We start from the raw sequence: 56658 nt of genomic DNA, 5'->3' as shown, positions 1-56658 counted from the left end.
GGCTGGAACCCGACCGACGACCCGGACCACGGCGACACCTGGGGCCTGATCGGGCTGTTCAACTACATCGTCCCGATCGGCGCCCCGCCCTACCCCTGGCACGTCGGCTCCCCGTCCGGCCTGCTGGAGGACACCTGGGCGGTGCAGGCCGCTGGGCCGCTGTGGTACCTGCGCGCGTACCTCTGGTTCGTCCTCGCCTCGCCGCTGCTGCTGTGGCTGTTCCGCAAGGCACCGTGGCCGACGCTGCTCGCGCCGCTGGGCCTGACGGCGATCGTCGGCACCGGCCTGGTGAAGATCCCCGGCGAGACCGGCAACGCGGTCACCGACTTCGCGGTCTACGGCGGCTGCTGGGTCCTGGGCTTCGCCCACCACGAGGGCCTGCTGAAGCAGATCCCGCGGTACGTCTCCGTGTCCTGCGCGTCGCTGGTGATGGCCTTCGGGCTGTGGTGGGCCTCGAACCACCTGGGCCCCGACGGCTGGGACCTCAACGACATCCCGCTGGCCCAGGCCACCTGGTCCTTCGGCTTCGTCGTGATCCTGCTCCAGTACTCCCCGTCGTGGCGGGAACTCCCGGGCCGGCTGGCCAAGTGGGACAAGCTGGTGACCCTCTCCAACAACCGCGCGGTCACCATCTACCTGTGGCACAACCTGCTGATCATGGCGACGGTCCCGATCATCGACCTCGCCTACCGGCTCCCCTTCATGCAGAGCGAACGCGCGGTCGGCGCCCTCGACGGCGCGTACACGATCTGGATGTTCGCCCTGGTCTGGCCGCTCATCGGCCTGATGGTCCTCGCGGTGGGCTGGGTCGAGGACCTGGCGGCGAAGCGGAAGCCGCGGCTGTGGCCGAACGGCACGAAGCGCTCCACCGGCGGACGGCCCGGAACGAGGGCGGCGCACAGGGGCTGACGCCCGCCCGGACCTCTCACCCGGCTCCCGCGCCGGGTGAGAGCAACGTTCCCTTCCGGTCATCCGCAGCCCCACCGGCCCGAAACGCGTCCTCCCTACCTTCGCGGCAATGGAGCTGTGGAGCACCGTGGAGGCGTCATGACAGTCCCTGGCCGCCGCTGGATCCAGCACTGGGATCCGGAGGACGAGACCTTCTGGAAGGAGACGGGGGAGCGGGTCGCCCGGCGGAACCTGTTCTTCTCCGTCCTCTCCGAGCACATCGGGTTCTCGGTCTGGACCCTGTGGTCGGTGCTGGTGCTCTTCATGGGCCCGGAGTACGGGCTGACACCGGCCGACAAGTTCCTGCTGACGTCCGTGGTGACGCTCGTCGGGGCCGTCGTGCGGGTGCCCTACACCTTCGCCGTCGCCGTCTTCGGCGGGCGGAACTGGACGATCATCTCCGCCGGGCTGCTGCTCGTACCGACCGTCGCCGCCTTCGCGGTCATGGAGCCGGGGACGTCCTTCTCGACGTTCCTCCTGGTCGGGCTGCTGGCCGGCATCGGCGGGGGCAACTTCGCGTCCTCCATGACCAACATCAACGCCTTCTTCCCGCTCCGGAAGAAGGGCTGGGCGCTCGGTCTCAACGCGGGCGGCGGGAACATCGGCGTGCCGGTGATCCAGCTGACCGCCCTCGCGATCATCGGGGCGGGCGGCGGGCCCCGGGTGCTGCTCGGCATCTACATCCCGCTGATCCTGGTGGCCGCCGTCCTCGCCGCCCGCTTCATGGACAACCTCGCCTCCGTGAAGAACGACACCGGGGCCGCCAAGGACGCCGCCAGGGACGGCCACACCTGGATCATGGCCGTGCTGTACATCGGCACCTTCGGGTCGTTCATCGGCTACAGCTTCGCCTTCGGGCAGGTGCTGACGACCCAGTTCGGGCGGACCCCGCTCCAGGCGGCGTACCTGACCTTCATCGGTCCGCTGCTCGGCTCCCTGATCCGGCCGCTGGGCGGCAGGCTCGCCGACCGGTACGGCGGCGCGCGGATCACCCTGTGGAACTTCGTCGCCATGGCCGCCGCCACCGCCGTGCTCGTCGCCGCCAGCATGGCGAAGTCGCTCGCGCTGTTCGTCGCCGTGTTCGTGGCGCTGTTCGTGCTCAGCGGGCTCGGCAACGGCTCGACGTTCAAGATGATCCCCGGCATCTTCCAGAACAAGGCCCTGGCCAGGGGGCTGACGGGGGAGGAGGCCGTGGCGTACGGGCGGCGGCTCTCCGGTGCCTCCATGGGGCTGATCGGCGCGGTCGGCGCGCTCGGCGGCGTCGCCATCAACCTCGCCTTCCGGCAGTCCTTCCTCTCCGTCGGCTCCGGCACCGGCGCCTTCGTCGCGTTCCTCGCCTACTACGCCGTCTGCTTCGCCGTCACATGGGCGGTATACCTTCGCCGCCCGGCCGTGCGGACGCCGGACGGCCCGGCGGACACGGCCGAGGCGAAGAGCCGGCTCAGCTACGCCGAGGTGTGACGTAACACTGGTGACATGAAGCGGAACCGAGCCCGTCACGCGCCGTTGACAGGCTCGTCGCCGTGCAGTCAGTACGACGACCGGGACGATCGGGACGAGAATGATGGACGACGAACAGCAGCGACCCGAGCACGGCCCCCTCGCCGGTTTCACCGTGGGCGTGACCGCCGCCCGCCGGGCCGACGAACTGGGCGCGCTGCTCCAGCGGCGCGGCGCCGCCGTCCTGCACGCACCCGCGATCAGGATCGTGCCGCTCGCCGACGACAGCGAGCTGCTGGCCGCGACCAAGCAGCTCATCGACCAGGCACCGGACGTCGTCGTGGCCACCACCGCCATCGGGTTCCGCGGGTGGGTGGAGGCCGCCGACGGCTGGGGGCTCGGCGACGCCCTGCTGGAGCGCCTGCGTGCCGTGGAACTGCTCGCGCGCGGGCCCAAGGTCAAGGGCGCGGTCCGGGCCGCCGGACTGACGGAGGAGTGGTCGCCGGCGTCCGAGTCCATGGCCGAGGTGCTGGACCGGCTCCTGGAGCAGGGCGTCGACGGCCGCCGGATCGCCGTACAGCTGCACGGTGAGCCGCTGCCGGGGTTCGTGGAGTCGCTGAAGGCGGGCGGCGCCGAGGTCGTGGGCGTGCCCGTCTACCGGTGGCTGCCGCCGGAGGACCTCGGCCCCGTGGACCGGTTGCTGGACGCCGCCGTCTCCCGGGGCGTGGACGCCGTGACCTTCACCAGCGCGCCCGCGGCCGCGTCCCTCCTCTCCCGCGCCGAGGAGCGCGGTCTGCTGCCCGAACTGCTCGCCGCGTTCGGCCACGACGTGCTGCCGGCCTGCGTCGGTCCGGTGACCGCGGTGCCGCTCCAGGGGCACGGCGTCGACACCGTCCAGCCCGAACGCTTCCGGCTCGGCCCCCTCGTCCAGCTCCTGTGCCGGGAACTCCCGGGGCGCGCCCGCGCGTTGCCGGTCGCCGGGCACCGGCTGGAGGTCCGCGGCCACGCGGTCCTCGTCGACGGGGAGCTCAGGACCGTGCCGCCCGCCGGCATGTCCCTGCTGCGGGCCCTGTCCCGCCGGCCCGGCTGGGTCGTCCCCCGCGCGGAACTCCTGCGCGCCCTGCCGGGCACCGGCCGCGACGAACACGCCGTCGAGACGGCGATGGCCCGCCTGCGCACGTCCCTCGGCGCTCCCAAGCTGATCCAGACGGTGGTGAAACGCGGCTACCGCCTCGCCCTGGACCCCGCGACCGACGCCAAGTACACGGACGGGTGAGGGCGGCGGGCCCGGTCCTCGTGAGCGGGCAACCGGTCAGGGGCGGTACGAGGGGTTCCGGCGGCGGGAACGGGCAGGCACTGTAGAGGGAGCGGTTCCCCTGCTCCCCTCTCCGGCCCGCCCCACCGGGCACCCCAAGGCGGTGACAGGAACATGGCACTGGGCACGGCCACCGGCCCGTACGAGCTGCGGTTCGACACCGGGCGGATCTGCCTCGACCTCCTCGCCACCACCCACCCCGTGGAACGCCTCGTCTCCGTCGCGGCGCTGGGCGCCTGGATCACCGGGTCCGGACTCGTCCCGCCCGGCACGCCGCTGACCCACGCCGACGCCTCCTGGCTCGCCCGCTTCCGTGAACTGCGCTGTCAGACCGCCCGACTGGTCCGTGCCCGGCCGGGCCCCGGCGCCGTCCCGTACGACCACGCGCTCACCCGCGTCAACGCCCTGGCCGTCTCCGCGCCCCCGGCGCCGCGCGCGGTGCGCGGCGAGGACGGGGCGCTGGTGAGGGAGTTGACCGGTCCGCCGGAGTGCGCGGCACTGCTCGGCGCCCTCGCCCGGGACGCCGTGGAACTGCTCACCGACCCCGTCGCACGGGCGAGCCTGAGGCAGTGCGAGGGCGACAACTGCCCCATCGTGTACGTCGACACGTCCCGCGGCCGCCGCCGGCGCTGGTGCTCCAGCGAGGTCTGCGGGAACCGCGAACGCGTCGCCCGGCACCGCAGGCGCGCCGCCCTCGCCCGGTAAGTCCGGCTGCGTCCCGATCGGTACCGTCCTCCCGAGAAAACTGTCATCTCGCTTTGAACACCCCGCACTCCGCGCCCGTACCGGATGGGCGAGCGACCGACTGGGGGAACCCCCGGACATCGGAGGTGGGCGTGCGCAAGGATTCCGTCGTGGCCAATGACCGAGGTGCCAGGGCCCGACATCGCATGTCCCAGTCGTCCTCGGAACCCGACGAGGAGCTGATGCGCGCCCTGTACCGGGAGCACGCGGGCCCCTTGCTGGCGTACGTGCTGCGGCTGGTCGCGGGGGACCGCCAGCGCGCCGAGGACGTCGTCCAGGAGACGCTCATCCGTGCCTGGAAGAACGCCGGTCAGCTCAACCGTGCGACCGGATCGGTACGCCCCTGGCTGGTGACGGTCGCCCGGCGCATCGTCATCGACGGCCACCGCAGCCGGCAGGCCCGGCCGCAGGAGGTCGATCCGTCGCCGCTGGAGGTCATCCCCGCGGAGGACGAGATCGACAAGGCGCTGTGGCTGATGACGCTGTCGGACGCGCTCGACGACCTGACCCCGGCCCACCGGGAGGTCCTCGTCGAGACGTACTTCAAAGGGCGTACCGTCAATGAGGCGGCGCAGACACTGGGCATACCCAGCGGCACCGTTCGCTCCCGGGTGTTCTACGCCCTGCGTTCGATGAAGCTGGCTCTGGAGGAGCGGGGGGTGACGGCGTGATGAGCGGGTACGGGGGCGCTCAGGGATTCGGCGGGGGATTCGGCCCGGGCGACACGGGTAATTCTGTCCCCATGCAGGGATCACCGGCGTCGAACGAGCACGAGACCGTCGGCGCCTACGCCCTCGGCATCCTCGACGACGCGGAGGCCACCGCCTTCGAGGCCCACCTCGCCGGCTGCGAGTGGTGCGCCCAGCAGCTCGACGAACTGGCGGGGATGGAGCCGATGATGGCCGCCCTCGCGGACCTCCCCGGCACCGGTACGCCCGCGATCGCCGAGTCGCTGACGGCGAGGCCGAGCCCGGCGCTGGCGGAGAAGCTCGTCGACGAGGTCGCCGAGCGCCGCGCGAGCAAGCGGCGCCGCAACTTCTACCTGGTGGGCACCGCCGCCGCGCTGATCATCGGCGGCCCGTTCGCCGCCGTGGCGACCACGGGCGGCGGCGGTGACGACGGCGGCGGCAAGAAGACCGAGGCGACGCGGCAGGCCGGCAGCCCCGCCGAGTCCGCCTTCGCCGAGATGCCCGACCGCGTCACCGCCACCGACCCCGCCACCCGGGTCAGCGCGACCGTCGCCCTGGAGAAGAAGGCGTGGGGCACCGAGGCGGTGCTGGAGCTGAAGAACGTCAAGGGCCCCCAGAAGTGCTCCCTGATCGCCGTCGGCAAGAACGGCGAGCGCGAGACGCTCAGCTCCTGGACGGTCCCGGACTGGGGCTACGGCATCCCGGACGCCACCACCGAGAAGGCCAAGAAGCCCCTCTACGTGCACGGCGGCGCCGCCTTCGAACCCAACCAGATCGACCACTTCGAGGTCATGACCTTCGACGGCGAGCGGCTGGTGGAGGTGGACGCCTGAGGCCGTCCCGGGGCCTGTCCGGCGGACGGTCCCGGGACGGCCCCGGGCCGCGCCGTGGCTTCCGGCGTCCCCTTCGCGTACCTTTGACGGCTGCCCAGCACGTCAGAAGGGGGCCCGGTGGCCGCACAGGCGCAACAGGACTCAGCGGTCGACTCGGTGCACGACCCCGTACGGGAGGACTCCGTACGGGACCGAGAGATCAGCGTGGAACAGGCACACCTGGACCGGGTGTACCGCCGCCTCGAGGAGAAGATCCACGAGGCCGAGTTCCTCATGAACGACGCCGCGCAGCGCGGCCAGGTCGGCACCCCCGGCGCGCTGGCCGAGCGCGACGCCCAGGTCTTCCGGGCCGGCGTCCACCTCAGCCGTCTGAACAACGAGTTCGAGGACTTCCTCTTCGGCCGTATCGACCTGCTCCTCGGCAAGGACGGCAAGAAGGGCCCCGACGGCGCCTACACGGCCGTGGAGCCCGCCGAGGGCGCCCTCAGGCCCGACGGCACCGCCGACATCGCCGAGACCCTGCACATCGGCCGTATCGGCGTCCTGGACGAGGACTACGCGCCGCTGGTCATCGACTGGCGGGCGCCCGCCGCCGCGCCCTTCTACCGCTCCACACCGGTCGACCCGGGCCGCGTCGTGCGGCGCCGGGTGATCCGCTCCAAGGGGCGGCGCGTCCTCGGCGTCGAGGACGACCTGATGCGGCCCGAGATCAAGGCGAGCCTGGACGGCGAGGAACTGGCCGTCGTCGGTGACGGCGCCCTGATGGCCGCCCTCGGCCAGGCCCGTACGCACTCCATGCGGGACATCGTCGCCTCCATCCAGGCCGAGCAGGACCTGGTCATCCGCGCCCCCGCCGCCTCCGTGACCTACGTCGAGGGCGGCCCCGGCACCGGCAAGACCGCCGTCGCCCTGCACCGCGCCGCCTACCTGCTCTACCAGGACCGGCGCCGGTACGCGGGCGGCATCCTGATCGTCTCGCCGACCCCGCTGCTGGTGGCGTACACCGAGGGCGTGCTGCCCTCCCTCGGCGAGGAGGGGCAGGTCGCCATCCGCGCCATCGGCTCCCTGGTCGACGGCGCCGAGGCCACGCTGTACGACTCGCCGGCCACCGCCCGCGCCAAGGGTTCCTCGCGCATGCTGAAGGTGCTGCGCCGGGCCGCGCGCGGCGCGCTGGAGCCGGAGGGGTCGCCGACGCTGCTGAGGGTCGTCGCCTTCGGCCGCCGCCTCGAACTGGAGGCCGAGGAGCTGGCCGGCATCCGCCGCACCGCCCTCGGCGGCACCGCCCCCGTCAACCTGCTGCGCCCCCGCGCCCGCCGGCTGCTCCTGGACGCCCTGTGGGCCAAGTCCGGCGCCGCCGGCCGGCACACCGACCCGGAGCTCGCCGCCGAGCTGCGCTCCTCCTTCGACGAGGACGTCAGCTCCGAGGACGCCTTCCTCGCATTCCTCGACGCCTGGTGGCCCGAGCTGACCCCGGCCGCCGTGCTGGCGGCCATGGCGGACGAGCGGAAACTGGGCCGCTGGGCCCGGCGCGTGCTCAACCCGGGCGAGGTCCGCAAGGTGGCCCGGTCGCTGCGGCGCGAGGGCCACTCCGTGCACGACATCGCCCTGCTCGACGAGCTCCAGGCCGTCCTCGGCGCCCCGGCCCGCCCCCGCAAGCGGCGCGAGCTGGACCCGCTGGACCAGCTCACCGGCCTGGAGGAGCTGATGCCGCAGCGCGAGGAGACCCAGCGGGAGCGCGCCGAGCGCCTCGCGCAGGAGCGCGTCGAGTACGCCCACGTCATCGTGGACGAGGCCCAGGACCTCACCCCGATGCAGTGGCGGATGGTGGGCCGCCGCGGCCGGCACGCCACGTGGACGGTCGTCGGCGACCCGGCCCAGTCCTCCTGGTCCGACCCCGACGAGGCGGCTGCGGCCCGCGACGAGGCCCTGGGCACCCGCCCGCGCCGCCGCTTCGAGCTGACCGTGAACTACCGCAACCCGGCCGAGATCGCCGAGCTGGCGGCGAAGGTGCTGGCCCTGGCCATGCCGGGCTCGCAGTCCCCGGCGGCCGTCCGCTCGACGGGCGTGGAACCGCGCTTCGCGGTCGCGACGGACTCCCTGGAGGAGACCGTGCGGGCGGAGGCGGCCCGGCTGCTGGACCTCGTCGACGGCACCGTCGGAGTCGTGGTCGCCATGAACCGCCGCGAGGAGGCCCGGCGCTGGCTGGCCGGGCTCGGCGACCGCGTGGTGGCGCTGGGCAGCCTGGAGGCCAAGGGCCTGGAGTACGACGCCACGGTGGTCGTCTCCCCAGCCGAGATCGCCGACGAGTCGCCCGCCGGACTGCGGGTGCTGTACGTGGCGCTCACCCGGGCCACCCAGCAGCTGACGGTGGTCTCGTGCGAGCGGGACGAGCCGGACGCCGCGGGGGTGCCGGACCTCCTGCGGGACTGAGTCACCGGCACGTGCGAGAGGCCCGCGCCGTCCGACGGCGCGGGCCTCTCGTCTTCGTACAAGTGGCACCGACCCGCCATGCTCGCCTCGCGGCAAGTGGTCGCTCGTAGCGACGAAGGTTGGGCCCGGGGGCTTGGATCGAGCCGGTGCCACGTCCAAGGTAACAAACGATCCCCGCAAGGCAATTCCCGTCCCGCGGGTTCTTTCCCGGACTCGCGCACCGCTGGGGGCACCCCCTTCCCTAGGGGACCTACTTCTCGTATGGTGGAAGTCGTTTTCCGAAAGCGACGGTCCCCGGAGTGGACGGCGCGCGAACACAAAGTCCGCAACCCGGGGCGGCTACCACGTACTCGGTGGTAGGTGCGACGATCGGACGGCACAACGCAGTTACACGGTGAAAGCAGAGGAAGTCGGCCATGGCAACGGCGCCCAGCGTCTCCTACTCGATGACGGTCAGGCTGGAGGTGCCCGCCGGCGGAACAGCGGTCTCGCAGCTCACCACGGCGGTCGAGTCCTCCGGCGGCTCCGTCACCGGCCTCGACGTCACGGCGTCCGGCCACGACAAGCTCCGGATCGACGTCACCATCGCCGCCGGCTCGACCTCCCACGCCGACGAGATCGTGGAGCGGCTGCGCGGCATCGAGGGCGTCAGCCTGGGCAAGGTCTCCGACCGTACCTTCCTGATGCACCTCGGCGGCAAGATCGAGATGGCGTCGAAGCACCCCATCCGCAACCGTGACGACCTCTCCATGGTCTACACGCCCGGCGTGGCCCGCGTCTGCATGGCGATCGCCGAGAACCCCGAGGACGCCCGCCGCCTCACCATCAAGCGCAACTCCGTTGCGGTCGTGACGGACGGCTCGGCGGTCCTCGGCCTCGGCAACATCGGCCCGAAGGCCGCGCTGCCGGTGATGGAGGGCAAGGCGGCCCTGTTCAAGCGGTTCGCCGGCATCGACGCCTGGCCGATCTGCCTGGACACCCAGGACACCGACGCGATCGTCGAGATCGTCAAGGCCATCGCCCCGGGCTTCGCCGGCATCAACCTGGAGGACATCTCCGCGCCGCGCTGCTTCGAGATCGAGGCACGGCTGCGCGAGGCCCTGGACATCCCGGTCTTCCACGACGACCAGCACGGCACCGCCATCGTCGTCCTCGCCGCCCTCACCAACGCCCTGCGCGTGGTGGACAAGCCGATCGAGAACGTACGGGTCGTCATGTCCGGCGCCGGCGCCGCCGGTACGGCCATCCTCAAGCTGCTGCTCGCCGCCGGGGTCAAGAACGCCGTGGTCGCCGACATCCACGGCGTCGTGCACGCCGGCCGCGCCGACCTGGTCGACGCCGCCCCGGAGTCGGCGCTGCGCTGGATCGCCGACAACACCAACCCCGAGGGCCTCACCGGCACCCTGAAGGAGGCCGTGCACGGCGCGGACGTCTTCATCGGCGTCTCGGCCCCCAACGTCCTGGACGGCGACGACGTGGCCGCCATGGCGGACGGCGCGATCGTGTTCGCGCTCGCGAACCCGGACCCCGAGGTGGACCCGGCCATCGCCCGCCAGAGCGCGGCGGTCGTGGCCACGGGCCGCTCCGACTTCCCGAACCAGATCAACAACGTGCTGGTCTTCCCGGGCGTCTTCCGCGGCCTGCTGGACGCCCAGTCCCGCACGGTCAACACCGAGATGATGCTGGCCGCCGCGCACGCCCTGGCGGACGTGGTGACCGAGGACGAGCTGAACCCGAACTACATCATCCCGAGCGTCTTCAACGACAAGGTCGCCGGCGCGGTCGCGGGCGCCGTGCGGGAAGCGGCCAAGGCCGCCGGAGTGGTGGCGTAGGTCTCTCCGACGAGCTCAGGCGGCCCGTGTCGCGGTGGTGAGGATCACCTGCGCGGGCCGCCCCGTCGGCGCGTCGCGGGACGGCGGGCCTCGCATCGCCCTCTAGGGTGGCGCAAGGCTCAGGCCCTCTCCATCGTGTGACTCCCAAGGGTGTTCTCACGACTCCTGGGGGTGCCGGATTGGCTTTACCGCCGCAGGTGGAGGCAGGATGCCTCCCTGGGCGCGAGGGTCTGACGACCGACCCGGGTCCGGGGAGTGTCCGAGGCCCCTGGCAGCATCGGCATCGCTGTGCCCATCATGCGGCTCCGCCGCGTGGCACGCCTCAACGGCAAGAAGAACACGGGAGTAACAACATGAACCGCAGTGAGCTGGTGGCCGCGCTGGCCGACCGCGCCGAGGTGACCCGCAAGGACGCCGACGCCGTGCTGGCCGCGTTCGCCGACGTCGTCGGCGACATCGTCTCCAAGGGCGACGAGAAGGTCACCGTCCCCGGCTTCCTGACCTTCGAGCGCACCCACCGTGCCGCTCGCACCGCCCGCAACCCGCAGACCGGCGAGCCGATCCAGATCCCGGCCGGCTACAGCGTCAAGGTCTCCGCGGGCTCCAAGCTCAAGGAAGCCGCCAAGGGCAAGTAAGCGCTCCGCTCGGAGTGCCGGGGACTGCGCGGACCGTCCGTTCGGGCTGCGGCCGTGCGCGGCTGCGGGTTCGTCGTGGCTGGTCGCGCAGTTCCCCGCGCCCCTTCAGGGGCGTTTCGCTCAACGCCGATGGGGCGGTCACCCGATCTCGGGTGACCGCCCCATCGGCGTGTCCGGGGAGTGCTAGCCGAGCGCCTTGCCCGGCAGCTCGACCTTCGCGCCCAGCTCCACGAGCTTCTCCATGAAGTTCTCGTAGCCGCGGTTGATCAGGTCGATGCCGTGGACCCGGGAGGTGCCCTGGGCCGCGAGGGCGGCGATCAGGTACGAGAAGCCGCCGCGCAGGTCGGGGATGACCAGGTCGGCGCCCTCCAGCTTGGTCGGGCCGGAGACGACGGCCGAGTGCAGGAAGTTGCGCTGGCCGAAGCGGCAGTCGGAGCCGCCCAGGCACTCGCGGTAGAGCTGGATGTGGGCGCCCATCTGGTTGAGCGCGGAGGTGAAGCCCAGCCGGGACTCGTAGACCGTCTCGTGGACGATGGACAGGCCCGTGGCCTGCGTCAGGGCGACCACCAGGGGCTGCTGCCAGTCCGTCTGGAAGCCGGGGTGCACGTCCGTCTCCAGGGCGATGGACTTGAGCCGGCCGCCCGGGTGCCAGAAGCGGATGCCCTCGTCGTCGATCTCGAAGGCGCCGCCCACCTTCCGGAAGGTGTTCAGGAAGGTCATCATCGACCGCTGCTGGGCGCCGCGGACGTAGACGTTGCCCTCGGTCGCCAGTGCCGCCGAGGCCCAGGAGGCGGCCTCCAGGCGGTCCGAGAGGGCGCGGTGGGTGTAACCGCCCAGCTCGTCCACGCCCGTGATGCGGATCGTGCGGTCGGTGTCCATCGCGATGATCGCGCCCATTTTCTGCAGGACGCAGATCAGGTCCTCGATCTCCGGCTCGACGGCCGCGTTGGACAGCTCCGTGACGCCCTCGGCCAGCACCGCCGTCAGCAGCACCTGCTCGGTCGCGCCGACGGACGGGTACGGCAGCCGGATCTTGGTGCCGCGCAGCCGCTGCGGGGCCTCCAGGTACTGGCCGTCCGCACGCTTCTCGATCTTCGCGCCGAACTGCCGCAGCACCTCGAAGTGGAAGTCGATGGGCCGGCCGCCGATGTCGCAGCCGCCCAGGCCCGGGATGAAGGCGTGCCCGAGGCGGTGCAGCAGCGGGCCGCAGAACAGGATCGGGATGCGCGACGAGCCCGCGTGGGCATCGATGTCGGCGACGTTCGCGCTCTCCACGTGGGAGGGGTCGAGGACCAGCTCGCCGGGCTCCTCACCCGGGCGGACGGTCACCCCGTGCAGCTGCAGCAGCCCGCGTACGACCCGCACGTCGCGGATGTCCGGCACGTTGCGCAGCCGGCTCGGCGCACTGCCCAGCAGGGCGGCCACCATGGCCTTCGGCACGAGGTTCTTCGCACCGCGGACCCGGATCTCGCCCTCCAGCGGGGTCCCGCCGTGGACAAGCAGTACGTCATCAGTGCCGTTGACGGTCATGAATCTCGCGTTCCGTGGGGTTCGGGCAGGGGCCAGAAGGGAAAGGGTAATCGCCTTGTACCCCCGCCGAGTAAGCCCGCGCACGGTCCGGCAACGTCATGGATTTGTCACAACACGCGGCGTTCACCGGCGCGCACAGGGGGTCACGGCCGTGGAGCGTGCGCGGGGTGCGTGTTCACCCTCGTGCCCCCGATTGCCTCCCCACGACAGGGGAACATGCGGGATCATGTCAGGCATGACCGAGGTGTCCTCGCTCACGGGGCGGCTGCTCGTGGCAACGCCCGCCCTGGCGGACCCGAACTTCGAGCGTGCGGTGGTGCTCCTCCTCGACCACGACGAGGAGGGCTCCCTCGGTGTCGTCCTCAACCGTCCCACGCCGGTCGACGTGGGCGACATCCTGGAGGGCTGGGCGGATCTGGCCGGCGAGCCCGGCGTCGTCTTCCAGGGCGGCCCGGTCTCCCTCGACTCGGCGCTCGGCGTCGCCGTGGTCCCCGGCGGGGCCTCCGGCGAGCGGGCGCCGCTGGGCTGGCGCCGGGTGCACGGGGCGATCGGCCTGGTCGACCTGGAGGCGCCGCCGGAGCTGCTGGCGCCGGCCGTGGGCGCCCTGCGGATCTTCGCCGGGTACGCGGGCTGGGGGCCCGGCCAGCTGGAGGGCGAGCTGGGGGAGGGGGCCTGGTACGTGGTCGAGTCCGAGCCCGGCGACGTGTCCTGCCCGGTCCCGGAGAGACTCTGGCGCGAGGTGCTGCGCCGCCAGCGGGGCGACCTGGCGATGGTGGCGACGTATCCGGACGACCCGTCTCTCAACTGAAGCGTGTGAGCTTCAGTACCCTTGGCGGTTATGAGCACTCTCGAGCCCGAGCGCGGGACTGGTACGGGGACCCTCGTAGAGCCGACGCCACAGGTGTCCCACGGCGACGGCGACCACGAGCGCTTCGCCCATTACGTCCAGAAGGACAAGATCATGGCGAGTGCCCTCGACGGCACCCCCGTCGTGGCGCTGTGCGGCAAGGTCTGGGTACCGGGCCGTGACCCGAAGAAGTACCCGGTCTGCCCCATGTGCAAGGAGATCTACGAGTCCATGAGCGGCGGCGGGGACGAGGGCAAGGACGGCGGCAAGAAGTAGCGCCCCTGCCCCTTCGGACCTTTCAGACGTCCCGAAGGCCCCCGGAGTGTGCCCGCGCGCACTCCGGGGGCCTTCGCGTTGTCACGAAGTGGTTGAGACCTCTTGTGGACATGTTCATGTAGTCCATAACCTCCTGGATGTTGTGCAGAGCGAAATCGTCATTGCATATGTTGCAACGCACGTCCGGAGGATCACTCCATGAAGCTCGCCCCACGCCTGGCCGTCCTGCTGGCCGCCGCCGTCGTCACCGCGACCGCCTGCGCCCCCCAGACCTCCGACAACTCCTCCTCCGGCGAGGACGAGAAGAGCGGCACGCTGAGGGTCTGGCTCTTCCAGGAGGTCAACAACAAGCCCAAGGAGAGGGCCGTCGACGCGGTCCTCGCCGGCTTCGAGAAGGCCCACGAGGACACGAAGGTCACCGTCGAGTACATCCCGGTCGAGACCCGTGCCCAGCGCATCAAGGCCGCCTTCAACGACCCCGGCAGTGCCCCCGACGTCATCGAGTACGGCAACACGGACACCGCCGGCTACGTGAAGGACGGCGGACTCCTGGACGTCACCGAGGAGTTCGGGACCTGGGACGAGGCGAAGGACACCGACCCCACCGCCCGCCAGTCGGTCACCGTGGACGGCAAGGTCTACGGCGCCCCGTACTTCGTCGGCGTCCGCGCCCTGTACTACCGCACCGACGTCTTCGACGAACTCGGCCTGAAGCCCCCCAGGTCGCTGGACGAACTGGCGTCCACCGCGAAGACGATCCGGGCCGAGAAGCCCGGCCTCTACGGCATCGCCGTCGGCGGCGCCTACACCTACGGTGCCATGCCCTTCATCTGGGCCAACGGCGGCGAACTCGCCACCGGCAAGGGCGGCTCGTACGCCTCCGCCATCGACGGCGCCGCCGCGCAGAAGGGCATCGAGGCGTACACGTCCCTGTTCGGGGACGACAACTGCCCCGCCGCCAAGTGCGCCGGCATGGGCGGCAACGACACCGTCACGGCGTTCGCCTCCGGCAAGGCGGGCATGGCGATCGCCGGCGACTTCAGCCGCCAGGCCGTGGAGGCCGGTGAGGTGAAGGGCGAGTACGCGGTCGTGCCGCTGCCCGGCGTGCGGCCCGGTTCGATCGCCCCGGCCTTCGCGGGCGGCAACAACATCGGCGTGCTCAAGAGCACCTCGCACCGCACCCTGGCCGTGGACCTGATGAAGCGGCTCGCGTCGAAGGAGGCGCAGGGCGAACTGTTCGACGCGATGGGCTTCCTGCCCACCTTCACGGACGTACGGCAACGGGTCGCGGCCGAGGAGCCGTTCGTGAAGCCGTTCGTGGACACCCTCGCGGCGGGCACGAAGTTCGTGCCGGCTTCGGCGGCCTGGGCGACGATCGATTCGTCGCTGGTGCTGCCGACGATGTTCCAGGAGGTGGTGAGCGGCAGGAAGGACGTGGGGGCCGCCGCGGGGGACGCGGCCCGGAAGATGGACGACGCGTTCGGCTCCGCCGGATGAGTGCGCCTCCCGGCTCGGGCGGTGCGGTGCGATTGCGGGTGAGGCGCCGTCGTGGCTCGTCGCGCCCACGCGGCGGCAGCCGCGGATCCAACACAGCCCCGCACCCCTCGAGGGGCGCCTCCAGCACCCCTTGGTTGTATCTCGCGCCCGCTCTCGTCGTCCTCGGCGGGCTGCTCGTCTACCCCGTCTACCAGCTCGGGCTGATCTCCTTCCTGGAGTACACGCAGGCCCAGGTGTCCGGTGGGGAGCCGACCACCTTCCAGGGGTTCGGGAACTACGCCGAGCTCTTCGGGGACGCGCAGTTCTGGCGGGTGCTGGTGGCCACCGTCGTGTTCGCGGCGGCGTGCGTGGTGTCGACGCTGGCCGTCGGGTGTGCGCTCGCCGTGCTGCTCACGCGGGTGCGGGCCGTGCCGCGGCTCGTGCTGATGCTCGCGGCGCTGGGCGCCTGGGCGACCCCGGCGGTCACCGGGTCGACGGTCTGGCTGCTCCTGTTCGACCCGGACTTCGGCCCGGTCAACCGGGTGCTCGGTCTCGGCGACCACTCCTGGACGTACGGGCGGTACAGCGCCTTCGCGCTCGTCCTGCTCGAAGTGGTGTGGTGCTCGTTCCCGTTCGTCATGGTGACCGTCTACGCCGGCATCCGCGCGGTGCCGGGCGAGGTGCTGGAGGCCGCCGCGCTCGACGGCGCCTCGCAGTGGCGGATCTGGCGGTCGGTGCTGGCGCCCATGCTGCGGCCCATCCTGGTCGTCGTCACCATCCAGTCGGTCATCTGGGACTTCAAGGTCTTCACCCAGATCTACGTCATGACGAACGGCGGCGGCATCGCCGGCCAGAACCTCGTCCTCAACGTCTACGCCTACCAGAAGGCCTTCGCGTCCTCGCAGTACAGCCTCGGCTCGGCGATCGGCGTCGTGATGCTGCTGATCCTGCTCGCCGTGACGCTGGTCTACCTGCGGCTGCTGCGCCGCCAGGGGGAGGAGCTGTGAATCTTTCGCGCCTGCGCGTGCGCCGTCCGTGGCGGCTGGCGGCCGAGGCGTCGGCGCTGCTGATCGCCGTCGCGGTGGCCTTCCCGCTGTACTGGATGGTGCTGAGCGCCTTCAAACCGGCCGGGGAGATCGAGTCGAGCGAGCCTCGGCCGTGGACGCTGACCCCCACGCTGGATTCCTTCCGGCGGGTCTTCGGACAGCAGGAATTCGGCCGCTACTTTCTCAACAGCCTGCTCGTGGCGGGCACCGTCGTGGTCGCCTCGGCGCTGATCGCGTTCCTCGCGGCGACCGCGGTGACGCGTTTCCGGTTCCGTTTCCGGACCACCCTGCTGATCATGTTCCTGGTGGCCCAGATGGTGCCCGTGGAGGCGCTCACCATCCCGCTGTTCTTCCTCATGCGGGACTTCGGCCAGTTGAACACGCTGGGTTCGCTGATCCTGCCCCACATCGCCTTCTCGCTGCCCTTCGCGATCTGGATGCTGCGGGGCTTCGTGAAAGCCGTACCGGAGGCGCTGGAGGAGGCCGCCTGCATCGACGGGGCGAGCCGGACGCGATTCCTGTGGCAGATCCTTTTCCCGCTGGTCTTTCCGGGGCTGGTCGCCACCAGTGTCTTCTCGTTCATCTCGACCTGGAACGACTTCCTGTTCGCCAAGTCGTTCATCATCAGCGACACCTCCCAGTCGACGCTGCCGATGGCGCTGCTGGTCTTCTACAAGCCGGACGATCCCGACTGGGGCGGCGTGATGGCGGCCTCCACCGTGATGACGATTCCGGTGCTGGTCTTCTTCGTACTCGTGCAACGACGACTCGTCTCCGGCCTCGGCGGAGCGGTGAAGGACTGACATGACGGAAGCAACCGACGTGATTCCCCAGCCACAGCACGTGACGAGCCAGGACGCCTTCTTCGAGCTCGGCCCGGACACCGGGCTGGTGGCGGACGACGGCGCCGGGCGCACCGAGCGCTGGCTGCGGGCCACGCTGGGCGCGGCCACCGGCCTGCCGCTGGCCGCCGCGACGGGTGACGGCGGCGAGATCCGGCTGTCCCTCGACGGCGAACTCGCCACCGAGGGCTACCGCCTCGACGTCGCGCCGACGGGCGTGCACCTCACCGGCGGTGGTCCGGCGGGCCTCTTCTGGGGCGCCCAGACGCTGCGGCAACTGCTCGGCCCGGACGCCTTCCGGCGCGCCCCGCTGCCCGGCCGCCGCTGGCGGCTGCCGGCGGTGCGGATCCAGGACGCCCCCCGCTTCGGCTGGCGCGGCCTCATGCTGGACGTCGCACGGCACTTCATGCCCAAGGAAGGCGTGCTGCGTTACCTCGACCTGATGGCGGCCCACAAACTCAACGTCCTGCACTTCCACCTGACGGACGACCAGGGCTGGCGCGTCGAGATCAAGCGCCACCCCCGGCTCACCGAGCACGGCTCCTGGCGCTCGCGGACCAAATTCGGGCACCGCGCCTCGCCCTTGTGGGAGGACAAACCCCACGGCGGCTACTACACCCAGGACGACATCCGGGAGATCGTCGCCTACGCCGCCGAACGCCACATCACCGTCGTCCCGGAAATCGACGTACCGGGCCACTCCCAGGCCGCCATCGCCGCCTATCCGGAACTCGGCAACATCGACGTCGTGGACACCACCGCCCTCGCCGTCTGGGACACCTGGGGCATCTCCCCGAACGTACTCGCCCCCACCGACGACACCCTGCGCTTCTACGAGGGCGTGTTCGAGGAACTCCTGGAACTCTTCCCCTCGGAGTTCGTCCACATCGGCGGCGACGAATGCCCCAAGGACCAGTGGCGGCGCTCCGCCACCGCGCAGGCCCGCATCGAGGAACTCGCACTCGCCGACGAGGACGAACTGCAGGCGTGGTTCATCCAGCACTTCGACACCTGGCTCGCCGCACGCGGACGCCGGCTCATCGGCTGGGACGAGATCCTCGAGGGCGGACTGGCCAAGGGTGCGGCCGTGTCCTCCTGGCGCGGGTACGCGGGCGGGATCGCCGCCGCGCGCGCCGGACACGACGTCGTCATGTGCCCCGAGCAGCAGGTCTACCTGGACCACCGGCAGCACGCGGGCGAGGACGAACCCGTGCCGATCGGTTTCGTGCGCACCCTGGAGGACGTCTACCGGTTCGAACCGGTTCCGGTGGAGCTGACGCCGTCCGAGGCGGAACACGTGATCGGCACCCAGGCGAACGTGTGGACCGAGGTGATGGAGAACCAGCAGCGGGTGGACTACCAGACGTTCCCGCGGCTCGCCGCGTTCGCCGAGGTGTCCTGGAGCGCCCTGCCCGCCCCGGACGAACGGGACTTCGACGCCTTCGAGCGGCGGATGGCGGTCCATTACCGGCGGCTCGACGCGCTGGGCGTCGCCTACCGTCCGCCCGGCGGCCCACTGCCCTGGCAGCGGCGGCCCGGCGTCCTGGGCCGGCCGATCGACGGGCCGCCGCCGAACAAGTAGGGAAACACCGGAAGAAGCCCCGAAACGTCACCGAAGAGTGGCAACTCCCGGCAAGTCACGCCCACCGCGCCCACCTCCGTCACCGGCGCGATGTCCGGAGAAGACGTGCGAAAACGGACCATCTCGTCAATGAGGCGGGCGAATGCCTCCTAGCGGACCCCCGCGTTCGGGCCCTGCGAAGATGTGCCAGAGTTGCCACGTCCGCCCTGTGAGGTCGTACGGTACGGCCACATGGGCGGGACCAGGTGGGACAGCGGGAAGGGGCAGTCGGTTTGACCACGCACGCACCGCAGGCGGCGCAGGCCGTCACGCTGCCCACAACACTGGACGAGGCCGTGGCGGCACTGGCCGCCGTGCCCGCCGCCGTGCCGGTCGCGGGCGGCACCGACCTGATGGCCGCCGTCAACTCCGGTCAGCTCAGGCCCGCCGCGCTGGTGGGCCTCGGCCGGATCAGCGAGATCCGCGGCTGGCAGTACCAGGACGGCCACGCCCTGCTCGGCGCGGGACTCACCCACGCCCGCATGGGCCGCCCCGACTTCGCCGCGCTCATCCCGGCGCTCGCCGCCGCCGCGCGCGCCGCCGGTCCGCCGCAGATCCGCAACGCCGGCACCCTGGGCGGCAACATCGCCTCGGCCGCCCCCACCGGCGACGCGCTGCCGGTGCTGGCCGCCCTGGAGGCGACACTGATCATCGCGGGCCCGGACGGCGCCCGCCGGGAGGTGCCGGTCTCCCACCTGCTGGCCGGCATGGAGATGCTCCGCGCGGGCGAACTCATCGGCTACGTGCGCGTGCCGCTGCTGCACGCCCCCCAGGTCTTCCTGAAGGCGACCGGCCGCACCGGCCCGGGGCGCGCGATGGCCTCCGTCGCGCTCGTCCTCGACCCCGCCCGGCGCGGGGTCCGGTGCGCCGTCGGCGCCATCGCGCCGATGCCGCTGCGGCCCCTGGAGGCCGAGCAGTGGGTGGCCTCGCTCATCGACTGGGACAACGGCCGCGCGATCGTCCCGGAGGCGCTGCACGCCTTCGGCGAGTACGTCGCCGCCGCCTGCATCCCCGAAGCGGCCCCGGCGGAGGACGGCTCCGTACCGCAGCTGCCGCCCGCCGTACTGCACCTGCGGCGCACCGTCGCCGCGCTGGCCCGACGAGCACTGGGGAGGGCGCTGTCGTGACCGACGACCAGCACGACGACCGGCACGGACAGGGCACGCCCCCGAGCGGCGGACGCTGGGACCCGCTGCCCCAGGGCGACTACGACGACGGCGCCACCGCCTTCGTGAAGCTCCCCGAGGGCGGTGTGGACGCCCTCCTGGCCTCCGCCGACAGCCCGCTCGCCGCGCCCGGGCACGGCTACGTGCCGCCGCAGATCACGGTGACGCCCGCCACCACCGCCGGCACCGACCCGGCGGCCACCGGCACCTGGGCGATGCCGGCCGCACCCGTGGACGGCACGCAGTGGCACACCCCGGACGCCGGTCACGAGCCCGCCGACCCGCACCAGCAGGGGTACGCCGGGTACCCGCAGCAGGACCCCTACGGCGGAGCGGCACCGTACGACGCGAACGCCGGGCACGGCGACCGGTTCGCCTACCGGCCCGCGGCCACCGGCCAGTGGGACTTCTCCGAGGCCGCGGGCGGCGCCGGGGCGGCCGATCACGCGGCGCCCGAGTCCGGTGCCCTGCCCGGTGCCGCGTCCGGCCAGGACGTGACCGGGCAGTGGTCCATCCCCGTCGCCGACGGAGACCTGCCCGAGGAGTCGGGCGAGTTCACCCAGTCGTCCCTGGCCGAACAGTGGGGCGGCACCGCCCCGGCCACCCTGCCCGGCGGTGCCCCCGCGCCCTGGGCGACCCAGTCGGCCGGGCAGCCGTGGGGCGACCGCACGGAGCAGGCCGCGCCGGACACCGTGGAGCGGCCTGCCGGGACCACGCCGCCCGCGCCCGGGAACACGGCCGGCCCGTACCCGGCAGCGCCCGCACCGGCACCGGAGGCCGCGCGCCGGGCACCGGCGGCCGACGACACGGTGAACGACGCGGTGGCGGACGGTGAGTTCGACGGGACCGGGGAGTTCGGCGGGGCGCGGGAGTTCGAGGGGTCCGGAGGGTTCCGGGACGCCGAGGAGTTCCACGAGTCCGGCGAGTACCCGGGCGCCGACGCTTCCCGGGCGGCCGGAGAGGCCCCTGTGGGCGCCGTGGAGGGCTCCCCGGGCACGGACGGCACTCCTGGCCCGGAAGTGGCGCGGGAGGACGCTGACGCGCCTTCGGGGGGCGTCGTGCCCGTCGCCGGGCAGGAGCAGGCCCCGCAGTCCGGTCGGGAGGCCCCGGAGTCCGAGCCCGAGCCGGAACTCCGGTCGGGACAGGGCACGGAAGCCGGACGGGACCCGGAAACCGCGGGGGAGCAGGAGCCCGCGCGGGAGCCCGCGAACGCCCGCGAGCCGGAGCCGGAGCCCGAGCCCGTGACTGCGGCCGCCGCGGCCGAGCGGAACCCGGAGCCGGAACCCGGCGACGACCACCGCGCCGACCCCACCGCCCCGAGCACCGACCAGGCGATCCAGAACACCGATCCGGCCGACCCGACCGCCTCGGTCGACGCGACGGCCGCCGACCCGGAACAGCCCCCCGCCGACCGGGAACAGCCCCCCGCCGACCAGGAGCAGCCCCCCGCCGCCCCCTCGGGTGCTCACGAGGAGCACCCCCTCGCCTCGTACGTCCTGCGCGTCAACGGCGCCGACCGGCCCGTCACCGACGCCTGGATCGGCGAGTCCCTGCTGTACGTGCTGCGCGAGCGGCTCGGCCTCGCGGGTGCCAAGGACGGCTGCTCGCAGGGCGAGTGCGGCGCCTGCAACGTGCAGGTCGACGGACGGCTGGTCGCCTCGTGCCTGGTACCGGCCGTCACCGCGGCCGGCAGCGAGGTGCGCACGGTCGAGGGCCTCGCCGCCGACGGACGGCCGTCGGACGTGCAGCGGGCACTGGCCCGGCGGGGCGCGGTGCAGTGCGGCTTCTGCGTGCCCGGCATGGCGATGACCGTGCACAACCTCCTGGAGGGCAACCCGGCGCCGACCGAGCTGGAGACCCGGCAGGCGCTGTACGGCAACCTGTGCCGCTGCTCCGGCTACCGGGGCGTCCTGGAGGCGGTCAAGGAGGTCGTCGCCGAGCGTGAGGCGCACGCCGGCGCCGAGACGCCCGAGACGAACGCCGAGGAGCCCCGTATCCCGCACCAGGCGGGTCCGGGCGCCGGCGGCGTCAACCCGTCGGCCTTCGAGTCCCACGCCCCGCCGGGGACCCCCGACGCACCCGCGCCGCAGCCCTGGGAACCGCACGACCAGCCCTACGGCGACCAGCCCCACGGCCAGGACGGAGGCCACGCGTGAGCAACGACGCCGCGACTGCGGAGGCCACGGGAGCCACCGAGACGGCTCCCGCCCCCGAGCCGATCCCGCACGGCCTCGGCGCGTCCCTGCCGCCCGCCGACGCCCGCGCCAAGACCGAGGGCACCTTCCCGTACGCCGCCGACCTGTGGGCCGAGGGCCTGCTGTGGGCGGCCGTCCTGCGCTCACCGCACGCGCACGCGCGCATCGTGTCCATCGACACCACCCACGCGCGCGAGATGCCCGGGGTGCGGGCGGTCGTCACGCACGAGGACGTGCCCGGCGCCCCCCTGCACGGACGCGGCTCCCGCGCCGACCGCCCGGTGTTCGCCTCCGACGTCGTGCGCCACCACGGCGAGCCCATCGCCGCCGTCGCCGCCGACCACCCGGACACCGCGCGGATGGCCGCCGCCGCCGTCATCGTCGAGTACGAGGTGCTCGACCCGGTCACCGACCCGGAGCAGGCCTTCGAGGCCGAGCCCCTGCACCCCGACGGCAACCTGATCCGGCACATCCCGCTGCGGCACGGCGACCCGGAGGCGGCCGGCGAGGTCGTCGTCGAGGGCCTGTACCGCATCGGCCGCCAGGACCCGGCGCCCATAGGGGCCGAGGCGGGACTGGCCGTACCGCGCCCGGACGGTGGCGTGGAGCTGTACCTGGCCTCCACCGACCCGCACGGCGACCGCGACACGGCCGCCGACTGCTACGGCCTGTCACCCGAGCAGGTGAAGGTCGTCGTCACCGGGGTGCCCGGCGCCACCGCCGACCGCGAGGACCAGGGCTTCCAGCTGCCGCTCGGCCTGCTCGCGCTGAAGACCGGCTGCCCGGTGAAACTGACCGCCACGCGCGAGGAGTCCTTCCTCGGCCACGTCCACCGCCACCCCACCCTCCTGCGCTACCGCCACCACGCGGACGCCGAGGGCCGGGTGGTGAAGGTCGAGGCGCAGATCCTGCTCGACGCGGGCGCCTACGCCGACACCTCCTCCGACGCGCTGGCCGCCGCGGTCGCCTTCGCCTGCGGCCCGTACGTCGTCCCGAACGCCTTCATCGAGGGCTGGGCGGTCCGCACCAACAACCCGCCCTCCGGCCACGTCCGCGGCGAGGGCGCCATGCAGGTGTGCGCCGCCTACGAGGCGCAGATGGACAAGATCGCCAAGAAGCTCGGCCTGGACCCGGCCGAGGTGCGGCTGCGCAACGTCCTGGCCACCGGCGACGTCCTGCCCACCGGCCAGACGGTCACCTGCCCGGCCCCCGTCGCCGAACTCCTCCAGGCGGTCCGCGACTTCCCGCTCCCCGCCCTCCCCAAGGACACCCCCGAGGACGAGTGGCTGCTGCCCGGCGGTCCCGAGGGCGCGGGTGAACCGGGCGCGGTGCGCCGGGGCGTCGGCTACGGCATCGGCATGGTGCACATGCTCGGCGCGGAGGGGGCGGACGAGGTCTCCACGGCCACCGTGAAGGTCCAGGACGGCGTGGCGACGGTGCTGTGCGCGGCCGTCGAGACCGGCCAGGGCTTCACCACGCTCGCCCGGCAGATCGTGCAGGAGACCCTCGGCGTCGACGAGGTGCACGTGGCGCCCGTCGACACGGACCAGCCCCCGGCCGGCGCGGGCTGCCGCGGACGCCACACCTGGGTGTCGGGCGGCGCGGTTGAACGGGCGGCCAAGATGGTCCGCACCCAGCTCCTCCAGCCCCTGGCCCACCAGTTCGGGATGTCCACCGAGCTGCTCCAGATCGCCGACGGCAAGATCACCTCGTACGACGGCGTGCTGTCGACCACCGTCGCCGAGGCGCTGGACGGCAAGGAACTGTGGGCCACCGCCCAGTGCCGCCCGCACCCGACCGAGCCCCTGGACGAGACCGGCCAGGGCGACGCCTTCGTCGGCATGGCCTTCTGCGCGATCCGCGCGGTGGTCGACGTCGACATCGAGATCGGCTCGGTACGCGTCGTGGAGCTGGCCGTCGCCCAGGACGTCGGCCGGGTCCTGAACCCGGCCCAGCTCACCGCGCGGATCGAGGCGGGCGTCACCCAGGGCGTCGGCATCGCGCTGACGGAGAACCTCCGCACCCCGCGGGGCCTGATCCGCCACCCCGACCTGACCGGCTACGCCCTGCCGACCGCGCTGGACGCCCCCGACATCCGGATCGTGAAGCTCGTCGAGGAGCGGGACGTCGTCGCCCCCTTCGGCGCTAAGGCGGTCAGCGCGGTACCGGTGGTGGCCTCCCCGGCGGCCGTCGCCTCCGCCGTACGCGCCGCGACCGGCCGCCCGGTGAACCGCCTCCCGGTCCGGCCGCAGGCCGCGGTGGTGACCGGGAACTGAGCCGCCCGCGCGCGTGAGGCAACGCGCCGGGTGCGGGACGCGTCCTCCACAGGGACGGGCGCGTCCGGTGGGCCGGGGCATTGTCAGTGGTGACCCCTAGGCTGTGGAGCAGTGGGGGACGGCCGACGCTCCCACCGCACACAGCGCGCTCACGCACACTCGGGGGAGACGATGCACGAGGTCACGACGGACACGGCGACGCGGACACCGGCGCGCGTGCCGCTGTTCTGGACGTCGGCGGCGGTGATCGGCTGCCTGCTGCTGTCGGCGGGCCGCCGCACGGCCTCCGGTCTGGCCCTGGACCTGTCGTACCGCTTCCTGGTGGCCGAGTTCGGCCGGGGCCGCGTGGCCCGCTTCGAGGACATCGACTTCCCGCCGGCCCTCACCCACGAGCCCACCCGCCGCTTCCTGCGCGAGACCGGCCTGCCGGAGCACGGGTTCCCCCTCGACGCGGACGACGACGGGATACCGCTGCCGACCCTGGCGGAGCACTACGGCGACGGGGCCCCGGAGGAGACGGGCGATCACCTCGTCAGGCTGGGCCGCCTGCCCGACGGCAGCGACGTGGTCGTGGACGGCCCGACGGGCACGGTCTTGACCTGGCACCCGTCCGACGCGAGCCTGCGCCCGCTCACCCCGGACGTCTCGACCCTCGTCCTCACACTGTGGCTGCTGCGCCGCGCGGGCGCATCGGAGGCCGTGGCGGGATTCGAACCCGCGTAACTCGCTTTGCAGGCGAGCCCCTGGGCCACTCGGGCACACGGCCGTGTCACTGACTCGGTGCCCCGACCGTAGGCCGGGGCGCGGGAAGGGCTCAAGGTATCCGGAGGTCCCGCAACACGACTGCCACACGCCGTTCATGAAGGAACCCGGCGGTGGGAGTCGTACGACCAAGGTCCCGGTCCCGTACCGCCTCCCGACAGGGGTCAACGCATGCTTCGGCCCTTACTCTGGCGACCATGACCGTCCCTGAGCCCCGCGACACCGACGTCGCCGTCCCCGCTCCCGCCACCGTCGGCCCCACGCCGCCCGCCGACACCGTGCTCAGCCGCGCCTACCGCGCCCTGAGTGTCGGCATCGTCTCCGTCGTCGTGCTGATCGCCTTCGAGGCGACCGCGGTGGGGACGGCGATGCCGGTGGCGGCGCGGGAGCTGGACGGGGTGTCGCTCTACGCGTTCGCGTTCTCCGGGTACTTCACGACCAGCCTGTTCGGGATGGTGCTCTCGGGGCAGTGGTCGGACCGGCGGGGTCCGCTGGCGCCCCTGACGTGCGGGATCGCGGCCTTCGCGGCGGGGCTGGTGCTGTCCGGGACGGCCGGGGCGATGTGGCTGTTCATCCTCGGCCGGGCCGTGCAGGGACTCGGCGGCGGACTGGTGATCGTCGCGCTGTACGTCGTCGTCGGGCGGGCCTACCCCGAGCGGCTGCGGCCCGCGATCATGGCGGCGTTCGCGGCGGGCTGGGTCGTCCCGTCGATCGTCGGCCCGCTGGCGTCCGGCGCGGTGACCGAGCACCTGGGCTGGCGCTGGGTGTTCGTCGGCATCCCGGCGCTGGTCGTGATCCCGCTGGCCCTCGCGCTGCCGCAGATACGCAGCCGCGCCGCCGGCCCGGTGGGCGGGGCGGAGGCGCCAGCCTCCTTCGACCGCCGCCGCATCCGCCTCGCCCTCGCCATCTCACTGGGCGCCGGCCTGCTCCAGTACGCCGCCCAGGACCTGCGCTGGGCCTCCCTGCTGCCCGGCGCGGTGGGCGTGGCACTGCTCGTGCCGGCGGTCCTCGGGCTGCTGCCGCGCGGCACCTACCGGGCGGTGCGCGGCCTGCCCTCCGTCGTCCTGCTGCGCGGTGTCGCCGCCGGGTCCTTCATCGCCGCCGAGTCCTTCGTGCCGCTGATGCTGGTCACCCAGCGCGGTCTCAGCCCCACGCTGGCCGGTCTCTCGCTGGCCGCGGGCGGTGCGACCTGGGCCGCGGGCTCCTGGCTCCAGTCCCGCGCCCGCCTCGAACCCCACCGCGAGCGCCTGATGACCCTCGGCATGATCCTGGTGGCCGCGGCCATCGCCACGGCACCGAGCGTGCTGATCGACGCCGTCCCCGCCTGGACGGTGGCCGTCGCCTGGGGCTTCGGCTGCTTCGGCATGGGCCTGGTGATCTCCTCCACCAGCGTGCTCCTGCTCAAGCTCTCCGCCCCCGAGGAGGCCGGCACCAACTCCGCCGCCCTCCAGATCTCCGACGGTCTCTCGAACGTGGTCCTGCTGTCGGCCGGGGGAGCGGCCTTCGCCGCCCTCGGCGGCGGCACGGTCAGCCACGCGGCGACGGAGGCGACCGGCTCCCACCCGGCCGCGTTCGCGGCGGTGTTCCTGCCGATGGCGGGGGTGGCGCTGGTGGGGGCGTGGGTGGCGACACGGCTGCGTCAGCGGTGAACCGCGGAGGGCCACGGTGCCGCCGCGGCGGCTGTGACGTCCGTCCCACCCGGGGGTGACCCGCCCCGGTGTGCGCGTCGACCGCGCCGGGCCGCCGGTAGGGTGGCCCGGTTGTCATACGTGGCCGAGCCGTTCTACCCCCTTCGGAGACCGTGACTACCACCGCCAGCTCCAGCACCACGCACCACCTCTCCCCGGCCTTCCCCGGCCGTGCCCCGTGGGGCACCGCCAGCAAGCTGAGGGCCTGGCAGCAGGGGGCGATGGAGAAGTACCTCCAGGAGCAGCCCCGGGACTTCCTCGCGGTCGCCACACCCGGCGCCGGCAAGACCACCTTCGCGCTGACGCTGGCGTCCTGGCTGCTGCACCACCACGTCGTGCAGCAGGTGACCGTCGTCGCGCCCACCGAGCACCTCAAGAAGCAGTGGGCCGAGGCCGCCGCCCGGATAGGGATCAAGCTCGACCCCGAGTACAGCGCCGGCCCGCTCAGCCGCGAGTACCACGGCATCGCCATCACCTACGCCGGCGTCGGCGTGCGCCCGATGCTGCACCGCAACCGCTCCGAGCAGCGCAAGACCCTCGTCATCCTCGACGAGATCCACCACGCCGGTGACTCCAAGTCCTGGGGCGAGGCATGCCTGGAGGCGTTCGAGCCGGCCACCCGCAGGCTCGCGCTGACCGGTACGCCGTTCCGTTCGGACACCAACCCGATCCCCTTCGTCACGTACGAGGAGGGCAACGACGGCATCCGCCGCTCCGCCGCCGACTACACCTACGGCTACGGCTCCGCGCTCGCCGACGGGGTCGTCCGCCCCGTGATCTTCATGAGCTACAGCGGCAACATGCGCTGGCGCACCAAGGCCGGCGACGAGATCGCGGCCCGGCTCGGCGAGCCCATGACCAAGGACGCCGTCAGCCAGGCCTGGCGCACCGCGCTCGACCCGCGCGGCGAGTGGATGCCGGCCGTGCTGCGCGCCGCCGACCAGCGGCTGACCGAGGTCCGCAAGGCCATCCCGGACGCCGGCGCCCTCGTCATCGCCGCCGACCAGGACTCCGCCCGCGCCTACGCCAAGCTGATCCGCGAGATCACCGGCAGCAAGGCCACCGTCGTCCTCTCCGACGACGTCGGCGCCTCCAAGAACATCGACACGTTCAGCCAGAGCACCGACCGCTGGATGGTCGCCGTCCGCATGGTGTCCGAGGGCGTCGACGTGCCGCGCCTGGCGGTCGGTGTGTACGCCACCACCATCTCCACCCCCCTCTTCTTCGCCCAGGCCGTCGGACGCTTCGTACGGTCCCGGCGCCGCGGCGAGACGGCCTCCGTCTTCCTCCCCACCGTGCCCGACCTGCTCACCTTCGCCAACGAGATGGAGCGCGAGCGCGACCACGTCCTCGACAAGCCCAAGAAGGAGGGCGAGGAGGACCCCTACGCCGAGTCCGAGAAGGAGATGGACGAGGCGAACCGGGAGCAGGACGAGGACACCGGCGAGCAGGAGCAGTTCGCCTTCGAGGCGCTGGAGTCCGAGGCCACGTTCGACCGGGTCATGTACAACGGCGCCGAGTTCGGTATGCAGGCCCACCCGGGCAGCGAGGAGGAGCAGGACTACCTCGGCATCCCGGGACTGCTGGAGCCCGACCAGGTGCAGCTGCTGCTCCAGAAGCGGCAGGCCCGGCAGATCGCGCACAGCCGCAAGAAGCCCGACGACGAGGCCGACCTGCTCGAACTGCCCGCCGAGCGGCGGCCGGTCGTCTCCCACAAGGAGCTGATGGAGCTGCGCAAGCAGCTCAACACCATGGTCGGCGCCTACGTTCACCAGAGCGGCAAACCGCACGGCGTGATCCACACCGAACTGCGCCGCGTCTGCGGCGGTCCGCCCAGCGCGGAGGCCACCGCCGGGCAGCTGCGCCAGCGCATCGCCAAGGTGCAGGAGTGGGCCACCCGCATGAAGTGACGGGCGGGAAGCGGGCGGCGTCCGCGTGCGCTGTACGTACCCGGACAAACACAGTCAGTCCGCACCGGCCGCCGCCCGGATTCTGGACGGAGCCTTCCGCTGAGCGAACCTGGTCGCTACTGTCCCGCTACGCACACGCCCCGTGGCAGCGCCGCCGCGGAGCGCAGCCGTGAAGCGACTGGGCCGGGCACAGGGCCGGGCCGTCAGCCGACCGGCGGCCTCTGAAGCGCGTCACTGACGGGACTCGGTGACGCAACCGCCGCGAGGGGGCCGCCGACCTCACCACTAAGGAGTGGGCGTCGTGACCGCGGAGACCTCTCAGACGCTCGATCGGGGACTGCGGGTCCTCAAGCTGCTGGCCGATACGGACCACGGGCTGACCGTCACCGAGCTTTCCCACAGACTGGGCGTGAACCGGACGGTCGTGTACCGGTTGCTGGCCACGCTGGAGCAGCACGCACTCGTACGCCGTGACCTGGGCGGCCGCGCCCGGGTCGGGCTAGGGGTGCTGGGCCTCGGCCGCCAGGTGCACCCGCTGGTGCGCGAGGCGGCGATGCCGGCGCTGCGGTCGCTGGCCGAGGACATCGGGGCGACGGCCCATCTGACGCTGGTGGACGGGGCGGAGGCGCTGGCCGTGGCCGTCGTCGAGCCGACCTGGACGGACTACCACGTGGCCTACCGCGCCGGCTTCCGGCACCCGTTGGAGCGGGGGGCCGCGGGGAAGGCGATCCTCTCCGCGCGGCAGCGGGCGCAGCCCGCCGAGGAGGGGGAGTGGCCGGGCTACACCCTGACCCACGGGGAGCTGGAGGCCGGCGCCTGCGGGGCGGCCGCGCCGCTGCTCGGGGTGACGGGGGTCGAGGGCAGCGTGGGCGTGGTGATGCTGGCGGACGTGGTGCCGGAGCGGGTGGGAGCGCGGGTGATGGACGCGGCTCGGGAGGTGGCCGAGGCGTTGCGGTGACGCCGCTCGGCCGGTGCGCGGCGCAGGCGCCGGCGCGGGGCGCGCCGCGCGGAGTGTGCGGCTGCCCGCGGCGGGGCGGCGGGCGGTTGCCCACCGGCCTGCGCGGCCATGCCCTCGCGTTAGATTGACCTCGTGCTCTCTCGTCTCACGCGCCCCCAGGCCCTCGCCGTCTGTGCCGCCCCCGTGGTGGCGCTGCTCGCCACCGCCGTGTTCGCGCCGCTGCCGTTCGCGGTGGCGCAGCCCGGGTCGACGGCCGACGTGCTCAAGGAGTACCAGGGCGACGAGGTGATCAGGATCTCGGGCGCGCCCACCCGGGACACCGAGGGCCAGCTGCGGATGACGACGATCGTGGCGACCGGCCCCGACGCGCACGTGTCGCTCGGTGACGTGCTCGGCAACTGGTTCGACACCGACCGGGCGGTCATGCCGCGGGACGCCGTCTACCCCGAGGGTGACGACGTCAAGGAGATCGAGAAGTACAACCTCGACCAGATGCGGGAGTCCCAGAACACGGCGACGACGGCCGCGCTGGACTACCTGGACCTCGACGGGTCCGACATCGACGTGAAGCTGGACCTGGGGGACGTCGGCGGCCCCAGCGCCGGTCTGCTGCTCTCCCTCGGGATCATCGACAAGCTGGAGGGCGACGGCCGGGGAGGCGATCTGACCGGCGGCCGGATCATCGCCGGTACCGGCACGATCACCGCCGGCGGCAAGGTCGGCGCGGTCGGCGGCGTACCGCTGAAGACGCAGGCCGCCCGGCGGGACGGGGCCACGGTCTTCCTGGTGCCGGAGGCGGAGTGCTCGGACGCGCAGGCGGAGCTGCCCGAGGGGCTGCGGCTGGTCCCGGTGACCACCCTGAAGGGCGCGGTCGACGCGCTGCGGGCCCTGAGCACGGGCAAGGGCGAGGTCCCCGCCTGCTGAGCCGGGCGGGCCCCGCGGCTCCTCAGCCCTCCTTCACGAAGCCCTTCTCGATCATCCAGTCCAGCGCCACCTGGTGCGGGTCCTGCCCCTCCACGTCGACCCTGGCGTTCAGTTCCCGGGCGACGTCGTTGTTCAGCGCCTTGGTCACCGGCGCGAGCACGGAGGCGATCGCCGGCCACTTCTCCAGGGTGGCGGTGCGGATCATGGGGGCGGCGTTGTAGTTCGGGAAGAACTTCTTGTCGTCCGCCATCACCACCAGGTTCATCGACTTGATCCGCCCGTCGGTGGTGTACACCTCGCCGTAGGTGCAGGCGCCGTCGGCGGTCTGGGTGTAGATGATGCCGGTGTCCATCTCCGTGATGTTGCGGGCCGGGATGTCCATCCCGTACGCCTTTTCCATGCCCGGCAGCCCGTCCGCGCGGTTGGCGAACTCGACCTCCACGCACAGCGTCACCGCGCCCGGGTCGCTCTTCGACAGCTCGGCCACCTCGGACAGCGTCTTCGTGCGGTACTTCTTGTAGTTGGCCTGGTTCATGGCCAGCGCGTAGGTGTTGTTCAGCTCGGCCGGCGGCAGCCAGGTCAGCCCCTTCCTCAGGTCCTCCTTGCGCACCGCCTCCCACTGCTCGTGCGGGTCGGGGATGGGTTCGCCGTGCCCCAGGTACGTGATCCAGGCGGTGCCCGTGTACTCGTACGTGGCGTCCGCGTCGCCGTTCTCCACCGCCGCCCGGGTGCCGACCGAGCCCTGGATGCCGGTGCGGTCCAGGACCTCCGCGCCCGCCGCCTGGAAGGCGATGCCCATGATCGCGCCGAGCACGAGCTGTTCGGTGAACTGCTTGGACACGACGGTCAGATCGGCACCCTCCAGCGGCCGGCCCTTCCCGATCGTGCCGGGTTCCACGTCGTCGACCATGGGGGAGCCGCTGGTCAGCCCGCAGCCGGAGGCCGCCACCAGCAGCGCCGCCGTCAGCAGCCACGTACGGCGCCGTCCGCCGCCCCGTCCCGTGCGCGCGCTCATGTCCGCACCTCCAGGCCGCGGGGCCGCAGCAGCAGTTCGGCGAGCGAGGCCAGCCAGTCCACCAGCAGCGCCAGGGCCACCGTGAGGATCGAGCCGAGGACCAGGACCGGCATCCGCTGGCTGGTGATCCCGGTGGTGATCAGGACGCCCAGGCCGCCGCCTCCGCCGAAGACCGCCAGCGTCGCCGTACCGACGTTGAGGACGAGGGCGGTGCGCACCCCGGCCAGGATCAGCGGGACGGCCAGCGGCAGCTCCACCCGCGTCAGCACGCCCAGCGGGGACATGCCGATGCCGCGGGCCGCCTCCAGCAGCGTCGGGTCGTTCGCCTTGAGGCCGGCGATGGTGTTGGAGAGCACCGGCAGGACGGCGTAGACGATGATGCCGATCAGGGCGGCCCGGCGGCCGATGCCCAGCCAGATCACCAGCAGCGCCAGCAGGCCGATGGCCGGGGTCGCCTGGCCCATGTTGGCGAAGGCCATCGCCACCGGCGTCGCCTTCCTGAACATGCGGCGGGTGAGCAGGATGCCCAGCGGAATCGCGATGATCAGCACGAAGAAGGTGGAGATCACGGTCAGCTGCACGTGCTGCCACAGCGCCTTGGTGACCTGGCCGTCGGACAGGGCGTTGCGGCTGAGCGCGTCCAGGTCGGCCTGCCGGAACCACAGCCAGGTCGCCAGCAGCACGGCGACCAGGAGCGCGGGCAGGAAGGTCAGCTTCCGCCAGCCGACCCGCCGCTTCGTCTCCGCCGGGGACGGGGGAGGGGGCTCGTGCTCGAACTCGTCGTCGTCCTCGTACGCCGGTTCCTCGACACCGCGCCCGCCCTCGGGCCGCCGGCCGGCAGAAGCCCTCACGCCTTCGCCTCCCCTCCGGGACCTTGGACGCCGCCGAAGCCCTCCTGCTCCGCGTGGGTCTGCTCGGCCCGCGTCTCCTCCAGGTCGTGCTGGTGCTCCAGCGCGTCCAGCCGGTCGGCCTCCAGCAGCTCGTGCACGGAGTTCAGCAGCGTCTCCATGTCGACGACGCCCTCGTACTCGCCGCGCCGCCCGGTGACCGCGACCCGCCCCGTGTTGTCGGTGAGCACCGCCTCCAGCGCGTCCCGCAGGGTCGCGTCCCGGGTCACCGTGTCGTGGACCAGCGTCCCGGCCCGCGCCAGCGAGCCCTTGGCCCGCATCAGGTCGCCGCGCCTGAGCCACTTGTAGGGGCGGCGGCGCCGGTCCAGGAGCAGGATCTCGTTGGTGCCGGCCGCCCGGAGCTGGTTGAAGATCTGCTGGAGCGGGTCCTCGACGGTCACCGTCGGGTAGTCGGTGATGCCGACGTCCCGCACCCGGGTCAGGTTCAGCCGCTTCAGCGCCGCCCCCGCGCCCACGAAACCGGAGACGAAGTCGTCCGCCGGGTTGGTGAGGATGGCCTCCGGGGTGTCGAACTGCGCGATGTGGGAGCGCTCGCGCAGCACCGCGATCCGGTCGCCCAGCTTGATCGCCTCGTCGAAGTCGTGGGTGACGAAGACGATCGTCTTGTGCAGCTCGTGCTGGAGCCGGATCAGCTCGTCCTGGAGGTGGTCCCGCGTGATCGGGTCCACCGCGCCGAACGGCTCGTCCATCAGCAGCACCGGCGGATCGGCCGCCAGCGCCCGCGCCACACCCACCCGCTGCTGCTGGCCGCCGGACAGCTGGCGCGGATAGCGGCCGTGGAACTCCCCGGCGTCCAGGCCGACCAGATCCAGCATCTCCTCCACCCGGGACCGGATGCGGGACTTCGACCAGCCGACCATCTTCGGTACGAGCGCGATGTTCTGGGCGACGGTCATGTGCGGGAACAGGCCGGAGGACTGGATCGCGTAGCCGACCTTGCGGCGCAGCTTCACCGGGTCGATGTCGGTGACGTCCTCGCCGTTGATGCGGATGCGGCCGCCGCTGGGCTCGATCAGCCGGTTGATCATCTTCAGGGTGGTGGACTTGCCGCAGCCGGAAGGGCCGACGAAGACGACCGTCTCGCCCGCCTGGATCTCCATCGACACGTTCTCGACGGCCGGCTGCGGATTGCCGGGGTAGCGCTTGGTGAGCGACTCCAGCTCGATGGTCGCCCCGGTGGTGGCGTTGCGGCCGTTCTCAGACACGGATCCCCCTCGGGATGGTCAGCCGTCCGAGCAGGACGTACGCGGCGTCGAACAGCAGCGCCAGGACGATGATCCCGAGCGTGCCCGCGAGCACCAGGTTGAGCGCGTTCTCGCTGCCCAGCGAGGCGATCCCGCGGAAGATCTCGTTGCCGAGCCCCGGCCCGGAGGCGTAGGCGGCGATGGCGGCGATGCCCATCAGCATCTGCGTGGAGACCCGGATACCGGTGAGGATCGGCGGCCAGGCCAGCGGCAGCTCCACCCGCAGCAGCCGGGCCGCCCGCGACATGCCGATGCCCTTGGCCGCGTCGACCAGCGCCGGGTCGACCCCGCGCAGGCCGACGATCGAGTTCCGCACGATCGGCAGCAGCCCGTACAGCGTCAGCGCCGTCACCGTCGGCGGCACACCCAGGCCCACGATCGGGATGAGCAGACCGATCATGGCCAGCGACGGGATGGTCAGGATGGTCGACGTGCCCAGCGTCGCCAGGTTCCCCGCCCAGTCGCTGCGGTAGGTCAGGACGCCGATCAGGACGCCGATCAGGGTCGCCACGACCATGCACTGGAAGACGGCGCTGGCGTGCTGGTACGCGTCGGCGAGCAGCTGCTGGTGGCGGCTGCCCAGGAACTCCCAGAAGTTCACGCCCGCTCACCTCCGGGAACGTCGGACCGGTCTCAGTCGCGTCTGCCGCTGTCCTCGGCCGCCTGCTCCACCAGCGGGATGATCCGCAGCGGAACGGGGTTCTCCATGACGATCGCCGTGGCGGCCCGGACGATGCCATCAAAACCGACAACCCGGTCGATCACCCGCTGGAGATCGGCGTTCGAGCGGGCCACCAGCCGGCACAGCATGTCCCCCGTACCGGTCGTGGTGTGCAGCTCCAGCACCTCCGGCACCGTCGCCAAGTGCGCCCGTACGTCCGCCCCTTGGCCCTGCCGGATCTCCAGCGTCGCGAACGCGGTCACCGGGTAGCCGAGCGCCGCCGGGTCCACCTCGGGACCGAAGCCGCGGATGACTCCGTTCGACTGAAGCCGGTCCAGGCGCGCCTGCACGGTGCCGCGCGCCACCCCCAGCCGCCGGGACATCTCCAGCACCCCGATCCGCGGCTCCCGCGCCAGCAGCCCGATGATCCGCCCGTCCAGCCGGTCTATCCCCATCCCGCACCCCTCCAGGCTGGTCATCCTGTACAGATCGCCCGCACTCCCCGCCGTGTCACTGGTCAGGTTGCCCAGTGAAAACACGAACTATTGCGCACCTTGCAGACGCGGGAGACCCTGCGGCTATGACGCAGACCACACACCACACTCCCGACACCGCCCGGCAGGCCGACCCCTTCCCGGTCAAGGGAATGGACGCGGTCGTCTTCGCCGTGGGCAACGCCAAGCAGGCCGCGCACTACTACTCCACCGCCTTCGGCATGAAGCTGGTCGCCTACTCCGGACCGGAGAACGGCAGCCGCGAGACCGCGAGCTACGTCCTGGAGAACGGCTCCGCCCGTTTCGTCCTCACCTCGGTGATCAAGCCGTCCACCGAGTGGGGCGAGTTCCTCACCCGGCACGTGGCCGAGCACGGCGACGGGGTCGTCGACCTCGCCATCGAGGTCCCCGACGCGCGCGCCGCCCACGCCTACGCCGTCGAGCACGGAGCCCGCTCCGTCGCGGAGCCGTACGAGGTCAAGGACGAGCACGGCACCGTCGTCCTCGCCGCCATCGCCACCTACGGCGAGACCCGCCACACCCTGGTCGAGCGCACCGGCTACGACGGCCCCTACCTGCCCGGCTACGTCGCGGCCGCACCGATCGTCGAGCCTCCCGCCCACCGCACCTTCCAGGCCGTGGACCACTGCGTCGGCAACGTCGAGCTCGGCCGCATGAACGAGTGGGTCGGCTTCTACAACAAGGTCATGGGCTTCACGAACATGAAGGAGTTCGTGGGCGACGACATCGCCACCGAGTACAGCGCGCTGATGTCCAAGGTCGTCGCGGACGGCACCCTCAAGGTGAAGTTCCCGATCAACGAGCCCGCCGTCGCCAAGAAGAAGTCCCAGATCGACGAGTACCTGGAGTTCTACGGCGGCGCCGGCGTCCAGCACATCGCGCTGAACACCAACGACATCGTGCAGACCGTCCGCACCATGAAGGCGAACGGCGTCCAGTTCCTGGACACGCCCGACTCGTACTACGACACCCTCGGCGAGTGGGCCGGCGAGACGCGCGTGCCCGTCGAGACGCTGCGCGAGCTGAAGATCCTCGTCGACCGCGACGAGGACGGCTACCTGCTGCAGATCTTCACCAAGCCGGTCCAGGACCGCCCGACCGTCTTCTTCGAGATGATCGAGCGCCACGGTTCCATGGGCTTCGGCAAGGGCAACTTCAAGGCCCTGTTCGAGGCGATCGAGCGCGAGCAGGCCAAGCGCGGCAACCTCTGACGGAGCCGGCTACCGGGGCGGGTCCTCCACCGAGGGCTCGCCCAGCTCCGCCAGCGCCCGCCTCGCCTCCGGCGCCCGCAGCGGCGAGAAGTACGGGTTGATCATCAGCGCCTCCCGCAGATGCCGCCGCGCGGGCCCGTACCGCTCCAGCCCCCGCTCGATCACCCCCCGGTGGAACACGTACAGCGCGCTGCGCACCCCGCCGCCCTTGTCGCCGTCCGTCGCGATGGTCGCGAACTCCAGCGCCTCCTCGTGCTCACCGGTGCGGTGCAGGGCCCAGCCCAGCGCGTCGGCCACCGCGATCCCCGGCTGCCGCCCCCACTCCTCCCGCAGCAACCGCACCGCCCGGGCCGGGTCCCCGTGGTCCGCCTCGAACCGGCCGAGCACCAGCCGCTCGTCCGCCCCGGCCGCCTCCGCCTGCCGCACCCGCTCCCGCAGCAGGTCGTACTGCACCCGCGCCGCCTGCCCGAGCCCCAGCGACTCGTACAGCTCGCCCAGCTCCAGCGCGTACTCCGCGTCCGGCCGCTTGGCCAGCGCCGCCTGGTACGCCGACAGCGCCTCCGTCGTGCGGCCCAGCGCCGCCAGCGCCCGCCCCTGCCCGGCCTGCGCCGCCCGCTGGTCGGGGTCGGTGCGCAGCGCCTCCTCGAAGAACCGCAACGCCTCCTCCCGCTCCCCGCGCTCGAACGCCAGCCGCCCGGCCTGTTCCAGGTACGCCGCCCGCTCGGCCGGAGCCTCCGCCGCGGCCGCCGCGTCGGAGATCCGGGCCTGCGCGTCCTCCCGCCAGCCCCGGTCCCGGTAGACCGCCGCCGCCCGCGCCCCCACGGCCGGGACACCGGGCCGCAGCTCCATCATCTTCTCCAGCGCCCGCCCCACACCCTTGTCGTCGCCGAGCCCGGTGTACGCGTCGATCAGCACCGCGTGCGCCGTCCACCGCTTCGGCGCCGCCTTCACCGCGCTCTCCCCCCACTTCTTCGCCGCCGGGAAGTCCCGCCGCGCCACCGCCAGCGCCGCCAGCCCCTCCAGCGCCTGCGGATTGCGCTCCGCCCCGACCTTCAGGGACGTGTGCAGCGCCTTCTCGGCCTTCGCCCACATCGCCACGTCCGCCGTACGCCGACCCTGCTCGACGTAGGCGGCGCCCAGCACCGCCCACGACGCCCCGTCCAGCGGCTGCGCCCGCAGATGCCGCTCCCGGTCACCGATCAGCACCGCCAGGTCCGGCAACGCGGCCGGCACCCCCGTGGTCACCGCACCGCGCGCCAGTGCCGCGGGGCCCGGCGCGGGCGGGGAGGCGTCACCCCCGCCCCACGGCAGCAGCACCAGAACCCCGCCGAGTACGGCGGCCCCGGCGACGGAGGCGACCAGCACCCGGTTCCGGCGGCGGGAGCGCCGCCCGCGTTCGATCTCCATGGCGCCTACTGTGCGCCCGTACGACAAGCACACCGCGGCTTGCGCCGGGTGCCGCCGACGGGGTTCACACCGATGGCCCCGGGTGCGAACCTGTGATCATGAGCCGTATCGAAGCGCCTCGCGACGAAGACGACGCGGCGGCCGCGGCGACGTCGGGCCCCGCCCCGGCGGTCCCCGGCACCCTCGTCGACCGGCTGCTCGCCGGACTGCCCGCCGATTCCGTCCTCACCGACCCCGACATCACGGCCTCCTACGCCAACGACATGGCGAGCTTCTGCCCGGCAGGCGCCCCCGCCGTGGTCGTCCTGCCGCGCACCGTGGAGGACGTCCAGCACGTCATGCGCACCGCCACCGAGCTGCGCGTCCCGGTCGTCCCGCAGGGCGCCCGCACCGGCCTGTCCGGCGGCGCCAACGCCACCGACGGCTGCGTGGTCCTCTCCCTGACCAAGATGGACCGCATCCTGGAGATCAACCCCGTCGACCGCGTCGCCGTCGTCGAACCGGGCGTCGTCAACGCCACCCTCTCCCGCGCGGTGAACGAACACGGCCTGTACTACCCGCCGGACCCCTCCAGCTGGGAGATGTGCACCATCGGCGGCAACATCGGCACCGCCTCCGGCGGCCTGTGCTGCGTCAAGTACGGGGTGACCGCCGAGTACGTCCTCGGCCTGGACGTCGTCCTCGCCGACGGCCGCCTGATGTCCACCGGCCGCCGCACCGCCAAGGGCGTCGCCGGGTACGACCTCACCCGCCTCTTCGTCGGCTCCGAAGGCTCCCTCGGCATCGTCGTGCGCGCCGTCCTCGCGCTGCGCCCCAAGCCGCCCGAGCAGCTGGTGCTGGCCGCCGAGTTCGCCTCCGCGTCGGCCGCCTGCGACGCGATCTGCCGGATCATGGAGGGCGGACACGTGCCGTCCCTCCTCGAACTGATGGACCGTACGACCGTCAAGGCGGTCAACGACCTCGCCCACATGGGTCTGCCGGAGACCACCGAGGCCCTGCTCCTGGCCGCCTTCGACACCACCGACCCGGCCGCCGACCTCGCCGCCGTCGGCGCGCTGTGCGAGGCGGCCGGCGCCACCCAGGTGGTCCCCGCCGACGACGCCGCCGAGTCCGAACTCCTCCTCCAGGCACGCCGCCTGTCCCTCACCGCCCTCGAAGCGGTCAAGGGCACGACGATGATCGACGACGTGTGCGTGCCCCGGTCGAGGCTCGGCGACATGCTGGAGGGCATCGAGCGCATCGCCGCGAAGTACGACCTGACCATCGGCGTCTGCGCCCACGCGGGCGACGGCAACACCCACCCCACGGTCTGCTTCGACGCCCAGGACCCCGACGAGTCCCGGCGGGCCCGCGAGTCCTTCGACGAGATCATGGGCCTCGGCCTGGAACTCGGCGGCACCATCACGGGCGAGCACGGGGTGGGCGTACTGAAGAAGGAGTGGCTGGCGCGCGAGATCGGTCCCGTGGGACTGGAGATGCAGCGGGCCGTCAAACAGGTCTTCGACCCGCTGGGCATCCTCAACCCGGGCAAGCTCTTCTGACGCCCGCCCCTCCTCGCGGACCCCGCACGCACCGCACGGGTCCTCACCGGGCGAGCAGCTCGGCCAGCCCGTCGTCGAGGCCGAGCTGCCCGCCCTCGGTCCCCGGCGGCACCGCCCTGAGGGTCCGCTCCAGCCAGGCCGACACCTGTGCCGACGGCGCCTCCAGCAGGGCGTCGCCGTCGGGGCTGCTCAGCGCCATCAGTACGACGCTGCGGCCGTCCGCCTTCGACGGCCACACCCGCACGTCCCCGTGCCCGCACGGCCGGAAGACCCCCTCCACCAGCAGGTCCCGGGCGAACGTCCAGTGCACCGGGTGGCCGGAGTTGATGTGGAAGGTGACGTGGACGGCGTACGGATCGTCGGCGTAGTAGGCGAGCCGTGCCGGTACCGGGATGGCGCGCTCGGGCGACAGGACGAGCATCAGTTCCAGCTCGCGTTCCACGACGGTCGGGTTGGGGTGCATGGCGGGTTGTCCTCTCTCGTTCGGTCCGCACGGGCCGCCTGGAACGGGCCCGCACGAGGGAGAGCGACGTGGGCCGTGAGCGTTACGCGGGTTCGCGGAACTTTTTTCCTCTCCTCTGTCCCGGGTGTGAAGGTCCATGCACGAGGTTGCCCGGAAAGGGGTGGGTCCGGCGGGACCGGCGGTGCGGATTGCGCCCGTCTGATAGATGTTGAGCCCCCGAACCAACCCCCGAGCAGATACGGGACGACGGACATGAGCGCCCCAACCCCGGCCCCCGGCGAAGACAGGCCCCGCGAAGGGTATTACCCGGACCCGTCCATTCCTGGATATGTCCGTTACTGGAACGGCGCCTCCTGGGTGCCGGGCACCAGCCGGCCCGCCCCCAAGGACGGCGAGCCGCTCGCGCCGCCGCCCGGCGTGCGGCCCTCCGTGGAGGAGACCGGTCCGCACTTCTTCGACGAGGACCCGGTCGAGGAGCCGCCGCAGGCCGTCGCGTCCCAGCACGGCAGCCGTCCCGAGCCGGCCGCGTCCTGGGGCGCCGGCCGCTCCGACCGGTCCGGCTCCGCGGACGCCCACGGCGCCTCGGCCGCCCACGGCTCCGCGGTCGCGTGGCCGGGTCCGGCCCGGGCGACGGACCCGAGGGTCGCGCACGCGCAGGGGGCGGGACCGGCCGGGGGAGCGGTGGCGGACGCCGGTGACGGATCCGCCGGTCCCTCGGGCGCGGGGGGCGCTCGGGACGGGGTTTCCGGTGCCGGTGACGGGGCTTCTGTCGGTTCCGGTGCGGGCGGGGCTCCCGCCGGGGCTGCCGGCGGCGGTGCCGCGGCTGCCGGCGGTGGCGGGGCTGCCGGCGGTGGCGGGGCCGCGCGGAACGACGACGCCGGTACCTCGCGGGCGGACACCCCGGCCCGGTCCGCGTCCGGCGGTGAGGCGGAGGCCGGATCGGGCAACACCTTCGTCTTCCGGCGCCCGGCGGCAGGGCCCGGGGCCAGGGTCGGCCGGCCCTCGAACGACACCGCCGAGGACGAGGGCACGATCACCTTCCGCGCGGTCTCCCCGCGCGCGGGCGGCACGGGAGGCCCGGGCTTCGGCGCGGGGAAGCGCGCGGCGCGCGCCGCCGCCCCTCAGGCCCCCGCGCCCACGGCTCCTTCCGGCCCGCAGCCGCCGACCGGTCCGACCGTTCCCCACCAGGCCGCCGCACCCCACGCCGCCGCTCCTCAGCCCGTAGCGTCGCCGCGGCAGCCCGCCGCCTCCGGCCCGGTCGCGGCCGGCCCCGGCGGGGGGCAGTCGTCCTGGGCGCAGCAGGTGCACCGGCTCGCGGGTGCCGGCGAGGGCGAACAGCCCGTCGCGCCGTGGAAGCCTCCGGTGGAGGACGTGTTCCAGGCCGCCGCCCGACGGCAGGCGGCGGCCCGCCCCGCCGGGCTCGGCAAACGGCTGGCCGCCCGGCTGATCGACAGCGTCGTCCTCGGGGGCGTCACCGCCGTGGCCGCCGTACCGCTCGGGATCAAGGCGGTCGACCACGTCAACGGCAAGATCGACGAGGCCAAGCTCTCCGGCGAGACGGTCACGGTCTGGCTGCTCGACGGCACGACCTCCACGTACCTGGGCATCGTGCTGGCCGTCCTGCTCGTGTTCGGCGTCGTCTACGAGGCGCTGCCCACCGCGAAGTGGGGCCGCACCCTGGGCAAGAAGCTGCTCGGCCTGGAGGTTCGGGACATCGAGGCCCACGAGCCCCCGTCCTTCGGCGCGGCCCTGCGCCGCTGGCTGGTCTACAGCGTCCCCGGCGTCCTGGTCGTCGGCCTGGTCGGCGTCGTCTGGTGCCTGTTCGACCGCCCGTGGCACCAGTGCTGGCACGACAAGGCGGCGAACACGTTCGTCGCGGGCTGACTCGACGGGCGGCTCCGTGGTGGGCGCGGGTGAGCGGGGGCTGGTCGCGCAGTCCCCCGATCGAGGCAGGCGCAGCGGACGCGCCCCAGAGGGGCGCGGGGAACCGCGCGAGCAACCACAACGCACCCGCACCCGCCGACGCACACCCACCCCCCGCCCCGACCGCGTCGGACCACGCACCCTGCGTCCCCTGGACGGCCCCCCGCCGGATGCGCCGTGACAGAGCCCGAGGTCCACTCGGGACATGAGCAGCGAACCGCCCCCCGGCTCCGGCGGGCAGCCGCCGGAAGACGACCCGTTCAGGAAGCGCCCCCCGCACGGCAGTACCGGCGAGCCCCCGCCGTACGGCGGCAGCGCGCCTCCACCCCCGGGCGGCGGCGGTCCCTACGGCGCTCCACCCCCGGGCGGCGGCGGTCCCTACGGTGCTCCACCCCCGGGCGGCGGCGGTCCCTACGGCGCTCCACCCCCGGGCGGCGGCGGCCCTTACGGTGGCCCGCCTCCAGGCGGCGGCGGCCCCTACGGCGGCGGCCCCTATTCCACCGACCCCCTCGCCGGCATGCCCCCGCTGGCCGACAGCGGCCGGCGCACCCTCGCGCGGATCATCGACATGATCCTCGTGGGCATCGTGGTGTGGCTGCTCAGCTGGGCGTTCAACGTCCAGGAGTACCAGGTGGACGGCGAGGACATCTCGGTCGGCAAGTCGTTCGGGCAGTCGTTGATCGCCGCCGTGCTCTACATCGCCTACGACACCTACATGACCGCGAGGACGGGCCAGACCCTCGGCAAGAAGTGGCTCGGTCTGCGCGTGGGCAATCTGGACAACGGCGCCACACCGTCGGTGCAGACGTCCCTGATCCGGGCGCTGGTGCTGTGGATCCCGTTCGCCTTCTGCTGCGCCTGCGTCTGGACGATCATCGCGGGCGGCTGGAGCTTCTTCGACCGGCCCTACAAGCAGGGCCTGCACGACAAGGCCGCCAAGACGGTGGTGGTCAGCACCCGTTGACGAACCGGGCACCGACCGGCCGATCGTCCGACCGGCCGGGAGGCGACGACGTCAGGCGGCGCGACCGCGGGCCGGTTCGCCCGCTCCCGCGGAGACCCGGGCGGCCGGCACGGGCTCCCGGTCCGCCGCGCGCTGCGCGGTCGGCACGGAGGTCATCGTGCGGGTCGGCCTGGCCTGGGGGACCGTCATGGCGACCAGCAGCCCGAGGGCGAGCGCCGCGACGGCGATGACAGCGACTCCGGGGCCCGAACTCGTCTGCGACAGCAGCAGCATGGCGAGCGTCGAGAAGATCACGGTGCACGTACCGTAGGCGAACTGTGCGGCAGTCGGACGGGGCATGGCCATCGTGTCCTCGGAAGACAATCTGGGGGTGTAACCGGCTGTCGGCCTGGCTTTCCGCCGGCTTCCGGGCGTTCCGCCAAGCGACTCTAACCCGCTGTGTGCCCGGGGGGAAACAGTGGTAAGCCCGCCCTTACCTACGGGGCCGATGCACGGGGGGCGCACGGATTCATGGCGTCCGGGGAGCGGACGGTACCGCGCGCCCGCGGAGGTGGCGGCCGTCACACCGCCGCGTCCGCAAAGCGAACGCCGACTCCGCATAGTGCACTTGTTCTGCTCAAGTCAAGGTCTGTCTTTTCCGGTGAACCTCTAGTCAAATGTCGTCACTTGACTACACGCGTTGATCACGTGTGCGCGGACTCTGCTCTGTCCTTGTCCCCCCATCCGCGCGCGTGCACGCGGGGGAGGAACGCAAGTGACCAATAGATCTTGGACGTTCAGAGCGGCGGCGACCACCGTCGCCCTCGCCGCCGCCACCGCCACGCTCTCGGCGGGCGTCGCGCAGGCGGACTCGCCCGCCAAGCCGGAGGCCGTGGACCACCACGACCCGCACCCCGCGAAGGACATGCACTCGCATGACCTCAAGGGTCCGCTGAGCGACACTCAGGCGGCCCAGCGCGAGGAGGCCCTGAAGCAGGTCATCTCCGGCCAGGCGTCGGTGAAGAAGAAGGACGGCTCCAACGTCGTCCAGCTCAAGAGCAAGAAGGGCGACGCCAAGTACGTCGAGCTCGGCCGGGAGAAGACCGACAAGATCTTCACCATCCTGGTCGAGTTCGGTGACAAGGTGGACAGCCGCTACGGCGGCGACCCGGGCCCGCTGCACAACCAGATAGCCAAGCCGGACCGCAAGACCGACAACTCCACGGCCTGGAAGGAGGACTACGACCAGCAGCACTTCCAGGACCTGTACTTCGGCTCCGGCAAGGGCGTCGACTCGGTCAAGACGTACTACGAGAAGCAGTCCTCCGGCCGCTACTCGGTCGAGGGCGAGGTCTCCGACTGGGTCAAGGTCCCCTACAACGAGGCCCGCTACGGCAACAACGCCTGCGGCGACACCAACTGCCCGAGCGTGTGGAACGTCGTCAGCGACGGCCTGAACGCCTGGGTCGAGCAGCAGAAGGCGGCCGGCCGCACCGACGCCCAGATCAAGGCCGACGTGGCCCGCTTCGACGAGTGGGACCGCTACGACTTCGACGGCGACGGCGACTTCAACGAGCCCGACGGCTACATCGACCACTTCCAGATCGTGCACGCCGGTGAGGACGAGTCCGCCGGCGGCGGCGCCCAGGGCACCGACGCGATCTGGGCCCACCGCTGGTACGCCTTCGGCACCGACGCCGGCGCCACCGGCCCGGGCGACAACAAGCTCGGCGGCGCGCAGATCGGCTCCACCGGCGTCTGGGTCGGCGACTACACCATCCAGCCGGAGAACGGCGGACTCGGCGTCTACGCCCACGAGTACGGCCACGACCTCGGCCTGCCGGACCACTACGACACCGCCGGCGGCGAGAACTCCACCGGCTTCTGGACGCTGATGTCGTCCGGCTCCTGGCTCGGCACCGGCCGCAACGAGATCGGCGACCTGCCCGGCGACATGACCGCCTGGGACAAGCTCCAGCTGGGCTGGCTGAACTACGACACCGCCAAGGCGGGCGTCAACTCCTGGCACAAGCTGGGCGTCTCCGAGTACAACACCAAGCACAAGCAGGCCCTGGTCGTCGAGCTGCCCAAGAAGGCGGTCACCACCGAGATCACCACCCCCGCCGAGGGCGAGACCCAGTGGTGGAGCGGCAGCGGTGACAACCTCAAGAACACGCTGAGCCGTTCGGTCGACCTGACCGGCAAGTCGGCGGCCGAGCTGACCTTCGACGGCTGGTACGACATCGAGGCCAACTACGACTACCTCTACACCGAGGTCTCCACCGACGGCGGCGCCAACTGGACCGCGATCGACGGCACGGTGGACGGTCAGCCGATCCCGCGCGACGCCGCCGACAAGCCGGCCCTGCACGGCACGCTCGACGCGTACACGAAGTTCGCGTACGACCTCGGCGCCTACGCCGGCCAGAAGATCGACCTCCGCTTCCGCTACCAGACCGACGGCGGCGTGGCCCAGAAGGGCTTCACGGCCGACTCGATCAAGGTCACCGCGGACGGCGAGGCGCTGTTCACCGACAACGCCGAGAGCGCGGACGCCGCCTGGACGGCCACCGGCTTCTCCCGCGTCGGCGCGTCCTTCACCAAGGACTACGCCCAGTACTACATCGCCGAGAACCGGCAGTACGTGTCGTACGACAAGACGCTGAAGACCGGCCCGTACAACTTCGGCTTCACAGACCGCCCGAACTGGGTGGAGCACTACGCGTACCAGAACGGCCTGCTGATCTGGAAGTGGGACACCTCCCAGGCGGACAACAACACCAGCCAGCACCCGGGCACCGGCCTGGTCCTGCCGGTCGACTCGCACCCGACCGCGATGAAGTGGAAGGACGGCACCCTGCTGCGCAACCGCGTCCAGGCGTACGACTCGCCGTTCAGCCTCTACCGCACGGACGCCATCACGCTGCACAAGGCGGACGTCGCGAAGTACTTCCCGGGCTCGAAGGGCGTCTCGGTCTTCAACGACCGGACGAGCGACTACTACGACGAGTCGAACCCGACCGGCGGTGTCAAGATCACTGACACCAACACGAAGATCAAGATCCTCAAGGAGGCCAGGAACGGCTCGACGATCGAGCTGGAGGTCGGCCCCGCGGGTAGGTAAGTAGCATCTTCGCAGGTCAGAGCGTGATCGGCGGTGACCCCTGGCGGGTCGCCGCCGATCCGTGTTTAGGTGCGTCCTGTGGTTCTCTTATTGACACCTGGTCCGAGAAGCGGACCGGCACCGGCTGACACGGGGGTATGACCGCATGGCCGCAGGAGGCTTCAGCAAGCTGCCGAACGGCACGGTGGTGGTGGCACTCAACCTGCCCAGCCCCGCCACGCCGGGCGGCAGCGTGCGCGTACTCGTCCACGCCCACAACCGGGCGCGCGCCCTGACCAGGCTGCGCAACCTGGGGCTGCGGGCGGTCTACCTGCGGGGCAACGCCGCCCCGCCGACCCCGGACGAGATCACCGCGGTCCTGCACCACCCCGACGGCCTCATATGGCGCACCGCCCCGGTGGCCGGCGTCACGGGCGGCCCGGAGCTCGTCCAGGAGCTGTGGCACCCGATCCGGGCGCTCCTGAGACGCCCGGCGCCGCAGGCGTAGCGCGGTCCGGCGGGCGCTACTGGACGACCGGCTTCCCGGACAGCTCCACGCCCGCCTCCCGCAGCTCCTCCACCGCCCGCTCGGTGGTCTCGGGGGCCACCCCGGCGGTCAGGTCGAGCAGCACCTGCGTGCGGAAGCCCTCGCGGGCCGCGTCCAGGGCGGTGGCCCGCACGCAGTGGTCGGTGGCGATGCCCACCACATCGACCTCGTCGACCTCGCGGGCGCGCAGCCAGTCGGCGAGCGTCGTGCCGTTCTCGTCGGTGCCCTCGAAGCCGCTGTAGGCCGCCGAGTACGCCCCCTTGTCGAAGACGGCGTCTATCGCGCCGGAGGCGACGGCGGGGGCGAAGTTCGGGTGGAAGCCGACGCCCTCCGTGCCGGCCACGCAGTGCGCCGGCCAGGAGTGGACGTAGTCGGGGTTGTCGGCGAAGTGGCCGCCCGGCGCGATGTGGTGGTCGCGGGTGGCCACGACGTGGCGGTAGCCGGCGGGCGCCTGCCCGATCAGCTCGGTGATGGCGGCGGCCACGTCGGCACCGCCGGTCACCGCAAGGCTGCCTCCCTCGCAGAAATCGTTCTGCACGTCTACGACGATCAGGGCGCGGCGCATGGTCGGTGTCCTTCGGCTGGGTCGGCTGGGGTAGGAGGGACGGAGATTGCGCGGTGGGGACGGATCGGTGGGTGGTGCGGCGCCGGTCGGACCGCACCAGCTTTAGCTACCCGAGCCCCCGTGCAGGTACTCCGTCGGAATGACGGGTTCCCCTCGGGAGAGCTGGGTCGCGGACAGCGGGAGGTTGGCGCGGGCGGCCGCGTGCCGGTCCCGGGCGGCGTCCAGCGGCTCCCGGGCGACCACCTCGCCGCCCTTGACCAGCTCGACCAGGAGCTGCCGGTCGGCGAGATCGTCGGGCACCGGCCCGGTGCCGACCACCTCGGCCTCGGCGTAGCCGGCGGAGTCCAGTCGCCGGGCGGCCCACTTGCGGCCGCCGATCGAGGTCTTGCCGCCGCTGGACTTCTTCGCCACCGGCACCAGCGGCGCCCCGTCCGCACCGGACTCCGCGCGGGCGACCAGCTTGTAGACCATCGAGGCCGTCGGGTGCCCGGAGCCGGTCACCAGCTGGGTACCGACCCCGTACGCGTCCACGGGGGCCGCCGCCAGCGAGGCGATGGCGTACTCGTCCAGGTCCGAGGTCACGACGATCTTCGTGTCCGTGGCGCCCAGCTCGTCGAGCTGCTGGCGCACCCGGTGGGCGACCAGCAGCAGGTCGCCGGAGTCGATGCGCACGGCTCCCAGCTCGGGCCCGGCGACCTCCACGGCGGTGCGGACGGCCTCGGCGACGTCGTAGGTGTCCACGAGGAGCGTGGTGTCCCGGCCCAGCGCGTTCACCTGGGCCTGGAAGGCGTCGCGCTCGTGGTCGTGGAGCAGGGTGAAGGCGTGGGCGGAGGTTCCGACGGTGGGGATGTTGTAGCGGAAGCCGGCGGCCAGGTCCGAGGTGGTCGCGAAGCCGCCGACGTAGGCGGAGCGGGCGGCGGCGACGGCGGCCAGCTCGTGGGTGCGGCGGGCACCCATCTCGATCAGCGGGCGGTCCCCGGCGGCCGAGGCCATCCGGGAGGCGGCGGCCGCGATCGCCGAGTCGTGGTTGAGGATGGAGAGGATCACCGTCTCCAGCAGCACGCACTCACCGAAGGTCCCCTCCACCCGCATGATCGGCGAACCCGGGAAGTACACCTCCCCCTCGGGGTAGCCCCAGATGTCGCCGGTGAAGCGGTACTCGGCGAGCCAGTCCAGGGTCTCCTCGTCGACGATGTCCCGCTCGCGCAGGAAGCGCAGGACGCCCGCGTCGAAGCGGAAGTTCTCCACCGCGTCCAGCACCCGCCCGGTGCCCGCCACGACGCCGTAGCGCCGCCCGTCCGGCAGCCGCCGGGTGAAGACCTCGAACACGCTCCGCCGCCCGGCCGTGCCCGCCTTCAGGGCGGCCCGCAGCATCGTCAGCTCGTACTGGTCCGTGAAGAGCGCCGTCGAGGGGACGTCCACCGGCAGCCCAAGGTCCGCTGTGTTCATACGACGGATCGTACCCCCATTTCGTCAGTCTGACGATTTGTGGTTCCGTGGCGCCCGCCACAGGCCCGTTTGTGCGGGTGCCCCCCTGTGGTGGCAGCATGGGCCATGTGACGGCAGCCGCACCCATGGAGATCGAGAAGACCGAGTCGGCGGAGGAGGTCTTCGCCGTACCCGAGCCAGACGTGCCCTGGGTGACGATCGTGCACAACGACCCCGTCAACCTCATGAGCTACGTGACGTACGTCTTCCAGTCCTACTTCGGCTACTCGAAGGACAAGGCCACCAAGCTCATGCTCGACGTCCACCACAAGGGCCGGGCGGTGGTCTCCAGCGGCTCGCGCGAGGAGATGGAGCGGGACGTCCAGGCCATGCACGGCTACGGTCTGTGGGCCACCCTCCAGCAGGACCGGAAATGACCCACGCCCGCCCGCAGGACGGAAGTAGCTGAATCACCTCCATGCCAGGACAGTTCGAACCGCTCCCCGGCGGCGGCGCGGCCGTCGCCCTCGACGACGTCGAGATCTCCATCATCCGGTCCCTGGCCGTGCAGCTCCTGGAGCTGATCGGCCCCGGCCCCGCGGAGGACGCCTCCGACGACCCGCTCGCCGAGCTCTTCGCCGAGGGCCCGAGCGAACCGCCCTCCGACCCGGTGCTGCGGCGCCTGTTCCCGGACGCCTACGGCGACCCCGAGGGCGCCCCGCAGGCCGCCGAGGCCGAGGAGCAGCGGGCGTACTCCGCCGAGTTCCGCCGCTACACCGAGAACGACCTGCGGGCCGGCAAGCGGGAGAACGCCCTCGCGGTGATCCGCACCCTGGACGCCCTCTCCTCGGCGTCGGCGGGCGAGGCCGGGGCGGTGCTGAAGTTGTCGCCGGAGGAGTCCCAGCAGTGGCTGCGCGCCCTGAACGACCTGCGGCTGGCGATCGGCTCCCGGCTGGAGATCACCGACGAGGACGACACCGACCTGCTCTACCGGCTCCCCGACGAGGACCCGCGCAAGCCGATGGTGATGGCGTACCTGTGGCTCGGCGGGCTCCAGGAGTCGCTCGTCGCGACCCTCATGGCCTGAGCCGGACGACTGCTCCGGGCCGGACGGCCAAGCCTTGAACCGGCCATTCCGGTTACCCTCCGTGTCCGCTCAGCGGATCCTCAAATCCGGATAACGATCCCGTCAAACCGGCGCCCCTGTTTGCACCCCAGGGGCGCCTTTTGTCCGCTTCTGCCTGTGCGACACATCACAGAGCGCCTCTGTGATCGGCGCCGCGGTCGTGGTAAATCTTCACGACCGCCCGGCGAACACCACCCGAATGTTCGGCCGGGTGCGCCACCGAGCCGGCGGACCGCCGGCCAGGCAGAGAGCGGGACGTGAGGCCCGCTCGACTCCATCATCCGGGGGGATCGAGACCCGATCCGAGGCCGACGAAAGGCCCGGTTCGGCATGGAGAAAGGCGCACCACACATGACCTCTGCGCAGGTCGACACGGACAAAGCACCGGAAGAGGGCTACGAGCGCGGCCTCAACAGCCGCCAGGTCCAGATGATCGCGATCGGCGGCGCCATCGGCGTCGGCCTCTTCCTCGGCGCCGGGGCCAACATCGCCAAGGCCGGGCCCAGCATCATCCTCATGTACGCCCTCGCGGGCGTGATCATCTTCTTCATCATGCGGGCCCTCGGCGAGCTCCTGCTCTACCGCCCCGTCTCCGGCTCCTTCGCCGAGTACTCGCGGGAGTTCCTCGGCCCCTTCTTCGGATACTTCACCGGCTGGACGTACTGGCTGATGTGGGTGGTCACCGGCATGGCGGAACTCACCGCCGCCGCCATCTACATCCACTACTGGTTCCCGGACATCCCGCAATGGGTGTCCGCCCTCGTCTTCCTGGTCCTCCTCTTCGTCGCCAACCTGATCTCGGTGAAGCTCTTCGGCGAGATCGAGTTCTGGTTCTCCATGGTCAAGGTCACCGCCATCATCGGCATGATCGTGATCGGCATCGGCGTGCTCACCCTGGGCTTCAGCCAGGCCGGCGACACCGCCGCCGTCTCCAACCTGTGGGAGTTCGACGGCTTCTTCCCCAAGGGCATCGGCTCGTCCCTGATGACCCTCCAGGGCGTCATGTTCGCCTACCTCGCCGTCGAGCTGGTCGGCGTCACGGCCGGCGAGTCGGAGAACCCGGAGAAGACCCTCCCCAAGGCGATCAACACCCTGCCCTGGCGCATCGCCCTCTTCTACGTCGGCGCCCTCACCGTCATCCTGGCCGTGGTCAAGTGGACCGAGTTCGCCGAGGGCGTCAGCCCCTTCGTGAAGGCCTTCGCGGTCATCGGCATCCCGGCAGGCGCCGGAATCGTCAACTTCGTCGTGCTCACCGCCGCCCTGTCGTCCTGCAACTCCGGCATGTACTCCACGGGCCGCATGCTGCGCACCCTCGCGGACAACGGCGAGGCCCCGAGGATCTTCAACCGGCTGTCGTCGACCAAGACCCCGGCCATCGGCATCGGCGTCTCGGTCGTCTTCATGGGCATCGGCGTGGTCCTGAACTACATCGTCCCGGAGAAGGCCTTCGGCTACGTCACCTCCATCGCCACCGCCGCCGGCATCTGGACCTGGCTGATGATCCTGATCAGCCATGTCATGTACCGCCGCAAGGTCGTCGCGGGCCGCCTGCCCGCCTCCTCCTTCCCGGCACCGGGCGGCTCGGTGTGCTCCTACATCGCGATCGCCTTCCTCCTCTTCGTCACCTGCCTCATCGCCTACGACGCCGACGCCCGCGTCTGCCTGTACGTGATGGCCGGCTGGGCCGCCGCCCTCGGTATCGGCTGGGCCGTGCTCAAGAGCCGCAACCCCGAGGTCACCGAGCGCCGCGGCGAGCCGGACCTGGAGAAAATCGTCTGACCTGCGCGTTCTCGCGCACCCGGGACGTCCGGTCACCGGGGACGCTCGTGGCGTCCCCACCGGCCGCCGCTCAGGACGTCCAGCATGTGGGCCGCCCCGTACCACCCACCGGTACGGGGTGGCCCTTCTGCTTATCCTGGGCCGCATGCTGACCATCACCCAGGCCCTGTACGACCAGATCGTCGCCCACGCGCGCGAGGACCACCCCGACGAGGCGTGCGGCGTGGTGGCCGGTCCCGTGGGCGAGGGCCGCCCCGAGCGGTTCATCCCGATGCTGAACGCCGCCCGCTCGCCCACCTTCTACGAGTTCGACTCGCAGGACCTGCTCAAGCTCTACCGCGAGATGGACGACCGCGACGAGGAACCCGTGGTCATCTACCACTCCCACACGGCCACCGAGGCCTACCCCTCCCGCACCGACATCACCTACGCCAACGAGCCCGGCGCCCACTACGTCCTGGTGTCCACGGCCGACACCGACGACGCCGGAGACTTCCAGTTCCGCTCGTTCCGCATCCTGGACGGAGAGGTCACGGAGGAGGAGGTCAAGGTCGTGGACGCGTACTGAATCTCCGCCCGATCTCCGCCCATATCGCATCGCGGACGAGAGGCGTCCAAGAAGTGAGATCACACTCCGGGAGCCGGACCGGGAATCGATACGATGAGCCCATGGTTCTTCTCGACGTGAGCGAAAAGGCGCCGGGCACGCTGCTCGTGGCGCGGCTGCACGTCGACCTGTGCAGGCTGAACAGCGCCATCTGTTGATCTTCCGCTGCCGCCGTACGGCCGTGAGGCCGCGGCGGGCTGCCGCGTGCCGCCGCGCGCCTCACCGAACCCACGACACCTTCCGACAGGAGCCCTCAGCCATGGCCATCGAGGTCCGCATCCCGACCATCCTCCGCCAGTACACCGACGGTCAGAAGGCGGTGGAGGGCTCCGGGGACACCCTCGCCAAGCTCTTCGCCGACCTCGAGACCCGGCACGCGGGCATTCAGGACCGACTCATCGACAAGGCGAACGGCGACCAGCTGCGCCGCTTCGTCAACGTCTACCTGAACGACGAGGACGTCCGCTTCCTCGACGGCATCGACACCAAGCTGTCCGACGGCGACAGCATCACGATCCTGCCGGCCGTCGCCGGCGGTATGGCCTGATAGCCGATGCGTTACGACTCCCCGCTGGCCGCGGTGGGCAACACCCCCCTGGTGCGCCTGCCGCGGCTCTCGCCGTCCGACGACGTCCGCATCTGGGCCAAGCTGGAGGACCGCAACCCCACCGGCTCGATCAAGGACCGCCCCGCGCTCCACATGATCGAGCAGGCGGAGAAGGACGGCCGCCTCACCAAGGGCTGCACGATCCTGGAGCCGACCAGCGGCAACACCGGCATCTCGCTCGCCATGGCCGCCAAGCTCAAGGGCTACCGCATCGTCTGCGTGATGCCGGAGAACACCTCCCAGGAGCGCCGCGACCTGCTCGCCATGTGGGGCGCGGAGATCATCTCCTCCCCGGCCGCGGGCGGCTCCAACACCGCCGTACGGGTCGCCAAGGAACTCTCCGCCGAGCACCCGGACTGGGTGATGCTCTACCAGTACGGCAACCCGGACAACGCCGGCGCCCACTACGCCGGCACCGGCCCCGAGATCCTCGCCGACCTGCCCTCGGTCACCCACTTCGTCGCCGGCCTGGGCACGACGGGGACGCTGATGGGCGTCGGCCGCTACCTGCGCGAGCACAAGCCCGACGTGAAGATCGTCGCCGCCGAACCGCGCTACGACGACCTGGTCTACGGCCTGCGCAACCTCGACGAGGGCTTCGTACCCGAGCTGTACGACGCCTCCGTCCTCACCACCCGCTTCTCGGTCGGCTCGGCGGACGCCGTGACCCGCACCCGGGAACTCCTCCAGCAGGAGGGCATCTTCGCGGGCGTCTCCACCGGCGCCGCCCTGCACGCCGCCATCGGCGTCGGGAAGAAGGCCGTGAAGGCCGGCGAGAGCGCCGACATCGTGTTCGTCGTCGCCGACGGCGGCTGGAAGTACCTCTCCACCGGCGTCTACACCGCGGCCACCACCGAAGAGGCCATCGACACCCTCCAGGGCCAGCTCTGGGCCTGAACGCCGTTCACCGGGCGAGGTGACGGACCTGGTCCCACAGGGCCGGGTCCACCTCGCCCACCCGGCGCCGGAAGTCCCGCACCGGCACCTGGCGCAGCTCGTCCGTCTCCAGGAAGCTCGTCCGCCCCCGCGCGTCCCCGACCGAGCCCGGCGGCAGCGTGATCACCCCGGCCCGCTCCTCCCGGTACCGGCTGGTGATCTTCGCGACCAGCGCCCGCCGCCCGTGCACCGAGATCACCAGACACGGCCGGTCCTTCGCACCCGGCGCGTCCTCGTACGGCACGTTCGCCCACCAGATCTCCGCCGGCCGCGGCCGGGGCGCCCGCCCCCGTGGCCCGGTGGGCCGCCCGGGCGGACGCCGGCTGCCACCCGGCCGCGGCGGCCGCCGCCCCCGCCCCCACCCGTCGACGACCACGGCGACGAGCGCGAGCAGCACCGCCGCCGCGAAGGCGAGCCACCACGACGTGTCCATACCGACGACGGTACCGGCGTACACGTCCCCCGCGCGCCCCCTCCACGGCCCCGCGCGCCCCGGGTCCAGCCGAACCGGTGACACCACAGGTGAGTTCGCCCACAACGGCCCCTGGCGGAGGAGCGACCAAAGGTTTTGCGCCTTACGCTCGACAAACCGCACGACCCCCGTCTCTCCACACGCGCCAGCGGAGGTTTCTGCTTCATGAAGCTCACCGTCGTCGGCTGCTCGGGGTCGTTCCCGTCCGCGGAATCGGCCTGCTCGAGCTACCTCGTCGAGGCCGACGGCTTCCGGCTGCTCCTCGACATGGGCAACGGCGCCCTGGGCGAGCTGCAGCGCCACTGCGGTCTCTACGACCTCGACGCGATCTTCCTCAGCCACCTGCACGCCGACCACTGCATCGACATGTGCGCCTACTTCGTGGCGCGCTACTACCGGCACGACGGCGGCCGCTGCGCCCCCCTCCCGGTCTTCGGACCCGAGGGCACCGAGCACCGGCTCACCACCGCCTACGCCGACACCCCCTCGGCCTCCTCCATGAGCGAGGTCTTCGACTTCCACACGGTCAAGCCGGGCACCTTCGAGATCGGCCCGTTCACCGTGCACACCGACCGCGTCGCCCACCCCGTGGAGGCCTACGGCATCCGCGTCGAGCACGGCGGCCGGTCGCTGACCTACTCCGGGGACACGGGCGTCACCGCCGCACTGGACGAACTCGCCCGCGACAGCGACCTGTTCCTGTGCGAGGCTGCCTTCACGCACGGCAAGGAGAACATCCCCGACCTGCACCTCAACGGCCGCGAGGCGGGCGAGACCGCCACCCGCGCCGCCGCCCGGCGCCTGGTCCTCACCCACATCCCGCCGTGGACCGACCCCCGGGTCAACCTCGCCGACGCGCGCGAGGCGTACGCCGGACCGGTGGAGGTGGCGGCGGCGGGGGTGACGTACGAGATCTGAGCCCGGCATCGGCATGACGAAGGGCCCCCGAACCGCTGACGGTCCGGGGGCCCTTCGTCATGCCGTGGGGCGGAGACTCACGCCTTCGTGAGGTCCTCGATCTCCTCCTCGGGCTCGCGGCCCGGGGTCTTCAGATCGAACTTGACGATCGCGAAGCGGAAGACCACGTAGTAGATGACCGCGAAGACCAGACCGATCGGAATGATCATCCATGGCTTGGTGGCCAGACTCCAGTTCAGCGCGTAGTCGATGAAGCCCGCCGAGAAGTTGAAGCCGTCATGGACGCCCAGTCCCCAGGTGATCGCCATCGAGGCCGCGGTGAGCACCGCGTGGATGACGTACAGGAGAGGCGCGATGAACATGAAGGAGAACTCGATCGGCTCGGTCACACCGGTGACGAACGAGGTCAGCGCGAGCGAGACCATCATGCCGAGGACGGCCTTGCGGCGCTCCGGGCGGGCGGCGTGCGCCATCGCCAGCGCGGCGGCCGGCAGACCGAACATCATGATCGGGAAGAAGCCGGACTGGTACATGCCCGCGGAGGGGTCGCCGTGCAGGAAGCGCGGGATGTCGCCGTGCCAGACCTGACCGGCCGCGTCCGTGAAGTCACCCAGCTGGAACCACGCCACCGTGTTCACGAACTGGTGCATGCCGACCGGGATCAGCGCACGGTTCACACCGCCGAACAGGGCCGCACCACCGGCGCCCAGGCCGGTCATCCACTCACCGAAGTTCGAGATGCCCTCACCGATGGGCTCCCAGACCAGACCGAAGAAGACACCGACCACGATGCCGACGAAGGCCATGATGATCGGCACCAGGCGCCGGCCGTTGAAGAAGCCGAGCCAGTCCACCAGCTTGGTGCGGTGGAACCGCTGCCACAGCACGGCGGCGAGCAGACCCATGATGATGCCGCCGAGCACGCCCGGGTCGTTGTACGTGGCCGCGACATCCGCCCCGTCCTGGACCACCGCCTCGGTGACCGGGAAGGCCTCCAGGACCTTGCTGTAGACCAGGAAGCCGACCACCGCGGCCAGCGCGGTCGAACCGTCCGCCTTCTTGGCGAAGCCGATGGCCACGCCTATGCAGAACAGGATCGGCAGCGAACCGGTCAGAGCCCCGCCCGCGTTGTTGAAGACGGCGGCGACCTTGTCCCAGCCGAGGCCGTCCTTGCCGAAGATGTCGTCCTGGCCGAGCCGGACCATGATGCCCGCCGCCGGCAGCACGGCGATCGGGAGCTGCAGGCTGCGGCCGACCTTCTGCAGACCCTGGAAAAGACCAGATCCCCGCTTCTTTGCGGGGGCCGCCTTGTCGGTGGCGGTGCTCATACTTCCTCCATCGGGTGGTGGTCTACACCACTCAGTGGTGTAGACCTGTTTTAGCACGATGAAGGCGGCGTAAGGAACCCGCGATTCCGCGACCGGGACGCTACGCGCAGTACCGGTTGGAGACCCCGCGCGGACCCCGCCCTGGAGCCCCGACGAGACCCCCGGGGAGGGGTCCGCCGAACACCCCGCGAGGGCGTGCCGAAGGCCCCCGGCCGGTCGCTCCGGGGGCCTTCGCGAGACCACGGTCAAAGGGTACGTGAGGGTAGGTGAGGTCTACACCTTCGTGACGTCCTCCACCTCGTCCTCCGGCTCCCGCCCCGGCGTCTTCAGGTCGAACTTCGTGATCGCGAACCGGAACACCGCGTAATAGACGACCGCGAAGCACAACCCGATCGGAATGATCAGCCACGGCCTCGTCGCCAGGTTCCAGTTGATGACGTAGTCGATCAGCCCCGCCGAGAAGCTGAACCCGTCCTTCACGCCCAGCGCCCACGTCACCGCCATCGACGCACCCGTCAGCACCGCGTGCACCGCGTACAGCACCGGAGCGATGAAGAGGAACGAGTACTCCAGCGGCTCCGTGATCCCCGTCACGAACGACGTCAGCGCCACCGACAGCATCAGACCGCCCACCTCCTTGCGGCGGTGCGGCTTCGCGCAGTGCGTGATCGCCAGCGCGGCGGCGGGCAGCGCGAACATCATGATCGGGAAGAAGCCCGAGGTGAACTGACCCGCGTCCGGATCACCCGCCAGGAACATGTTGATGTCACCGTGCACCACCGTGCCGTCCGGCTTCGTGTACGAACCGAACTGGAACCACATCGGCACGTTCAGGAACTGATGCAGACCGATCACCAGCAACGCCCGGTTCGCCAGCCCGAACACGCCCGCACCCCACGCGCCCAGCCCCGTCAGCCAGTCGCTGAAACTCTCCAGCGCGTCACCGATCGGCGGCCACACCCACAGGCACAACGCCGCGAACGCGATCGCCACGAACGCCATGATGATCGGCACCAGCCGGCGCCCGT

The 56658-nt window shown here is 71.9% G+C and carries 51 protein-coding genes and 1 tRNA gene (2 of these 52 cut by a window edge); 37 read left to right on the top strand and 15 right to left on the bottom strand.

Annotated features, from left to right (window positions below; genetic code table 11):
• From ACLIN4_RS13585 to ACLIN4_RS13545, 9 genes are all read left to right on the top strand, one after another.
• Window positions 1-909: the 3' portion of an acyltransferase family protein gene (locus ACLIN4_RS13585; protein WP_411575816.1), read on the top strand. 501 nt of this gene lie to the left of the window's left edge; only the last 909 of its 1410 coding nucleotides appear in the window; the start codon falls outside the window, past its left edge; its stop codon occupies window positions 907-909.
• A 138-nt stretch (window positions 910-1047) separates the two neighbouring features.
• A complete protein-coding gene (locus ACLIN4_RS13580; protein ID WP_289903039.1) occupies window positions 1048-2409 on the top strand; it encodes a nitrate/nitrite transporter in 1362 nt (453 codons plus the stop codon).
• Window positions 2410-2512: 103 nt separating this feature from the next.
• Window positions 2513-3664, top strand: a complete 1152-nt coding sequence (locus tag ACLIN4_RS13575; protein WP_307653581.1) for a uroporphyrinogen-III synthase — start codon at window positions 2513-2515, stop codon at window positions 3662-3664.
• A 153-nt stretch (window positions 3665-3817) separates the two neighbouring features.
• Complete coding sequence (locus ACLIN4_RS13570) at window positions 3818-4408, top strand: CGNR zinc finger domain-containing protein (RefSeq protein WP_289903040.1); 591 nt, start codon at window positions 3818-3820, stop codon at window positions 4406-4408.
• Between the two features lie 185 nt (window positions 4409-4593).
• Window positions 4594-5118, top strand: a complete 525-nt coding sequence (locus tag ACLIN4_RS13565; protein ID WP_007450155.1) for a sigma-70 family RNA polymerase sigma factor — start codon at window positions 4594-4596, stop codon at window positions 5116-5118.
• Window positions 5119-5189: 71 nt separating this feature from the next.
• Window positions 5190-5969 carry a zf-HC2 domain-containing protein gene (locus tag ACLIN4_RS13560; protein WP_307652740.1) on the top strand — a complete coding sequence of 260 codons (780 nt, stop codon included), beginning with the start codon at window positions 5190-5192 and terminating at the stop codon, window positions 5967-5969.
• 117 nt (window positions 5970-6086) lie between these two features.
• Window positions 6087-8399 carry a HelD family protein gene (locus ACLIN4_RS13555; RefSeq protein WP_179342564.1) on the top strand — a complete coding sequence of 771 codons (2313 nt, stop codon included), beginning with the start codon at window positions 6087-6089 and terminating at the stop codon, window positions 8397-8399.
• Window positions 8400-8815: 416 nt separating this feature from the next.
• Window positions 8816-10231 carry an NAD-dependent malic enzyme gene (locus tag ACLIN4_RS13550; protein WP_100045649.1) on the top strand — a complete coding sequence of 472 codons (1416 nt, stop codon included), beginning with the start codon at window positions 8816-8818 and terminating at the stop codon, window positions 10229-10231.
• 353 nt (window positions 10232-10584) lie between these two features.
• Window positions 10585-10866, top strand: a complete 282-nt coding sequence (locus ACLIN4_RS13545; RefSeq protein WP_043372451.1) for an HU family DNA-binding protein — start codon at window positions 10585-10587, stop codon at window positions 10864-10866.
• Between the two features lie 183 nt (window positions 10867-11049).
• Here ACLIN4_RS13545 and murA read toward each other — a convergent pair whose 3' ends face one another.
• Entirely contained in the window at window positions 11050-12396 is a 1347-nt protein-coding gene (gene murA / locus ACLIN4_RS13540; RefSeq protein WP_100045650.1) for a UDP-N-acetylglucosamine 1-carboxyvinyltransferase, read from the bottom strand.
• 235 nt (window positions 12397-12631) lie between these two features.
• Here murA and ACLIN4_RS13535 point away from each other — a divergent pair, with 235 nt between their 5' ends.
• From ACLIN4_RS13535 to ACLIN4_RS13490, 10 genes are all read left to right on the top strand, one after another.
• Window positions 12632-13204, top strand: a complete 573-nt coding sequence (locus tag ACLIN4_RS13535; protein ID WP_179342565.1) for a YqgE/AlgH family protein — start codon at window positions 12632-12634, stop codon at window positions 13202-13204.
• A gap of 30 nt (window positions 13205-13234) precedes the next feature.
• On the top strand, window positions 13235-13519 hold the full coding sequence (locus tag ACLIN4_RS13530; RefSeq protein WP_071528725.1) for a DUF3039 domain-containing protein: 285 nt from the start codon (window positions 13235-13237) through the stop codon (window positions 13517-13519).
• A 198-nt stretch (window positions 13520-13717) separates the two neighbouring features.
• Complete coding sequence (locus ACLIN4_RS13525; protein ID WP_290012868.1) at window positions 13718-15016, top strand: extracellular solute-binding protein; 1299 nt, start codon at window positions 13718-13720, stop codon at window positions 15014-15016.
• Entirely contained in the window at window positions 15013-16002 is a 990-nt protein-coding gene (locus ACLIN4_RS13520; RefSeq protein ID WP_289903043.1) for a carbohydrate ABC transporter permease, read from the top strand. The genes ACLIN4_RS13525 and ACLIN4_RS13520 overlap by 4 nt, the downstream gene beginning before the upstream one ends.
• Window positions 15999-16844: a carbohydrate ABC transporter permease gene (locus ACLIN4_RS13515; RefSeq protein ID WP_107478728.1), complete on the top strand. Its 846-nt coding sequence runs from the start codon at window positions 15999-16001 to the stop codon at window positions 16842-16844. Before ACLIN4_RS13520 ends, ACLIN4_RS13515 begins: the two co-directional genes overlap by 4 nt.
• 1 nt (window position 16845) lies before the next feature.
• Window positions 16846-18465 carry a beta-N-acetylhexosaminidase gene (locus ACLIN4_RS13510; protein WP_289903044.1) on the top strand — a complete coding sequence of 540 codons (1620 nt, stop codon included), beginning with the start codon at window positions 16846-16848 and terminating at the stop codon, window positions 18463-18465.
• 272 nt (window positions 18466-18737) lie between these two features.
• Window positions 18738-19631, top strand: coding sequence for an FAD binding domain-containing protein (locus ACLIN4_RS13505; RefSeq protein WP_100045656.1), 894 nt, complete (start codon window positions 18738-18740; stop codon window positions 19629-19631).
• On the top strand, window positions 19628-21826 hold the full coding sequence (locus ACLIN4_RS13500; RefSeq protein ID WP_411575815.1) for a (2Fe-2S)-binding protein: 2199 nt from the start codon (window positions 19628-19630) through the stop codon (window positions 21824-21826). Before ACLIN4_RS13505 ends, ACLIN4_RS13500 begins: the two co-directional genes overlap by 4 nt.
• Window positions 21823-24141, top strand: a complete 2319-nt coding sequence (locus tag ACLIN4_RS13495) for a xanthine dehydrogenase family protein molybdopterin-binding subunit (protein WP_290012876.1) — start codon at window positions 21823-21825, stop codon at window positions 24139-24141. Before ACLIN4_RS13500 ends, ACLIN4_RS13495 begins: the two co-directional genes overlap by 4 nt.
• Before the next feature lie 171 nt (window positions 24142-24312).
• Window positions 24313-24864, top strand: coding sequence for an SUKH-4 family immunity protein (locus ACLIN4_RS13490; protein WP_107479051.1), 552 nt, complete (start codon window positions 24313-24315; stop codon window positions 24862-24864).
• Here ACLIN4_RS13490 and ACLIN4_RS13485 read toward each other — a convergent pair.
• Window positions 24836-24907: transfer RNA gene (locus ACLIN4_RS13485), tRNA-Cys, on the bottom strand. The genes ACLIN4_RS13490 and ACLIN4_RS13485 overlap by 29 nt on opposite strands.
• Window positions 24908-25100: 193 nt before the next feature.
• Here ACLIN4_RS13485 and ACLIN4_RS13480 point away from each other — a divergent pair.
• From ACLIN4_RS13480 to ACLIN4_RS13465, 4 genes are all read left to right on the top strand, one after another.
• Window positions 25101-26552: an MFS transporter gene (locus ACLIN4_RS13480; protein ID WP_307652742.1), complete on the top strand. Its 1452-nt coding sequence runs from the start codon at window positions 25101-25103 to the stop codon at window positions 26550-26552.
• Between the two features lie 152 nt (window positions 26553-26704).
• Window positions 26705-28501, top strand: a complete 1797-nt coding sequence (locus ACLIN4_RS13475; protein WP_107479053.1) for a DEAD/DEAH box helicase — start codon at window positions 26705-26707, stop codon at window positions 28499-28501.
• A gap of 301 nt (window positions 28502-28802) precedes the next feature.
• Window positions 28803-29459: an IclR family transcriptional regulator gene (locus tag ACLIN4_RS13470; RefSeq protein WP_100045660.1), complete on the top strand. Its 657-nt coding sequence runs from the start codon at window positions 28803-28805 to the stop codon at window positions 29457-29459.
• A gap of 132 nt (window positions 29460-29591) precedes the next feature.
• Window positions 29592-30383: a S16 family serine protease gene (locus ACLIN4_RS13465; protein ID WP_307652743.1), complete on the top strand. Its 792-nt coding sequence runs from the start codon at window positions 29592-29594 to the stop codon at window positions 30381-30383.
• 22 nt (window positions 30384-30405) lie between these two features.
• Here ACLIN4_RS13465 and ACLIN4_RS13460 read toward each other — a convergent pair whose 3' ends face one another.
• From ACLIN4_RS13460 to ACLIN4_RS13440, 5 genes are read right to left on the bottom strand one after another with little or no spacing between them, the layout of a single operon-like run.
• Window positions 30406-31398, bottom strand: a complete 993-nt coding sequence (locus ACLIN4_RS13460) for a glycine betaine ABC transporter substrate-binding protein (protein WP_381991168.1) — start codon at window positions 31396-31398, stop codon at window positions 30406-30408.
• On the bottom strand, window positions 31395-32249 hold the full coding sequence (locus tag ACLIN4_RS13455) for an ABC transporter permease (protein WP_411575814.1): 855 nt from the start codon (window positions 32247-32249) through the stop codon (window positions 31395-31397). Before ACLIN4_RS13455 ends, ACLIN4_RS13460 begins: the two co-directional genes overlap by 4 nt.
• The gene (locus ACLIN4_RS13450) at window positions 32246-33511 is read right to left on the bottom strand and encodes a betaine/proline/choline family ABC transporter ATP-binding protein (RefSeq protein ID WP_100045664.1); all 1266 of its coding nucleotides are present in this window, start codon (window positions 33509-33511) and stop codon (window positions 32246-32248) included. The genes ACLIN4_RS13455 and ACLIN4_RS13450 overlap by 4 nt, the downstream gene beginning before the upstream one ends.
• Window positions 33504-34151 carry an ABC transporter permease gene (locus ACLIN4_RS13445; protein WP_043372492.1) on the bottom strand — a complete coding sequence of 216 codons (648 nt, stop codon included), beginning with the start codon at window positions 34149-34151 and terminating at the stop codon, window positions 33504-33506. Before ACLIN4_RS13445 ends, ACLIN4_RS13450 begins: the two co-directional genes overlap by 8 nt.
• Before the next feature lie 32 nt (window positions 34152-34183).
• Window positions 34184-34666, bottom strand: a complete 483-nt coding sequence (locus ACLIN4_RS13440; RefSeq protein WP_100045669.1) for an Lrp/AsnC family transcriptional regulator — start codon at window positions 34664-34666, stop codon at window positions 34184-34186.
• A 125-nt stretch (window positions 34667-34791) separates the two neighbouring features.
• Between ACLIN4_RS13440 and hppD the strand changes: the two genes are divergently transcribed.
• Complete coding sequence (hppD, locus tag ACLIN4_RS13435; protein WP_019325671.1) at window positions 34792-35937, top strand: 4-hydroxyphenylpyruvate dioxygenase; 1146 nt, start codon at window positions 34792-34794, stop codon at window positions 35935-35937.
• 9 nt (window positions 35938-35946) lie between these two features.
• Here the strand turns inward: hppD and ACLIN4_RS13430 are convergent, their stop codons facing one another.
• Window positions 35947-37344: a tetratricopeptide repeat protein gene (locus tag ACLIN4_RS13430; RefSeq protein WP_289903050.1), complete on the bottom strand. Its 1398-nt coding sequence runs from the start codon at window positions 37342-37344 to the stop codon at window positions 35947-35949.
• Between the two features lie 92 nt (window positions 37345-37436).
• Here ACLIN4_RS13430 and ACLIN4_RS13425 point away from each other — a divergent pair, with 92 nt between their 5' ends.
• On the top strand, window positions 37437-38885 hold the full coding sequence (locus ACLIN4_RS13425) for an FAD-binding oxidoreductase (RefSeq protein ID WP_100045665.1): 1449 nt from the start codon (window positions 37437-37439) through the stop codon (window positions 38883-38885).
• A gap of 43 nt (window positions 38886-38928) precedes the next feature.
• Here the strand turns inward: ACLIN4_RS13425 and ACLIN4_RS13420 are convergent, their stop codons facing one another.
• Window positions 38929-39348, bottom strand: coding sequence for an SsgA family sporulation/cell division regulator (locus ACLIN4_RS13420; protein ID WP_107479059.1), 420 nt, complete (start codon window positions 39346-39348; stop codon window positions 38929-38931).
• A 252-nt stretch (window positions 39349-39600) separates the two neighbouring features.
• On the opposite strand from ACLIN4_RS13420, the gene ACLIN4_RS13415 reads away from it, so the two are divergent.
• Window positions 39601-41232, top strand: coding sequence for an RDD family protein (locus ACLIN4_RS13415; RefSeq protein WP_290012880.1), 1632 nt, complete (start codon window positions 39601-39603; stop codon window positions 41230-41232).
• Window positions 41233-41476: 244 nt separating this feature from the next.
• Window positions 41477-42235, top strand: a complete 759-nt coding sequence (locus ACLIN4_RS13410) for an RDD family protein (RefSeq protein WP_411575813.1) — start codon at window positions 41477-41479, stop codon at window positions 42233-42235.
• Window positions 42236-42286: 51 nt separating this feature from the next.
• Here ACLIN4_RS13410 and ACLIN4_RS13405 read toward each other — a convergent pair whose 3' ends face one another.
• The gene (locus ACLIN4_RS13405) at window positions 42287-42574 is read right to left on the bottom strand and encodes a hypothetical protein (protein ID WP_179342703.1); all 288 of its coding nucleotides are present in this window, start codon (window positions 42572-42574) and stop codon (window positions 42287-42289) included.
• A 415-nt stretch (window positions 42575-42989) separates the two neighbouring features.
• On the opposite strand from ACLIN4_RS13405, the gene ACLIN4_RS13400 reads away from it, so the two are divergent.
• Both ACLIN4_RS13400 and ACLIN4_RS13395 read left to right on the top strand, forming a co-directional pair.
• A complete protein-coding gene (locus ACLIN4_RS13400; protein ID WP_411575812.1) occupies window positions 42990-45338 on the top strand; it encodes an immune inhibitor A domain-containing protein in 2349 nt (782 codons plus the stop codon).
• A 145-nt stretch (window positions 45339-45483) separates the two neighbouring features.
• Complete coding sequence (locus ACLIN4_RS13395) at window positions 45484-45825, top strand: hypothetical protein (protein WP_043372516.1); 342 nt, start codon at window positions 45484-45486, stop codon at window positions 45823-45825.
• 16 nt (window positions 45826-45841) lie between these two features.
• Here the strand turns inward: ACLIN4_RS13395 and ACLIN4_RS13390 are convergent, their stop codons facing one another.
• Both ACLIN4_RS13390 and ACLIN4_RS13385 read right to left on the bottom strand, forming a co-directional pair.
• On the bottom strand, window positions 45842-46429 hold the full coding sequence (locus ACLIN4_RS13390; RefSeq protein ID WP_019325662.1) for a nicotinamidase: 588 nt from the start codon (window positions 46427-46429) through the stop codon (window positions 45842-45844).
• Window positions 46430-46531: 102 nt separating this feature from the next.
• Window positions 46532-47878 carry a nicotinate phosphoribosyltransferase gene (locus ACLIN4_RS13385; protein WP_289903055.1) on the bottom strand — a complete coding sequence of 449 codons (1347 nt, stop codon included), beginning with the start codon at window positions 47876-47878 and terminating at the stop codon, window positions 46532-46534.
• 98 nt (window positions 47879-47976) lie between these two features.
• Here ACLIN4_RS13385 and clpS point away from each other — a divergent pair, with 98 nt between their 5' ends.
• The 7 genes from clpS (at window position 47977) to ACLIN4_RS13350 (ending at window position 52873) form a co-directional block, all read left to right on the top strand.
• Window positions 47977-48294, top strand: a complete 318-nt coding sequence (gene clpS, locus ACLIN4_RS13380) for an ATP-dependent Clp protease adapter ClpS (protein ID WP_043372525.1) — start codon at window positions 47977-47979, stop codon at window positions 48292-48294.
• 41 nt (window positions 48295-48335) lie between these two features.
• Window positions 48336-48944, top strand: a complete 609-nt coding sequence (locus ACLIN4_RS13375) for a DUF2017 domain-containing protein (protein WP_100049232.1) — start codon at window positions 48336-48338, stop codon at window positions 48942-48944.
• A 390-nt stretch (window positions 48945-49334) separates the two neighbouring features.
• The gene (locus ACLIN4_RS13370; RefSeq protein WP_289903056.1) at window positions 49335-50762 is read left to right on the top strand and encodes an amino acid permease; all 1428 of its coding nucleotides are present in this window, start codon (window positions 49335-49337) and stop codon (window positions 50760-50762) included.
• 145 nt (window positions 50763-50907) lie between these two features.
• A complete protein-coding gene (locus ACLIN4_RS13365; RefSeq protein WP_100049234.1) occupies window positions 50908-51330 on the top strand; it encodes a Mov34/MPN/PAD-1 family protein in 423 nt (140 codons plus the stop codon).
• 101 nt (window positions 51331-51431) lie between these two features.
• Window positions 51432-51527, top strand: a complete 96-nt coding sequence (locus tag ACLIN4_RS13360; protein WP_310873142.1) for a putative leader peptide — start codon at window positions 51432-51434, stop codon at window positions 51525-51527.
• A gap of 101 nt (window positions 51528-51628) precedes the next feature.
• Complete coding sequence (locus tag ACLIN4_RS13355; RefSeq protein ID WP_100049235.1) at window positions 51629-51916, top strand: MoaD/ThiS family protein; 288 nt, start codon at window positions 51629-51631, stop codon at window positions 51914-51916.
• A 6-nt stretch (window positions 51917-51922) separates the two neighbouring features.
• Window positions 51923-52873 carry a PLP-dependent cysteine synthase family protein gene (locus ACLIN4_RS13350; RefSeq protein ID WP_100049236.1) on the top strand — a complete coding sequence of 317 codons (951 nt, stop codon included), beginning with the start codon at window positions 51923-51925 and terminating at the stop codon, window positions 52871-52873.
• Window positions 52874-52880: 7 nt separating this feature from the next.
• On the opposite strand, the gene ACLIN4_RS13345 is transcribed toward ACLIN4_RS13350, so the two are convergent.
• On the bottom strand, window positions 52881-53345 hold the full coding sequence (locus tag ACLIN4_RS13345; RefSeq protein WP_219176656.1) for a type II toxin-antitoxin system PemK/MazF family toxin: 465 nt from the start codon (window positions 53343-53345) through the stop codon (window positions 52881-52883).
• A gap of 204 nt (window positions 53346-53549) precedes the next feature.
• Here ACLIN4_RS13345 and ACLIN4_RS13340 point away from each other — a divergent pair, with 204 nt between their 5' ends.
• Window positions 53550-54302 (top strand): MBL fold metallo-hydrolase, encoded by a 753-nt coding sequence (locus ACLIN4_RS13340; RefSeq protein WP_289903058.1) that lies wholly within the window; start codon window positions 53550-53552, stop codon window positions 54300-54302.
• Window positions 54303-54379: 77 nt separating this feature from the next.
• On the opposite strand, the gene ACLIN4_RS13335 is transcribed toward ACLIN4_RS13340, so the two are convergent.
• Both ACLIN4_RS13335 and ACLIN4_RS13330 read right to left on the bottom strand, forming a co-directional pair.
• Window positions 54380-55630, bottom strand: a complete 1251-nt coding sequence (locus ACLIN4_RS13335) for a PTS transporter subunit EIIC (protein ID WP_107479390.1) — start codon at window positions 55628-55630, stop codon at window positions 54380-54382.
• 273 nt (window positions 55631-55903) lie between these two features.
• On the bottom strand, window positions 55904-56658 hold the 3' portion of the coding sequence (locus ACLIN4_RS13330) for a PTS transporter subunit EIIC (protein ID WP_289903983.1). 541 nt of this gene lie beyond the right edge of the window; the window shows 755 of its 1296 coding nt (coding positions 542-1296); its start codon lies off the right edge, out of view; the stop codon is at window positions 55904-55906.

The sequence above is a fragment of the Streptomyces mutabilis genome (genome assembly GCF_046628145.1).
GTDB classification, from domain to species: Bacteria; Actinomycetota; Actinomycetes; order Streptomycetales; family Streptomycetaceae; genus Streptomyces; species Streptomyces mutabilis.
This window is presented reverse-complemented; position numbering and strand designations above follow the sequence as displayed.

Coding starts and splice junctions, on each gene's coding strand:
- ACLIN4_RS13395 (WP_043372516.1), top strand. CDS start 45,484: ATGGCCGCAGGAGGCTTCAGCAAGCTGCCGAACGGCACGGTGGTGGTG.
- ACLIN4_RS13360 (WP_310873142.1), top strand. CDS start 51,432: ATGGTTCTTCTCGACGTGAGCGAAAAGGCGCCGGGCACGCTGCTCGTG.
- ACLIN4_RS13510 (WP_289903044.1), top strand. CDS start 16,846: ATGACGGAAGCAACCGACGTGATTCCCCAGCCACAGCACGTGACGAGC.
- ACLIN4_RS13550 (WP_100045649.1), top strand. CDS start 8,816: ATGGCAACGGCGCCCAGCGTCTCCTACTCGATGACGGTCAGGCTGGAG.
- ACLIN4_RS13440 (WP_100045669.1), bottom strand. CDS start 34,666: ATGGGGATAGACCGGCTGGACGGGCGGATCATCGGGCTGCTGGCGCGG.
- ACLIN4_RS13530 (WP_071528725.1), top strand. CDS start 13,235: ATGAGCACTCTCGAGCCCGAGCGCGGGACTGGTACGGGGACCCTCGTA.
- ACLIN4_RS13390 (WP_019325662.1), bottom strand. CDS start 46,429: ATGCGCCGCGCCCTGATCGTCGTAGACGTGCAGAACGATTTCTGCGAG.
- ACLIN4_RS13520 (WP_289903043.1), top strand. CDS start 15,013: ATGAGTGCGCCTCCCGGCTCGGGCGGTGCGGTGCGATTGCGGGTGAGG.
- ACLIN4_RS13430 (WP_289903050.1), bottom strand. CDS start 37,344: ATGGAGATCGAACGCGGGCGGCGCTCCCGCCGCCGGAACCGGGTGCTG.
- clpS (WP_043372525.1), top strand. CDS start 47,977: ATGGGCCATGTGACGGCAGCCGCACCCATGGAGATCGAGAAGACCGAG.
- ACLIN4_RS13575 (WP_307653581.1), top strand. CDS start 2,513: ATGGACGACGAACAGCAGCGACCCGAGCACGGCCCCCTCGCCGGTTTC.
- ACLIN4_RS13535 (WP_179342565.1), top strand. CDS start 12,632: ATGACCGAGGTGTCCTCGCTCACGGGGCGGCTGCTCGTGGCAACGCCC.
- ACLIN4_RS13545 (WP_043372451.1), top strand. CDS start 10,585: ATGAACCGCAGTGAGCTGGTGGCCGCGCTGGCCGACCGCGCCGAGGTG.
- ACLIN4_RS13480 (WP_307652742.1), top strand. CDS start 25,101: ATGACCGTCCCTGAGCCCCGCGACACCGACGTCGCCGTCCCCGCTCCC.
- ACLIN4_RS13580 (WP_289903039.1), top strand. CDS start 1,048: ATGACAGTCCCTGGCCGCCGCTGGATCCAGCACTGGGATCCGGAGGAC.
- ACLIN4_RS13350 (WP_100049236.1), top strand. CDS start 51,923: ATGCGTTACGACTCCCCGCTGGCCGCGGTGGGCAACACCCCCCTGGTG.
- ACLIN4_RS13345 (WP_219176656.1), bottom strand. CDS start 53,345: ATGGACACGTCGTGGTGGCTCGCCTTCGCGGCGGCGGTGCTGCTCGCG.
- ACLIN4_RS13420 (WP_107479059.1), bottom strand. CDS start 39,348: ATGCACCCCAACCCGACCGTCGTGGAACGCGAGCTGGAACTGATGCTC.
- ACLIN4_RS13335 (WP_107479390.1), bottom strand. CDS start 55,630: ATGAGCACCGCCACCGACAAGGCGGCCCCCGCAAAGAAGCGGGGATCT.
- murA (WP_100045650.1), bottom strand. CDS start 12,396: ATGACCGTCAACGGCACTGATGACGTACTGCTTGTCCACGGCGGGACC.
- ACLIN4_RS13375 (WP_100049232.1), top strand. CDS start 48,336: ATGCCAGGACAGTTCGAACCGCTCCCCGGCGGCGGCGCGGCCGTCGCC.
- ACLIN4_RS13415 (WP_290012880.1), top strand. CDS start 39,601: ATGAGCGCCCCAACCCCGGCCCCCGGCGAAGACAGGCCCCGCGAAGGG.
- ACLIN4_RS13525 (WP_290012868.1), top strand. CDS start 13,718: ATGAAGCTCGCCCCACGCCTGGCCGTCCTGCTGGCCGCCGCCGTCGTC.
- ACLIN4_RS13370 (WP_289903056.1), top strand. CDS start 49,335: ATGACCTCTGCGCAGGTCGACACGGACAAAGCACCGGAAGAGGGCTAC.
- ACLIN4_RS13340 (WP_289903058.1), top strand. CDS start 53,550: ATGAAGCTCACCGTCGTCGGCTGCTCGGGGTCGTTCCCGTCCGCGGAA.
- ACLIN4_RS13565 (WP_007450155.1), top strand. CDS start 4,594: ATGTCCCAGTCGTCCTCGGAACCCGACGAGGAGCTGATGCGCGCCCTG.
- ACLIN4_RS13355 (WP_100049235.1), top strand. CDS start 51,629: ATGGCCATCGAGGTCCGCATCCCGACCATCCTCCGCCAGTACACCGAC.
- ACLIN4_RS13560 (WP_307652740.1), top strand. CDS start 5,190: ATGCAGGGATCACCGGCGTCGAACGAGCACGAGACCGTCGGCGCCTAC.
- hppD (WP_019325671.1), top strand. CDS start 34,792: ATGACGCAGACCACACACCACACTCCCGACACCGCCCGGCAGGCCGAC.
- ACLIN4_RS13460 (WP_381991168.1), bottom strand. CDS start 31,398: ATGAGCGCGCGCACGGGACGGGGCGGCGGACGGCGCCGTACGTGGCTG.
- ACLIN4_RS13410 (WP_411575813.1), top strand. CDS start 41,477: ATGAGCAGCGAACCGCCCCCCGGCTCCGGCGGGCAGCCGCCGGAAGAC.
- ACLIN4_RS13490 (WP_107479051.1), top strand. CDS start 24,313: ATGCACGAGGTCACGACGGACACGGCGACGCGGACACCGGCGCGCGTG.
- ACLIN4_RS13570 (WP_289903040.1), top strand. CDS start 3,818: ATGGCACTGGGCACGGCCACCGGCCCGTACGAGCTGCGGTTCGACACC.
- ACLIN4_RS13365 (WP_100049234.1), top strand. CDS start 50,908: ATGCTGACCATCACCCAGGCCCTGTACGACCAGATCGTCGCCCACGCG.
- ACLIN4_RS13385 (WP_289903055.1), bottom strand. CDS start 47,878: ATGAACACAGCGGACCTTGGGCTGCCGGTGGACGTCCCCTCGACGGCG.
- ACLIN4_RS13405 (WP_179342703.1), bottom strand. CDS start 42,574: ATGCCCCGTCCGACTGCCGCACAGTTCGCCTACGGTACGTGCACCGTG.